We start from the raw sequence: 52,190 nt of genomic DNA on the forward strand, positions 1-52,190 counted from the left end.
GCACGATCGAAGACATCCATGTACTCGCTGCCACGCTGGGCTGGTTGATGCGCGTGGCCAGAGAATCGGATTGGCCGAGGACGAGCAGGCAGCGATTACTGACTGCGGTGGCAGCTGTCCGCGGATTGGATATTGCTGTACCTGGCTCGCCGGGGGTGCATATCGCACTCGGCGGGGTTTTCGACTTTTTCGGCGATCTGCTGGGCGAACTGGGTCCGCTGTGGGGGTTCGCGGATTCGGCAACGCAGCACCGATGGGCGCGCGACCGGCCGTTGCTCGAGATCGCGGGGCGGGTGCGCGGGCAACGGCTCACCGCTGCATGGCGGGCCGTTGGACTGGACGAGGAACAGCCAGAACAGCCTTTCGGCGAATAGCTATACGGGTCCGGAAATTAGGAGCGGGCCTCGGCGAAGGGGGGGAGTTAGCCGAGGCCCGCGTAAGGTCGGCCCGGGGGGGAGGGGCCGACCTGAATGATGCTACTCGATGATCCTCGATTGTGGGTGCGTGGCGAGGACCACTTTCCAAGTTTTTCGGTCGCTCTTACCTGTTGGACAGCTGATAGCTACCACTGTTGACCGACCGAACGTCGTGGTCTGATGGCCTGCTGGTTGTCGAATACCTTGTCGAGCAGTCTTTTCAGCGCTTGCACCCGAACTATGGGCCCGGACTTGCCGTATCATGCGGACCTTGGTGTTCTGCTGTCGCGCCGGTCGAGACGATGCTGATATGTGCGTGTCGGCGTATGTGTAGACCGATCGTGTCGCGTGCCGCGCACTTGCGGTGCGTTGTGAGTCGGCGAAATATGTCGTACGCCCATACGAACATATGTTCGTGCTCATATACTCGAGAGATCGGGCAGGATGGGGTTCCGCAGTGTCGCCACCGAGCCCCGCTGTTGCCCTCGTCGGCGAAAATCAGATGAACTTGTCGGTGACCGGGACGATACTGGGTTCTGGTACCCCGTTGGTTGCCCGTACCAGCGCCGGCTCGCGACTGGGTGTCTTGCCGTCGCATCGAACAGCACGTCGAACATCAACCACAGGAGAATCATGCCCGACGCAATAGTCGCCGAGGGACTGGTCAAACGATACGGCCAGCTGGTAGCCCTCGATGGACTCGACCTGACGGTCCCGGAGGGGACTGTTACCGCACTGCTCGGACCGAATGGCGCGGGCAAGACCACTACCGTCCGGGTGCTCACCACGTTGCTGGTGCCAGATGCCGGACAGGCGACAGTTGGGGGAATCGATGTGTTGCGTGCGCCTCAGGCATTGCGTTCACGCATCGGTGCGTCGGGGCAGTACGCCGCAGTCGACGAGTATCTCACCGGCTTCGAGAACCTCGAAATGGTAGGGCGTCTATACCATATGGGTGTGAAGCGGAGCAAAGAACGCGCGCGCGAACTGCTCGAACGCTTCCGGCTCACCGACGCCGCGGACCGACCGGTCAGAGGTTACTCCGGCGGTATGCGCCGCCGTCTCGACCTGGCAGGCGCATTGGTGGCGAATCCGCCTGTTCTGTTCCTCGACGAGCCGACCACAGGTCTCGATCCGCGTGCTCGCCTCGATCTCTGGGATGTCATCGAGGAGTTGGTCGCGGGCGGAACAACGCTGCTGCTGACCACGCAGTACATGGATGAGGCCGACCGGCTCGCCGACTCCATCGCGGTCATCGACCATGGCAAGGTCATCGCCGAGGGGACCGCTGACGAACTCAAGGCCATGGTCGGCGGCGACCGCATCGAACTGACTGTCGACCGAGTGGACACTATGGCGATAGCCGAGGTCGCGCTGAAGAGCTTGGCCGATGGCGAGCTCCATCTCGAGCCGGGATTGCGCCGGATCACCATTCCTGTTGCCGACGGATCACAGGCACTGGTCGAGGCGATCGGCAGGCTGGCAGTGCACGATGTGCAAATTCACGATGTGGGCTTGCGACGTCCGTCGCTCGACGACGTCTTCCTCACTCTTACCGGGCATGAGGCGGTGATGCCCGCCGAGAGCGATGAGCACGAGACGAACGCGGGATTGGAAACTGTGAAAGGAGTGGCTTAATGACTGCGGCAGCCCCGGTCCTGGCGCGACCCTCGCTGGGCGAACGACTGTCGATAATGATCGGTGACAGTCTGACCATCGCGAAACGCAACGTTATCAAGATCAAGCGGGTGCCTGACGTTCTGATCTTCTCCACACTCTCGCCGATCATGTTCGTGCTGCTGTTCGCTTATGTCTTCGGTGCGGCTATCGATGTGCCGGGATTGTCTGGCGGCTATCGTGAGTTCCTCATCGCGGGCATCTTCGCCCAGACCGTGGTGTTCGGCGCGACCTTCACCGGGGCGGGCCTGGCCGAAGACATGCAGAAGGGAATCATCGATCGATTCCGTTCGCTGCCGATGGCGTCGTCGGCGGTACTGACCGGTCGCACTATCAGTGATGTGGCGATCAATGTGGTCAGCCTGACAGTCATGTCGCTGACGGGTTTGGTCGTCGGCTGGCGGATCCGGGGTTCGTTTCTGGACGTGGTGCTGGCGTATGTCTTGCTGCTGTTGTTCGCCTACGCAGTATCGTGGATCATGGCCGTGGTGGGTCTGCTGGTGAGGACGCCGGAGGTGTTCAACAATGCCAGCTTCATAGTGATGTTCCCGCTCACCTTCATCGCCAACACCTTCGTGCCCGTCGAGAAGCTGCCCACGGTACTGCGTGTGGTCGCGGAGTGGAATCCGGTGTCCGCGCTCGCTCAGGCGACGCGGGAACTGTTCGGCAATACCAACCCATTGGCGCCGCCGCCGGAGGCTTGGCCACTCCGATATCCGGTAGCTACCTCGTTGATCTGGGTTGCTGTGATTCTGGCGGTGTTCGTGCCGCTGGCGCTGCGTCAGTACAAGAAGGCGGTTAGTCGCTGATCTGAGATTCTCGTATCGGCGCTCATGTTCCGCGTCGGCTCCTGCTAGGGGGTCGGCGCGGTAACAGTGCGGGCATGGCCTATGCGCGGCGGTGCGGCGGCTGGTTCCAGCTGTCGCGGTCGCCGGGTGCGGATCAGATAGGTCACGCCGCCTGCCAGTGCGGCAGTGGCCGCGGCGAGGAACCGGTTACGTGAAGAAAGTCGCAGGCGCCCCGAGGTCATTGGACCACTCTGGCACATCCGGGTGATTCGTGCAGTAGGCCCAGCTCGCAGCAGGGTCGGCCGGTATCCTCGATTCGCCTACGGTCGTGGCACGATGGGCAAGGTGCTCGAGCCAGCCGTCACCAACCGAACGACCGAATGAGACTATGAACCCTCAGCCGCCTGCTCCGACGTGTGTCCGCCACCCGAATCGCCCGACCGGCCTGGCCTGCACCCGATGCGGGCGGCCGTCCTGCGCGGAATGCCTGCGCCCCGCGGCGGTCGGTCAGCATTGTGTCGACTGTCTACGTCAGGATCGACGAAGCATTCCGCCGGTGCGGACAGTCTCTGGCGCTCCGGCGGCTCGGACATCGACGCCTTTCGTCACCTACGCACTGATCACGATCAATACGGTGATCTACCTGATCACCGCCGCGCAGGCGGGCAGCGTGACGGAGAATCGGCACTCGACGCTGTTCTTGGATTGGGTCCTGTATGCACCCGCGGTGGCAAATGGCGACTGGTGGCGGATAATCGGTTCCGGATTCTTGCATTACGGTCCGCTCCATCTGCTGCTCAACATGTTCGCGCTATACATCGTGGGCCGGGATGCCGAACTGGTGCTCGGGCCACTGCGCTATCTCGCGGTGTACTTGGTTTCGCTGCTAGGGGGTGCGGCAGGAGTCATGCTGTTCGCGCAGAATAATCCAACGGCGGGGGCATCCGGTGCGGTGTACGGGCTGTTCGGCGCGATTACGGTCATTCTGATCCGGTTGCGGCAGAACCCGAATACGATGTTGATCCTCATCGGTATCAACGTATTCATCAGTTTCTCCCTGCCGGGTATCTCGCTCTGGGGGCATCTTGGTGGTCTGGCTGCGGGTACGATGGCAGCGCTCGGCATCCTGTTTCTGCCTGGCTGGTTACAGGTGAAGTCTCCAGAAGCCGCGCGGTTGACCGGATGGATCGCCGTGGTGGCCATAGCTATCGCGGCACTGTCGGCAATGGCGGGGAGCGTGGCTACTCTGGCTGCCTGAGAAGGCAGTTCACTTCACACGAAACGCTTCACGTGAAACATTGGCGGCCGGTGGTGACCTGCCGGGCTTTGGGCGCCCAGCTATTCCGGTCCCTGGTCAGTGAGTCTTGCTCTCGGGTAGGCACAGGGTCTGGACCACGTCGTGGTACACGGTTGCGGGAGCGGCGCCCAGATCCCAGCGACCGAAGATCAGCAGCCGCTCCGCGCCATTGCGCTCGACATCGAGCTCTAGTGTCGGCACTCTGCGTCCGAGGCGGCGGTAGCTCACTATCCGGATGCGGGTGATTCGATCAGTAGTGTATTCATCTGCCCCGGTAAGAGTGCGGACCACTAGGCGCGGTCGGGTGCCGGACACCACGGCTAGCCGTGGTCGCTGCCGGAAGCCGAGCCCGGCAAGGGCCAGAAGGCCGATGCCAGCTAGCCCGACGAGCAAACGACTGGCAGCGTCAGCGGTGAAGACCGCGGCGACAGCCAGGACAGTGCCACCCGCAGTGACCGCGATGAGCGCGGCGATCGGGGTGGTCCATGTCGTCCCGGTTTCGTCGCGGGTCCATGCGTCGCGATCCGGAGGGTTAGGAGTCAAGACACTCCCTCATCGTTTTCGAGTTGTCCACAGATTCATCCACAGGTGTGCATGAATGACATAACTGTAATGGGCGTCAGTGCTGGTAGCTCAACGCCAACGCATCGTCATGATGAGGCCTACTACCATGAGTCCGAAGCCGATCAGGAAGTTCCACGCGTTGAGATCGTTCATCCAACTGATCTGCTCGGCCGCCAAATAGTAGACGAGCAACCAGAGTAGCCCCGCGAGCATGAATCCGAGCATGACGACGATGTACCACGTCGGGGACGGCCCGGCCTTTACTTTCACCGGGGTCCGGGTGGTGGGATTGATCGTGTAGTCGGTCTTCTTACGGACCTTCGACTTGGGCATGACGTCCTCGTATTCGGCGTGCGGGTCGGTTACCGGCGGGTGGATTCATGTCGTGTTGTCTGCCGAGCGCACCCGCTACCGCGGACAAGGCTGCGGCGCCCTCCGGTGTGTTTTCTAGGCTATCCCAACTGGTAATAGATGCGACGTAGTGTCGGGTGGGGACGTAGTCTCGATGCCATGCGTGTTCTGGTCGTCGACAACTACGACAGCTTCGTTTTCAACCTGGTGCAGTATCTCGGGCAACTAGGTGTCGATGCTGTCGTCTGGCGTAACGACGATCCGAATCTGACCGGTGGCAGGGTCGTGGACGACTTCGATGGCATCTTGATCAGTCCTGGCCCCGGCACCCCGGATCGGGCTGGAGCCAGTATCCCTCTGGTGCGCGCCTGTGCCGAACGTGACGTTCCGTTGCTCGGAGTATGCCTAGGCCATCAAGCGATCGGCGAAGCATTCGGCGCCACTGTTACCAGGGCCCCTGAGTTGTTGCATGGCAAGACGAGCGAGGTGTTCCATACCGGCACCGGAGTATTGGCAAGCCTGCCTGCCCCTTTCACGGCCACGCGATACCACTCCCTCACTGTGCTCGAGGACACCCTGCCAGAGGAGATCGAGGTGATAGGCCGCACCGAGAGTGGGATCGTGATGGCCATGCGGCATCGCACGCTGCCTATCCATGGTGTGCAGTTCCACCCGGAATCGGTGCTGACCCAAGGGGGGCATCGCATGCTGGCGAACTGGCTCGGGGAGTGTGGGCAGAAACCAGCTGAAGGGCTGGTGCAGTCGCTGGAGGCTGAGGTCGCCGCGCTGGCGCTGCAGTGATCTCTACCGTGTGGCACCGGGATGCGAGCGGCGGTATCGTTGAACCGCCGCCGCACCGTTGCCGAACCTAAGGACGTCCGTAGACCGCGGTCATGAACTCCCCGAGCTGATTGTCATCGAGGTGCCTGGCCAAGTCCGCTTCACTGATCATGCCGACCAGCTGACTGTTCTCGATCACCGGCACGCGCTTGATGCGATGGGTTTCCATTTCGTCGAGGACGATCGCGATGTCGGCATTGGCGTCGACCCATCGCGGTGTCGCTTCGCACAGCTCTTTGACTGGGGTATCAGCGGGCGATTTGTCTCGAGCGATGCATTTGACGACGATATCGCGGTCGGTGACGATACCACACATCCGTTCGTTCTCATCCGAGACGATCAGGGATCCGACGTTGAGTTCAGTCATGAGGCGGGCAGCGTCCGTGATGGTCTCATCTTTGCGGATCCACCGTGCTCCGGGCCTCATGATGTCCTTGGCAATGGTCATGAGTTACCTCCTTGGTCATCGGCCAGTTGTCACTCATTCATCGGGAACAAGGCAATTCTCCCGCTGGAAACATCGGCCCGATGGTGGTTCGTCGAATTCGGTTTCTATCGAATCGGTACCAGAAGTAGAGATTTCCGTTCTTTTGGCAGAGGGTCGGCATCTGCATTCCGCGTTCTGAATCGCTGTGCCGAGTTTGTCGCGTGCGCCGGTCGCGCCAGCGAAGTTCCCTGACCGGTAACCGGGGCATGGAATTTCGTTCGATGCCGCGCTGCAGGCCCAAGGTAGGGCACTGAGCAGCGCAGATACCCGGAGCGTCAGGTGAGAGTACCGATTGTGATCGTAATATCGGCGTTCTTGTCGAGAGTCGAACCGGCCTGCGGTTGCTGAGAAATGATACGACCGACATTACCTGGATCGAACACTGTGTATCGGCTGATCTGCGTAGTGCTGCCGACCCAGCCATTCTCGCGCAGTCTGTCCACTGCTTGTGCGAGGGTCAGGCCCCTGACGTCCGGCATGGTGATCTGATTGCCCGCAGAGACCTGAATAATCACAGTCGACCCTTTGTCGGCTGTCGAACCGCCTGTCGGATTGGTGCTGAGCACTTGGCCCTTCGGCTTAGACGAGTCGATCTCCTGGATCTGGACTTTGAAATTGGCTCCCTCGATATTCGGTTGTGCGATATCGATCGACTGACCGACCACATTCGGGACCCGAACTTTCTCGGGACCCGCACCGATAATGACCGTGATGGCTCGGCCCATGTCGACCCGGGAGCCTGCCGCGGGATCGGTGCCGATCACTTTATCGGTGTTCTGCGTGCTGGATGGTTTGTGCTCTGCGTTCGGATCCATCTGCAGCCCTATGGAGTTGAGTTTCTGCTCAGCCTCCTGTTGATTCAGGCCATCGAGTTTCGGCACCTTTACTTGGGCTGGTCCGGTAGAGACCTGGACAGTGACGGTGCTGCCCTTATCGATTCGCGAACCACCCAGCGGTCGGGTGGTGATCACATTGCCTGTAGCGACCTTATTGTCGGCTTGTTGCTGGATCGCCACGGTGAATCCGAGCTCCTGCAGAGCTTTCTGGGCTTGCTGAGAGGACTTGTTCGCCAGGTCGGGCACAGCCACCTGGTCCGGTTGGCTTCCCGGTCCTACCAATACCCAGAACAATGCGACCACCACGGCTATCGCGGCGACAACGCCGAGCGCGATATACCCGACGCGCCGCGGTTCGGTGGGCTCGGCCGGATCCTGCTCAGCGGTATCGTCGTCCCGCTCGATGGTGTGGTAGCTGTGTGGCTCATGCTGAGTGGACCCCAGGATAGTGGTGCGATCCTCGTCGGTCAGCACCATCGGGGCGCTCGGCTTCTGCCCCCCGAGCACCCGGATCAGATCGGCGCGCATCTCAGCTGCGCTCTGGTACCGATTGGCCGGATTCTTGCTCATCGCCTTGAGCACGACCGAGTCCAGATCGCGCGATACTCCGGAGTGCACCTGGGAGGGAAGCCGAGGATCTTCCCGGACATGCTGATAGGCGACGGCGATCGGCGAATCCCCGGTGAACGGCGGCTCGCCGGTGAGGATTTCGAATAGCACGCAGCCAACGGAGTAGACGTCCGAACGGGCGTCGACTGTTTCGCCGCGGGCTTGTTCCGGCGAAAGATACTGAGCGGTGCCGATCACCGCTGCGGTCTGTGTCATCGGATTGGAGCTGTCGGCGATTGCACGGGCGATGCCGAAGTCCATGACCTTCACCGCGCCGACCCGGTTGATCATGATATTGGCCGGCTTCATATCGCGATGAACGATTCCGGCTTTGTGGCTGAAGTCCAGCGCGGCGCAGACGTCGGCGATGATCTCCACCGCACGCCGTGGCGGCAGCGGGCCCTTGCCGCGCACGATATCGCGCAGCGTGTCACCGTCCACGTATTCCATCACGATGTAGGGCAGCGGGCCGCCGTCCATCTCGGCCTCACCGGTGTCGTAGACCGCGACGATCGCCGGATGGTTGAGCGCGGCGGCATTCTGCGCCTCGCGTTTGAACCGGAGGTAGAACGTGGGATCACGCGCCAAGTCGGCCCGCAACACCTTGATGGCCACATCCCGGTTCAACCGCAGGTCGCGTGCCTTGTGCACCTCGGACATGCCACCGAACCCGATGATCTCGCCCAGCTCGTAGCGAGAGGAGAGGTTCTTCGGGGTCGTCATGGTTGTCCTTGCGAAGAAGTGTTGGATGCGTTGTCGGTGACCGTGAGTTCTCGGGCGCCGGGAAGCTCCGGTAACGGCATGTCGATGGTGGGAATGTGGGGTCGGCTGAACCGGGTGGTCGGCGTGGGGTTCGTCGTGCTCAGTGCTGTGGTGGTCGCTGAAGGGGTCGCGGTTGGCGATGTGACCGTCGAGGGGGCCGTCGTCGGCGGTGGCGTCGTCGGCGCCGTGGTGGTTGTCGATGGCTCAGTGCTGGTTGGTTCCGTGGTGGTTGTCACCATTGGCGGAGGTGGTGGTACGAACTCGGAGGTGGTTGTGGTGACCACCGGTGGGGCGAACTGCCGAGTCGGCTGGGTCGGTTGGGTCGTCGAGATCGGCAACGGTGTCGAACTCGGTTCGGCGCTACCGCCGAACACCAGAAAGACCGCGGCCGCAGCGAGCAACACGGTACCGGCACCGAGGCCGGCCAACCACTTCTGCCCCGGGGTGAACCGCGCGCCGTCTTCTAGGGGCTGATGACCTGTGCTCTGGTTCAGCAGCGTGGCCTGCGTCTCTGCCGGACCGGCATGATGCGCTGTTCTGGCCACCTGCGTCTGGTAATTCGCCGCAGCGTCATCGAAATCTTTTGCTGTGGGTGGTATTACGACGGTAGGGCTCGGTGGCGGCATACCGATCGGAGGTGCGGCGAATCGGGCACTTTGCGGTGGCGGTGGGCGATGGCCCGCCCGCACCGCGGCGACCGCGTCGGCGAACTCGCCGCCACGAGCATAGCGCCGTGCTGGGTCTTTCTCCATCGTGATCTCGATCAGTTCGCGCACATTGCCGGGGAGATCGGATGGCATCGGAGGTGGGGTTTCGCGAACATGCTTCATCGCTACGGTGATCGCACCGTCTCCGGTGAAGGGCCGTTGTCCGGCAAGCGCCTCGTATCCGACCACACTGAGCGAGTAGACGTCACTGGCCGCGGTGGCATCTTCGCCGACCGCTTGCTCGGGTGCGATGTACTGGGCAGTACCCATGACCATACCGGTCTTGGTCACCGGTGATGCGTCTACTGCCTTGGCGATGCCGAAGTCGGTGATCTTCACTTGGCCGGTTGGTGTGACCAGGATATTGCCCGGTTTCACATCGCGGTGCACCACGCCGAAACGGTGTGCCACATCGAGCGCGCGCCCGGTCTGTTCCAGCATGTCCAGGCTCTGGGCCACCGACAGTCTGCCGAGCCGGCTGAGCACAGCGTTCAGTGGTTCGCCTTGGACCAGCTCCATAACCAGGTAGGCGGTTTCGCTGCCCTGTGGGTCGGTGGTCTCGCCATAGTCGTAGATACCAGCGATACCGGGGTGATTGAGCTGCGCGGTGGTCTTTGCCTCGGTGCGGAACCGTTGCCGGAACGTCGGGTCGGCGGAGAACTCGGACTTGAGCACCTTGACTGCGACCCTGCGGTCGAGCCTGGTGTCCAGAGCTTCCCAGACCTGTCCCATGCCGCCGGTCGCGATCAATCGCTGCATCCGGTACCGGTCGGCGATCGTGGCACCGTTGTTCAGCATCGAGATCCCCGTACCTTCACTCGCACATCCATATCGTTCAGCCCCTTCGAAGACCAGCGTCCAAGACCGCGCGCGCTACTGGCGCGGCCACCGAGCCGCCGGTTGCGGCAAGCGCCCGGTCGCCACCGTCCTCCACGATCACCGCGATGGCGATCTTCGGGTTCTGCGCGGGAGCGAACGCGATGTACCACGCGTGTGGCGGCGTATTGCGCGGATCGGTACCGTGCTCCGCTGTGCCGGTCTTGGAGGCGATTTGATAGGGGGACCGACCGCCTCCAGCAGTGTTGTTCTCCGATGCAATCATCAAGTTGGTCAGGGTTGACGCTACCTTGGCACTGATTGCCTGGCCGACAGAGACCGGCTTGGTTTTGGAAAGCTCACTCAGGTCCGGGCCCTGTAGCTGGTCGATCAGATACGGTTTCATTCGGACACCGCCGTTGGCGACAGTTGCCGCGATGACCGCGTTGTCCAACGGGGTCAAGGCCACGTCGCGCTGCCCGATGCTGCTCTGAGCCAGGGCGGCGTCATCGGGGATCTTGCCGACGGTGCTTTTCTTCGCCTCCATCGGGATGTGCTGTTGCTCCCCGATGCCGAATGCGGCCGCCTTGTCCTTTAGATTCGCGGCGCCCACCTTGATGCCGAGTTCGGCGAACGCGGTATTACACGATCGTCGGAACGCGTCATAGAGCGAAGCGGTGGGATCAGGACCGCAGGTGGTGCCGTTGTAGTTCTCCAGTGTGGTTGTGGTGCCGGGCAGGGTGATATGCGGTGCGGCGGTGAACTGGTCTTCGGGGGTGGCGATGCCTTTGGACAGCGCGGCGGCCGTGACCACGACCTTGAATGTGGAGCCGGGTGGGTAGGTCGCTGAGATGGCGCGATCCAACATCGGTTGGTGCGGATCCGTGTTCAGCGTTTTCCACGCCTGGGTGACGCGTGCGCCGTCGTGCCCAGACAGCAGATTCGGGTCGTAGCTCGGTGTGGACACCATAGTGAGGATCTTGCCGGTGCTGGGTTCGATCGCCACTACTGAGCCGGTATATCCCTTGCTGGTCATCTGTTCGTAGGCGACCTGCTGCATGATGGGGTCGAGCGTGGTGAGCACATTGCCGCCACGTGGATCGCGGCCGGAGATCAGATCGATGAGGTGGCTTCCGAATAGCTGACTGTCCGAGCCGTTGAGCACCGCATCCTCGGCGCCCTCCAATCCGGTACTGCCGTACTGTATCGAGTAGAAACCCGTTACAGGCGCGTATGCCTCAGGATCGGTCGGGTAGGTGCGCAGATACTTGTAGCGGTCATCGGTCGCGACAGAGCTTGCCAGTACGGTGCCGCCTGCCGAGATCTGCCCGCGCTGCCGGGAGTACTCATCCAGCAACACTCGATTGTTCCGGGGGTCGTTGCGGTAGTCATCGGCCTTGAATACCTGGACATACGTGGTGTTCGCCAATAATGCGAGGATCATCACCATAACGGAGACCGCGACCCGGCGCAGTGGAGTGTTCATGTCGCGGAACTCGCTTCCGGTCGTGTCGCATCACGGCGCAGTAACTCGGTCTGCGCCTCGGCGATCGGCGCAGGTTCTCTTTTCCGAACCGGCGCGGGTGCGCGGGCGGCGTCGGAAATTTTGATCAGCACCGCGAGCAACGCGTAGTTGGCCAGCAACGAGGAGCCGCCATAGGAGATGAATGGTGTGGTCAGACCGGTGAGCGGAATCAATTTGGTAACGCCGCCGACGACGACGAACAGCTGGATCGCGAGAGTGAACGACAGGCCGGCCGCGAGCAGCTTACCGAAACTGTCGCGTACCGCGAGTGCCGTGCGCAAGCCACGGACGATGAATACCAAGAACAGAAGCAGGATCGCGGTGAGCCCGATCAGCCCGAGTTCCTCGCCGATCGTGGTGACGATGAAGTCGGTTTTGGCGAAGGGTACCTGGTTGGGTCTGCCGTTGCCCAAGCCTGTTCCCGCGAGGCCACCGGTGGCCAGGCCGAACAGCGACTGCCCGATCTGATAGCCGGTGTTGTAGTAGTCGGCGAATGGATGCAGCCAAGTCTCTACCCGGACTCGGACATGGCCGAACATCTGATAGGCGATGAAGAACCCCACCACGAGCAGTATCCCGCCGATGATCAGCCAGCCCACTCGTTCAGTGGCTATGTAGAGCATCACCAGCACAGTGCTGAAGATCAGCAGTGAGGTTCCTAGATCTTTCTCGAACACCAGTACGCCGAGACACACGACCCAGACCGCCAGGATCGGGCCGAGATCGCGGCCGCGGGGCAGCTCTGTGCCGAGCACGCGCCGACCAGCTGTGGTGAAAAGCTCGCGTTTGGCGACCAACACTGATGCGAAGAAGATGATCAGCAGGATCTTGGAGAATTCGCCGGGTTGGACGCTGAACCCGGGCAGCCGGATCCAGATCTTCGCGCCGTTGGTCTCGGAGAACTTGTTGGGCAAGATGGCTGGAATGGTCAATGCGACAAGGCCGATCAGACCGAGGGTGTAGCTGTAGCGGGCCAAGGTGCGGTAGTCGTGCAGGATGATCAGCAGAGCGATGAACCCGATCATGCCCAGCGAGGTCCACAAGATCTGTTGCGTAGCGTCCGGGGACGGAATCGCCCATGAATTGTAGGCGGCCTCCTCTTGATCGGCCAGATCGAGCCGATGGATCAGGACGAGCCCTAGCCCGTTGAGTACCGCGACGATCGGTAGCAACAGTGGGTCGGCGAATGGGGCGAACCGCCGTACAGCCAGGTGCGCGATCGCGAATAATGTCAGGTATGCCAGACCGTATTTGGCGATATCCCATGTGATCGACTGCTCCTGACTGGCTTCCACCAGAAAGAGCGCGACGGTGGTGATCACCGCTGCGGCGGCCAGCAGCAGCAGTTCGACATTTCGTCTTGTACTCGGTGGCGGCGCGGGAGCGAAGCCGCCCGGCGGACTGGGAAAGGCCCCAGCCGACGGCGGGGACTGTGCGGACATCAGTCCGTCACCCGGCAGTTCTCCCCGGGGATCTGGGGATTCTGCGAAGTGGTCGGTGGTGCGGGGGGCTCTGACGGTGTCGGCGCTGCGAGCTCGGAGCCATTGACCTCCCCCTGGTTCGGCACGGGAGCAGGGGCAGCGTCCGTGGGGACTGGTGTCGTCGGGCCGACTGGTGCTACCACTTCGGGTTGCGGTACTGATTTCTTGACCGAGCATGGTGGTAGCAGCTCTTGTTTGGCGAGATATGCCATCGAGTCCTTGGCTTTGTTCAGCGAACTCGGCGGCAATCCTTTGGCCACTTGTTCGCGACCGGTCTGTTTCAGATCGCCGACCTCCAGCGGCTTACACGAAGGTGGCAGTTTCGCGTCGGGCTCGGCCAGGGTGAGTTTGCCTTCGCGGGTCACGCAACCCACCAGGTTCACGTCATGAATCGAGTAGCCGAGGATCGATCCAGGCAGTCCGCGCAGAATTACCACTGAGCCATTGTCGGCTCCGACGTAATAATTACTGCGAATCATCTTGTATCCGACAAACAGTCCGATGCCAACCGCGATGATCAGTGCCACCAGGAGCGCGATCCACCGTAACCGATGTGATTTCTTGGCCGGCGGCTCGGGGGCCATGGCGACGCGGCGCGGCGTGGTGGATGGTGGACGAAGCGCGGATGCCCGGCCCGCCGCCGTATTCGGTGGCGGCGTGTCCTCGTCGACGCCGGATGCCGCACCGGCCACGATCGGATGGCTCTGGCCGTAGTCCAGATCGATGACGTCGGCCACGACAACGGTCACGTTGTCGGGGCCACCACTGCGCAGCGCGAGTTCGATGAGCCGATCGGCGCATTCGTCGGTGCTGCCTTCGCGCATCGTATTGGCGATGGTCTCGTCACTGACTACGTCCGAGAGACCGTCGGAGCACAGTAGGTAGCGGTCAGTGGCGCGTGCCTCACGCATGATCAACGTCGGCTCGATCTCATTGCCGGTGAGTGCGCGCATGATCAGTGAACGTTGTGGATGAGTGTGCGCCTGCTCTGGGGTGATCCTGCCCTCGTCGACCAAGGACTGGACGAAGGTGTCGTCCCTGGTGATCTGGGCCAGTTCGCCGCCACGCAGCAGGTAGGCGCGGGAGTCGCCGATGTGCACGAGGCCGAGTTTTTTGCCGGCGAACAGGATTGCGGTGAGTGTGGTACCCATGCCATCGAGCTGGGGCTCTTCCTCGACCTGATCGGCGATGGCGGCATTGCCCTCTCGGGTGGCCGCGTCGAGCTTGCCGAGCAGATCGTCGCCCGGTTCGTCGTCGTCGAGATGGGCCAGCGCGGCGATCATCAACTGGGAAGCGACTTCACCGGCGGCATGTCCGCCCATGCCGTCGGCGAGTGCGAGCAATCGCGCGCCCGCGTACACGGAGTCTTCGTTGTTGTCCCGGACGAGACCACGGTCGCTGCGCGCTGCGTAGCGGAGAACAAGTGTCACGATCGCAGCTCGATCACTGTTTTACCGATGCGGACAGGGGTGCCGAGCGGAACTCGGACGGCGGTGGTCACCTTCGCGCGATCGAGGTAGGTACCGTTCGTCGAGCCGAGGTCTTCCACGTACCAATCGTCACCTCGTGGGGACAGTCGTGCGTGTCTGGTCGAGGCGTAATCGTCGGCGAGGACCAGCGTGGAATCGTCCGCACGCCCGATCAGCACCGGTTGGGTACCGAGGGGGATGCGGGTACCTGCGAGTGAACCTTGAGTCACCACAAGAAATCTGGCGCCCTTCTGGCCCCGGCTGAAGGACGACAACACCGCGGACCCGCGTGCGGCCCTGGGCTGAATCCGTATGCCGGATGCCGCGTAGATGTCGCTGCGCAGGGTGCGCAGCACAGCCCACACGAACAGCCACAACAGCAGGAGGAACCCTGTACGGGTCAGCTGCAGGATAAGTCCCTGCACGGCACTCCACCTCCTGTTCAACCGTGTATGTCGCTGCCATGGGTGCGGTTCGACCGCTCCACCAGTCCGCTGGCCTCGCCGGCCCCGGCACCGCGCGTGTGTTGGCAGCATAATAGGGCCGTCGGCCGGCTTCGATCGCAGTACGACCGAACAAATCCTTCGAAAGCCATGGTGACCTGCACCGCGAGCTTACGGGATCAGACGATACGGATCAGGATCTCGGAGTGCCCAGCTCGGATGACATCGCCGTCGGCCAGCTGCCAATCCTGTACCGGGGAGCCATTGACGAGGGTGCCGTTGGTGGAGCCGAGATCGGACAACATCGCGGTCTGGCCATCCCAGCGCACCTCGATGTGCCTGCGTGAGACGCCGGTGTCGGGCAGGCGGAAGTGCGCGTCTTGACCGCGGCCGATGATGTTGCTGCCTTCTCGCAGTTGATAGGTCCGCCCGCTGCCGTCGTCCAGCTGGAGGGTCGCAGAGTAACCGGAACCGGTTTGCGGTGCGGCGCCGTAGCCTTGGCCACCGTAGCCCTGCGGGGTGCCGTAACTAGGTTGCTGTGAGTAGGCCTGGCCATAGCCGCCCTGATCATCTTGGCCGTAGCTGTTCTGGTCGGAGTAGTTCTGCTCACCATAGCCAGGATCGCTGTAGCCCTGGTCGCTATAGGCCGGATCGTTGTAACCAGGCTGACCGTACTCCTGCCTACCGTAGCCGGGATCGCCGTAGCCGGGCTGACTGTACCCTCGGTCGCCGTATCCTCGGTCGCTGTAGCCGGGTTGGCCGTATCCTCGGTCGCTGTAGCCGGGCTGGCCATACCCTCGGTCGCTGTAGCCGGGCTGGCCATACCCTCGATCGCTGTACTCGCCGGGCTGGCCGTACCCATGGCCGCTCTGCGAGTAGTCATAGCCATTCTGATAGTCACCGTAACCTTGCTGTGCATCCGGGGCCTGGTAGTCCGCACCGTATGCATCATGGCCGTAATCGTCTCGGTACGCGCCGTTTTGCGGACCGCCACGACCAGCGGGCGGTGGAGCGTACCCGCGGTTGCGTGGATCGGACTCCGCGGGCTCACGGCTCGGATCGTAGCCTGAGTTCTGCGTCATGGGGCCAGCTCCTGGTTGCGGGTTTGCGGGTCGTTGTGACGGCGATTCGGGGCCACGAGCCGAGTCGGCTCCATGGTCGACGTCGGGATCGACGCGGCCGCTCGCCCTGAATTGCCCGGTGTGCAGCGTAGGTGATGCTTCGAACGTTACGTGCACTTCGCCGTAGGTCTGCCAGCCTTGCTCTCGGATGTAGTCCTGTAGATGTTTGGCGAATGCGCGGGTGGTGAGGTCGTGGTCGGCGTCTAGCTGCCTGCGATCCGATGAGTTGATCGTGACCACATAACTGTTAGGTGCCAGCATGCGGCCTCCGCCGAGATCCTGGACTTGATCAGCGGCCTCGCGTTGTAACGCGGCTTCTACTTCTTGGGGCACGACATTGCCGCCGAACACTCTGGCGAACACGTCACCGATGGCGCCCTGTAGGCGACGCTCGAACCGTGAAACGATGCCCATCTCGGCCTCCTTCGGTGAGCGTTTCTTTACCTGATTCGTAACAACGACGCGCGCGTATGGCGTGTCGTTTATCGACCACGTTCATTGCATGATATCCACGATCGCCCACGCCTGTAACTCTTGGTGGTGGTCCAGAGTTCCCAGGTCATCCACCCCCGGTCAGGGCTTTGAAATGGTGATTTCATATTCGTCGCAAGAGCGTGATACTGTCTCCGAGTCGCTCGGGCGAGTGGCGGAATGGCAGACGCGCTGGCTTCAGGTGCCAGTGTCCTTCGGGACGTGGGGGTTCAAGTCCCCCTTCGCCCACCACGACGTAGGCCCGGCAAAATATTCGATCTTGCCGGGCCTACGTCTGTAATGTGCAGTGTGATACGCAGCATCCACGGGAGCTTCGGCACTCGATCGGCAAAGGCCACACACGCCTCTGCCCGAAACAGCTTGCGAGTGCCATGGTCTCGAGTGTCGACACTGTCTCGAGTATCGACACTCTCGTGCTTCGCTCGTGACCGCTGGGTCAGGTGCGGGGTTGTTCCGCTGGCTGTTCTGAGTGTTCCCGTCGGGTCGCGGAGTGTGCCTCGATGCCACCGGTGCTGCGTAATGGCACCTCTTTCCAGAACAACACCAATATCAGCGCCAGTATCGTCATGCCAGCCGCCGACAGGAATACCGTCGACAGCGATTCCGCGAAGCCGGTCTTGAACGGCTGTGCTAAGACGGGGTCCAGCCGCTGGATCACTGAGCTGTCGTTGAGCACACCGGCTGCCGCCGAAGTGTCGTGCGCGATCAAGCCCTTCGCCAGTGCCGCATCGGCTGGGTTGGATGAGTTCAGGCTCTCCAGGACTGCCTGCTGATAGTCCGGTCGGGTCGCCGCAGTGTGCAATTCGGTGCTGATATTCGGAGTCAGCTGGGCGAACAGGATGGATAGGAACACCGCCACACCCAGTGTGCCGCCGATCTGTCGGAAGAAAGCAGCGGCCGCGGTCGACACACCCATGTCTTTCGGTGGCATCGCGTTCTGTATCGCCAGGGTCAGCGGCTGTAAGAGGTTGCCCAAGCCAAGGCCGAGCACCACCATGAAAATCATGACCAGCCACAGTCGGCTGTCGGCATCGATGTAGTGCAGTAGGAACAGTCCTGTCGTCAGCAGGACGGCGCCCAGCAGCGGGAAAATTCGGTAGCGTCCAGTACGCGATATGGTCTGGCCCGCGATCACAGAGGCGGTCATCATACCGAGCACCATGGGCAGCATCTGTAGACCCGCGATGGTCGGGCTGGACCCACGCACCACTTGCAGGTACTGCGGCAGCAGGCTGATACCACCGAACATAGCCGCTCCGACCACGAAGGAGATCAGCACTCCTAGGGCGAAAGTGGTATTTCGGAACATCCGCGGCGGGATAAGCGCGGTGTCGCCCAGCTTGGCCTCGATCACGATGAAGGCCAGCACGCCTACCACGCCGATCGCGTAGCAGAGCACCGAGTAGGCACTGCCCCAGCCCCATCCTCGGCCTTGTTCGGCAACCACAAGCAGTGGCACCAGGCCGATCGCCAGCGCCAACACCCCCAACCAGTCGATACGCACGCCCGGTGCGGACTGCTTCGGCAGCCGCAATACCCGGGTCACCACGACCAGCGCGATCATGCCGAGTGGCACATTGACCAGGAACACCCAGCGCCAGCCAGTGACACCGAGCAGTGACGGCTGACCGGCGAACAGGCCGCCCAACACCGGGCCGATCACGCTGGAAGTCCCGAACACTGCCAGGAAGTAGCCCTGATAGCGCGCCCTTTCTCGTGGGCTGACTATATCGCCCATGATAGCCAGCGCCAGCGACAGCAGACCTCCTGCACCGAGGCCCTGCAGCGCCCGGAAGCCTGCCAGCTGATACATCGACCCGGCGAACGAACACAACAGCGAGCCGACTACGAAGATCGAGATAGCGGCCAGGTAGAACGGCCTGCGGCCGTACATGTCGGAAAGTTTGCCGTACAGCGGCGTGCTCAGCGTCGAGGTGGTCAGGTAGGCGGTAGTCACCCAGGCTTGCATCGAATAGCCGTGCAGATCGTCGGCGATGGTGCGGATCGCGGTCGAAACGATGGTCTGGTCCAGTGCGGCCAGCAGCATGCCCAGCATCAGGCCGCTCATGATCACCAGGATCTGGCGGTGGGTAAAGCCAGAGTCCGATCCAGCCTCGGCGGAAGTTGCGGCCGTCACGGATGCTTCTCCGTTGAAGGGCTGTCCGGTTTCGATGTGAACGCGGTGAGAATGCCGGGCCGGGCCGCCTCATAGTCGTCGGCGAATCGTCGTAGCTGAGCGGCGAACCTCTCGCGGTCTATGGTGTCCCATTCGACAAGAACACGCTCGAGCATTTCGTTTCGGCGGCGGCGCAGTTGATCGGTCAATCCCTGTCCCGCGTCGGTGACGACCAAGACACTGGCTCTGCCGTCGTCTGGATCTGCCTGCCGTTCGACCAAGCCCCGTTTCACCAGGCTCGCTACTTGGCGGCTGATCGTGGAAGCATCCGAGTACAGTGCCTCGGCCAGTTCTCCCGATCGCATCGGCCCGTCGCAGAGCAGCCGGAAGAGAATCCCGTACGCGGCAACCTCGATCTCGTTATGGGATATGGCGGCGATCTGCGCGTTGGTGCGCTCGCGAATGCGGTTCAGCCGGACCAATTGCTGGGCGATCAGGTCGATCACCGCGTCGCTGTCCATAGGTCCTTCATCTCTTGCCCGGAAAATTGTTTTTAGAGGCAATTATTTGTGTATGACAACTAGTTACCTTCGACAACTATATCGCTGTGACCGGCGGAATCCAAGTATGTCGAATACGGCTACCCAGTCGATGCCGCGACCTGCCGAGTCGTGATCCAGACAAGATCGAGCCGCGACAACCATCCGATCGTGGTTGCCGCGGGCCTCGGCTCTCGAGGTATCAGGCTCGCAAGGTATCAGGCTCGCAAGATATCAATGGACCATCGCAAGGCCGATAGTTCTGGTCGTGGCGAATCATCGACTTGTATCGATGTCTACTTCCGTCCTGGCGACAGCAGTGTCGGTTTGTGCAAGTCGAAGTAAGTGATCTCGCCCATGAGCCTGCTCTCCTCCTCGAGTAGTGGTCTCAGATCGTCGGGTACCTCGACCTTCTCGTGTGCACGTGCTTCGGCTTCGGAGGTGAAGTACACCGCCTCCACGAATCCGTCGCCCTGGGTCGCCAAGGTGCCGCTCAGGATCTCGGGGCGTAGCTCCTGGAGGCGATCGCCCGTTTGTATCAGCAATTCACGCATCCGGTCCACATCGGGGGTGTGGCCCTCCATAATCTGGACGAATCCGGCTTTGTGCCAGTCGCCATGCATCCACTCCGTCACCGCGGTGCAGTCCATGATCGTGAGCGGGCCTTCGAAGCATTTTTCGGTCGCTGCCCACCAGGCGGCTTGTTCTGGGCGCTTGCTGTTGAGGCGTTCCGAAGCTTCGGATTCGAATCGGGTCAGCGAGATGATCGTCCCGTCGTCGCACATCCCGCTTGTCGTTCCCAGGTAACCGAAAGCCCCGTGTTGCAGCTTCTGGTTCCATTGGATCATGCGCTGACGGAGCCGAGCGGGAGCGGTGACCTTGCCTTGAATAACTTGGATGAACATCGAACCCTCCTCATGTCGGGCGATACTCCGCAAAGTTCGCAGAGGCCGACGCGTCACGGTTCACCAACGGCATGGCACGAAATGGACCGCGATCGTGCTGCCGCACGATCAATCGTTCGCCGAGAAAATGCGGTACGCAAGTGCTCAGCCGTAAGAGTGATGTTAGGGTTGGCCGTTTCGGCAGCGAGTAGGCAAAGTGCCTTGACAGATAACGGGAACGTGTTCTAATTCTCGGCATGCGCAGATTTGACGGTCGCCGTGTGATGGTGACGGGAGCGGGTTCCGGCATCGGTCAGGGCATCGCCTTGCGACTACTCGATGAGGGGGCGCAGCTGGTCGCGGCCGATATCGATGTTGCCGGATTGACGGTTACCTCGGAGAAAGCGGGCGAGGAAGCCGAACGATTGCGAACGATCGAGGTCGATATCGCCGCCCTGGAATCGGTGCGCGCGCTGACCGAACAGGCGCTCGAGTTTCTCGGCGGCTTGGACGTGCTGGTGAACGCGGCGGGCATTCTGCGGCCTGCGCGGACTCATGAGATGCCGCTAGAGGTGTGGAATCAGGTGATCGCGGTGAATCTTACCGGCACCTTCTTGATGACCCAGGCCGCATTGCCCGCACTGCTGGACACCGGACGTGGGGTGGTGGTCAATATCTCTTCGACCGCGGCCGTCAGCGCGGCGCCCTACCTCGCGTCCTACGCGGCGTCCAAGGGCGGCGTGAACGCCTTTACCCACGCCATAGCGCTGGAGTACGCCAAACAGGGGTTGCGCGCGGTGAATATTGTTCCTGCGGGCATCACTAGCGGCATTACGACGAAGTCCATTCTGGATCAGCCCGAAGGGTTCGATCCACAGCTGTTCTCTCGGATGACCGGGTGGCTGAATCACGGGGCGCTGGGCACTCCGGAGGATATCGCCGGGGTGGTCGCCATGGTGGCCTCGGACGAAGGACGTTATATGACCGGCACCGAGATCCGGGTCGACGGCGGCACGCTGATGTAGTCGGCTTGGTGTCGCGACCGGAAAGAATGAAAGACGACCGCAGTGTACCGACCATTGATGATCCTCGCGGTCGGAGTGCTGGCGCTGCTGCCGGGAGTGCCCGCCTCGGCAACAGGACAATGGGGGCCGCTCGCGCCGCCCAATCCTTTTCTTGGGCCCGAAGGCACCGCGACCATGCACGGTGACGCGGGTTCTTCGGACGTCACCCCGCTCGCTGGACCAGGCACGCGCGCCATGGCGCTAGGCGCCTACCCGCTGGCCTCCGCATGCCCGACGTTGCTGGAAGGATCGGACGGCCTCGTGGTCGCGCTGTGTACCGCGATCGTAGGCCGGACGCCGACAGTGCATCTACTCGACCCTGCGGTTCCGGGACCATTGCTGACCTCATCGGCCGTATTGCCGTTGGCCAAGGGCAGTTTGCTCGGTGGGGTGTATGCCTACCTCGATGCCGACGATCGGCTGGTGGTCGTGGATGGGAACAACCACTTGCTCCGGGTGCGGCACGTACGTGACTCGGCGGGACAATGGCGGCTGATCAGCGAAGAATCCGCAGACCTCGGCACCATTATCCCCACTGGGGACAATGTGACCGGGCTCGTTCCGGATTGGTCGGGCAATATCTGGTTCGCGACCGGCCGGGGAACAGTAGGGTTTGTCGCACCGAACGGGCGAATCGCAGTGGTGACTTTGCCGACCGGAGAGCGGGTGGCGAACAGCATTTCTGCGGCTGCGAGCGGGCGGATCGCGGTGGCGACTACCCACGCGCTGTATGAGCTGCGTGCCGCCACGTCCGGTGTTCCCGAGATTTTGTGGCGCGCGGTCTACGACAGAGGGACCGCGCGTAAGCCGGGACAGCTCAGCTGGGGCACGGGCTCGACACCCACCTATTTCGGACCGGAGACCAGTGCCGACTATGTGACCATTGTCGATAACGCCGACGGGCGGGTACAGGTCCTGGTGTTCCGTTCCGGCACCGGGCGGTTGGTGTGTGCGGTACCAGTGCTCCCCGACGGTGCCGGGGGTAGCGAGAATTCGCCAGTCGCGATCGGCCGTTCGGTGTTTGTGGCGAGCACCTATGGCTATCCGTATCCAGCGCTACCCGATGGCGCGGGACCTGCGGTGCCGCCGAGTGCACCGTTCACCGGTGGGATGGCGCGGATAGATGTGGTCGGTACGGAATGCAGGCCGATGTGGCACAACAGCGTACGTAGCGCGGCTGTGCCACGTTTATCCACTGCTGATAACGCGCTCTACACCATCACTCGCGTCGGGCTCGATCACACCACGCCTTTCGACGGTTACGCGTTCACTGTCCTGGACCCGGATACCGGTGCGGTCACTGCGTCCGTGCCATTGTCAGGCACCATCATCGACGATCCGCTGCAGACCGTGCCGTTGATTACGCGTAACGGCCGGATCCTCCAGGGTACGGTCACCGGGATTCTGCGCGTTGGTTGAACGCAGGGCAAGCCGATCCTCTCGCATGAGCTAGGTCACGGAACCATCACAGGAGAGCTCACGGCGAGACCGTGCTGCCCGTTCCGCGAGGTTTCAGCCGCTGGATCGGTTCATTGAGGTGAAGATCACACTTCTGTGCTCGATTGCGGCCTGGGTGCCGAACGAGGCGAGATAGGGGGCTGAGTGGAAGCTATTCCTCGGCTGGTTAATCGAATTATGGCGAGGTGTTGACCCGTCTTTATTCAGTTGATCTGTGTGCCCATCATGTTTATTTGGTCAAAAACAAACTTATAGTCTCTTTTCCTGGGTCGACAGTCGGCAACCGTGCACTCCTGTGGACGAGCGTGCAGGTAGGAGCATATTGAGGCGAGTTGTAACGGGTGTCATCGATCCGCATGGCTATCGTCGCGTTCTGTACTCGATCGTATTCTCGGCGCGGATTCGAGGTTGCGATGAAGAGTTGTCGAACGGGCGTGATTCGTCCGGAAATCCGGCGCCAGGTTGGCTGGATATGTTAGCTGGCAAGGAATTGAAAGGGGGAGCAATCGGGGGTTGCTGGTGTGCTGCCTGGTTCGCTCGACCGCAGCGGGGAGGGTTGCGTATGGGTAACGATTGTGTAGAGTCTAAGGTAACGCTGACCGCAGCTAGAGTGGGACTCGCTGCGGTCAGCGCAACTCAAATGGGGGTATGGAGAACCATCTGTGACACGGCTTAGCTGCCTGCTGCCCAAGGAGTCGGCGTCTGCACTGTGCTGAATGTTAGCTGTCCTGTGATGCTGTGTTGGGCTCTGTGATGCTGTGTTGGGCGCCCAACTGCTAGGAACTCCCGCACCGCTGCTCCAGTGCCCTGCGGCGGCCTGTTCCGAAGACAGGCCTGTTCCGAAGACATAGGTCAGAACTCGGGAGCATGCGCATAGCGGTTTTCCGTAACGGCCTCGACCTGTCCGAGATTCCAGTTGACCGGGTGAGCACTGTATTGGAATTGCCTTGGGCGGCAAAGATTTTCTACGGTGTGCTGCCGGATTCCGTTGGTTGCGCTGCTGCACATGAGCTTTGGTTAGCGCGGGCTATGGCGGGGTGCGATCAGTGGCCAGGTGGGAGTTCACGGCGGTCGGCCTCTGGCAGTTCGGGGCGCCGGAGGTCCGGCAATTCGTCGCTGCGGGGCTGCGGGGGCAGAGCATAGCCAGCGGTGCTGGTCGGCGGGATCGCGGCGTAGCCCGAGGCCGGTGGGGTCGGATAGTTCGAATCGACAACGGTGGATGCGATGTGTCTGGCATGCGCGGTCTCGGGAGAGCCATGCTGGAGTCGATGCTCACCCTGTGCATTCGCCTGCTGCGGATGCGCCACGTGTCCGTCGACAGTGACCTTGCGGGTGCGCCGCAGGGTGAAGGTGATCTCCTCGACTTCTTCGAATGCCTGCCGTGCGGTGCGTAGCGGGTGCGTCGCGGTATCGATGGCGTTGGCGACGAACGATGGAACCAGTGGTCGGATGAAGCGCGCCGCGGTATCGGTGAACGGTATCGCGCCGATCAGCGGCAGCTCGAGGCCACCATCGCTCTGGGACGGTGTGGTCGCGGGTGCGGGTGCGTTTGTGGGTAGGTGTGGCGTTACCTCATGCGGCATGGCGCTGTCCTTTCGATCGTCGGCCGTGGCGGCAAGCTCGGGGCTGCGCTGCGGTTCGGTGATACCGATCTCGATACCTCCGATGGCCGCGATGATCCGGGTGCGCTGTCGCTCCCGGTCGATAGCCGTGTCCGCCGCTGCGGCGAGGCGCGCGGCGGTAAGTTGTTGTTCGGAGCGCAGGGCTTCGGTCTCGGTGCGCACTCGCGCCTGCTCGATCGCGATGGCTGCGTCGGCTTCGCGTTCGGCTCTGTCGCGTACAGTATGCGCTGCGTTGTGCCGATCGAATGAGGTCTCCCCACGCCACCAGCGCAGTGCCAGCGGCAGCAAGGCCAGCATAACGAAGGCCACGATTATCAGGCCACGTTGCGGCAATGCCGCGCGCGAGGTGTAGTCGTTCATCGCCTGCCAGCGCGTGCCGAGTCCGCGGTCGGCGTTGTCGAAGGCGGCGGTCCTCGCCGCGGTGAGGGCGTTCTGGTCGTCGATGATCTGGAGGTCGGCCGCAGCTACTCGTTTTCGCGCCATGGCGAGCTGCCTGCGCGCGTCATCGAGCATGTCGTTGGCTGTCCGTTCTTCTGGGCCACGGCCGGGCACACCGGTGATCTTCGTCTGCGGGCACTCAGGTGTCGGGTTGTACTCGCAGCGCGCGACCACCAGCGCGCGGTCGCTAGCAGTCTGTGCCTCGGTGATCGTCTGCTCTAGCGCGGTTCGGTCGTTCTTCGCTCGGTCCAGCTCGCTCTGCGCCGCGACGACGCGTGGAGCCGAGTCGACCGACCGTTGCGCCTGTTCGTCCAGCATGCGATCAATCGACCCACTGAAGAGCACGATCGCGGCGAGCTCGGCGAGTAATACACCGGTCAGCACGGCTACCGCGATGCGAGCGATCAGTCCGAGCCGATCCAGTTCTCCACTCAGCTGTGCTGTAGCCAGTGCGCGTGCGAGCGCGCCGATCAGTACCATGACCACAAGCCCCGTGGCCAGCGCGGCCCAGAGCGGCCAGGTACCGGCCGAGGCAATGGCGAGCGCGGCGACCACGCCGGAGATTGTCGTGAACAGCAGCACGGCTGCGCCGGTGAGGACGTAACCGGCACGCTCATGACGATTGGTGACAGCACTGGCCCGGCCCCCGCCGAGCCAGGTGAACAAGCCGGTGACGGTCATCGGAAGGCACATCCTCTATGTCCCAGGTGCTTTTCGCGGGCGCGACTGAACTGTCACAGCTTCGTTATGACAGCGTGACAGGCGGCCGGGGGACCCTGCGAGCAGAGGCGCCCGGATGTGTCCAGATTCACAAGGCATTCTATGTTGTGCGGAGTCTATGTTGTGCGGAGTGTCGTGGTGAACAGCGCATAAACTGGCGCGGTGATTCGTTTCCACGCAAGACATGCCGATGGGAGCGATACCGGAATGTTCTTGTCTGCACGGTGCCTTGGCATCGGTCCTCTTGGCAGTGCTGGTCATGCGGTCGGTTGATTCGGACGCCGCCCCGGCTAGCGGCTCGCTGGACTCGCTGATCTCGCTGCTGGCCGAGCGTCTGGATACTGCCGACGCGGTGGCGGCGGTGAAGTGGACGACCGGCGATCGCGGCATCGAGCCCGCCATCGCCGACCTCGCCCGTGAGGACGAGGTCTACGACATGGTCACGCGTCTCGGTAGTGGCGATGATCTGCCGGAGATCTGGGTGCGTCAGGTCTTCTTCGGTCAAATCGAGGCGAACAAGACGGTGCAGCGTGGACTGATGCTGCGGTGGCGCCTCGATCGCGCCGAGGCGCCGGTCGATTCTGTTGATCTCGCATCCGTCCGTTCGACCATCGACAGGATGAATATCCAGATTCTCGGTCAGCTTCGCGCAGGCTGGGACGAGCTGACCGCACCGGATTGTGTGGAGCAGTTGGCGCGCAGTGTCTTCAGTATGTTCGCTACTGGCTGGGGCGATGCCCTACATAGGGTCGCGCTGGTACGTGCGGCGATTGCTCTCTGCCCGGCCTAGCTGGGTCGCCTAGGGGGCCGGTATCGCGGGAGTGTGTTCAGTGCCACTTCCATATTGTTTGCTAAATTTTTGCCACATGTCATAACGGGAAAAGAATCCGGACGGTCGGATCACATCTCTGGCATGTCACGACGCGTTAGTAGAAATCTCATCAGCTCTATTGTCGGGTTAACCACAATCGTCTGGTTTGCCGGACTCGGAGTAGGGGAAACCCTCCTCGATGCAGGTGAGAGCGGGTTCTGATCTTTGTGTGGAGGTTTCGGGCCAGCTTCTCGGGCCGGTTTCGGCAGCTGGCACCGAGTGCCATAGGGATCGATCCTGAGGTACTGGCTGCTTTACACTAGTCAGCGCGCACACGTGGAGGACCGCATGAAGAAGCCCAGCTAGACATGGTTATTAGTGCAACCTAAGTTGGTTGGGGCCTGGACCTGACTTATCGTTTGCTCTTGCGCCGAACACAGAATGTTCGGCGACATCGCCCGCTCGGGCAGCCCTAGCCGGTGCTCAGCGGAGCGGGCGGGCACCTGCCCGGAGGTGAGGATCGTGTTAGTGATTCGTTACCGAAGGGCGCCCACTACGTCACAGAAGCGGGTGGAAAAACTGCAGACCTGACTGCACGCCGAAGACCATCAACGCAGCTGGCTTCGGAACGTACGGGCGCAGTCTTGTACGGAGGCGTTCGAAAGGCAGTTTCTTCGAAGGCCGACTTTTTTGAAGGCAGAGGCATGACGCAACTTCCTGGCCACAGGTCACCTGGACCCATCGGGCTCTACGACCCGGCGAACGAGCACGACGCTTGCGGCGTCGCATTCGTCGTCGACATGCACGGCCGCCGCAGCCGCGACATCGTCGACAAGGCCATTACGGCTTTGTTGAATCTGGAGCACCGCGGTGCCGCGGGCGCCGAGCCCAACAGTGGAGATGGTGCGGGGATCCTGATTCAGATTCCTGACCGCTTCTTCCGCGCCATCGTGGATTTCGAGTTGCCACCGGAGGGCTCCTATGCCTCCGGTATCGCCTTCCTGCCGCAGGCTCGCCGGGAAGCCGCACGCGCTGCTTACGGCGTGGAGAAGATCGTCAAGGAAGAGGGCCTGGAGGTCCTCGGCTGGCGCGAGGTACCGATCGACGAGTCGTCGCTCGGTGCGTTGTCGCGTGATGCCATGCCGAGTTTCCGGCAGATCTTCATCGCCTCGCCGAGGAACGCCGCCGAGTCGTTGTCGGACATGGATCTGGAGCGTCGCGCCTACGTGGTGCGCAAGCGGGTCGAGCACGAGCTCGGTTCGGCCGGTGCGGGCAGGGGTGCGGTCGGCAGGGAGTCGGTTTACTTTCCGAGTCTGTCCGGGCAGACCTTCGTCTATAAGGGCATGTTCACCACACCGCAGCTGCGGGCGTTCTACCTGGACCTGCAGGACTCCAGGATGGAGAGCGCACTGGGCATCGTGCATTCCCGGTTCTCCACCAATACCTTCCCCTCGTGGCCGCTGGCGCACCCGTTCCGCCGGGTGGCGCACAACGGTGAGATCAACACCGTCACCGGCAACGAGAACTGGATGCGCGCCCGTGAGGCGCTGCTGCGCAGTGATATCTTCGGCATCGACTCCGCGGGCAAGAACCGACTGGACAAGATCTTCCCCGTCTGCACCCCTGGGGCGAGCGATACGGCTCGGTTCGACGAGGTGCTCGAGTTGTTGCATCTCGGCGGTCGCAGTTTGCCGCACGCCGTGCTGATGATGATTCCTGAAGCGTGGGAGCGCAACGAGAACATGGACCCGCAGAGGCGGGCCTTCTACGAATACCACTCGATGCTGATGGAGCCGTGGGACGGCCCTGCGTCGGTGTGCTTCACCGATGGCACTGTCGTCGGTGCCGTGCTCGACCGGAACGGCCTGCGCCCCAGCCGTATTTGGGTGACCGACGACGGCTTGGTCGTGATGGCTTCCGAGGTCGGTGTGCTGGACATCGACCCATCCACGGTGGTCCAGAAGACACGCCTGCAGCCAGGTCGGATGTTCCTGGTCGACACCGTCCAGGGCCGCATCGTCGGTGACGAGGAGATCAAATCTCAGCTCGCTGCCGAATATCCGTACCAGCAATGGCTGGACCAGGGCGTCTCCCGTCTCATCGACTTACCCGATCGTCCGCATGTGCACATGTCGCACGATCGCGTGCTGATCCGTCAGCAGATCTTCGGATACACCACCGAGGAACTCAACCTGCTGATCTCGCCGATGGCCAAGACCGGCGGCGAAGCGCTCGGCTCGATGGGCACCGACACTCCTATCGCGGTGTTGTCCGCCCGTCCGCGCCTGCTGTTCGACTACTTCTCACAGCTGTTCGCGCAGGTCACCAACCCGCCGCTGGATGCGATACGGGAAGAGGTGGTCACCAGCCTCAAACGTAATATCGGTCCAGAGGCTGATCTGTTACATCCGGGACCGGAGTCTTGTAAGCAGATCGCGCTGGAGCAGCCGATCCTGGACAACGACGAGCTGGCCAAGCTCGTGCACATCAACGACGACGGTTCGCATCCCGAGCTGCGCTCGGTGGTGGTGCGCGGCCTGTACTCGGTGAGGAAGGGCGGAAGAGGCCTACGCAAGGCGCTGGAGGCGATCAACACCCAGGTGTCGGCCGCCATCGACGGCGGAGCGCGGATCATCGTGCTGTCCGACCGGGAGTCCAACGAGAAACTGGCGCCGATCCCGTCGTTGTTGCTGACTTCTTCGGTGCACCATCATCTGGTCCGCGAACGCACTCGTACCATGGTCGGTCTTGTCGTGGAGGCCGGTGACGCTCGCGAGGTGCATCATATGGCCACCCTGGTCGGTTTCGGTGCTGCCGCGATCAACCCGTACATGGCCTTCGAGACCATCGAGGACATGCTCGAGCGCGGCGCTCTGGCGATACCGGGCAGTACCGGCGATCCAGCCACCGACTACCGCAAGGCGGTCGCGAACTACAACAAAGCCGCGGGCAAGGGTGTGCTGAAAGTGATGTCCAAGATGGGCATCTCCACCTTGGCCTCCTATAACGGGGCCCACCTTTTCCAGGTGATCGGTCTGTCGCAGGATTTGGTGGACGAGTACTTCACCGGTCTGCGCTCGCACCTGGACGGCATCGGTTTGGACGAGATCGCCGACGAGGTCGCCGCTCGGCACCGCGTCGCCTTCCTGGAGAACCGCAACGAGCGCGCGCATCGTGAACTCGAGGTCGGTGGTGAGTACCAGTGGCGGCGCGAGGGCGAGTACCACCTGTTCAATCCGGACACCGTCTTCAAGTTGCAGCACGCTACCCGCTCCGGTCAGTACTCGATTTTCAAGGAGTACACCAAGCTGGTCGATGACCAATCCGAACGGCTCGCGGCGCTGCGAGGTCTGTTCAAGTTCAAGGACAAGGCGCGCACCCCGATTTCGATCGAGGAGGTCGAGCCTGCCACGGAGATCGTGAAACGGTTCTCGACCGGCGCGATGAGCTACGGTTCTATCTCGGCCGAAGCACATGAGACCTTGGCGATCGCGATGAACCGCCTCGGTGGCCGGTCGAATTCGGGTGAAGGCGGCGAGTCCCCGGCACGTTTCGAGCCGGAGGAGAACGGCGACTGGCGCCGTAGCGCGATCAAACAGGTGGCTTCGGGGCGGTTCGGCGTGACTGCGCACTACCTGACCAACTGCACCGATATCCAGATCAAAATGGCCCAAGGAGCCAAGCCGGGTGAGGGTGGCCAACTTCCGGCGCACAAGGTGTACCCGTGGGTCGCGGAAGTGCGACATTCCACGCCTGGTGTCGGTTTGATCTCGCCGCCGCCGCACCACGACATCTACTCGATCGAGGATCTGGCGCAGCTGATCCATGATCTGAAGAACGCGAACCCGCAGGCGAGAATCCACGTGAAGCTGGTCGCCGAACCGGGCGTCGGCACCGTCGCGGCAGGAGTTTCCAAGGCACACGCCGACGTCGTGCTGATCTCTGGTCACGACGGCGGTACTGGCGCTTCGCCACTGACCTCACTCAAGCATGCGGGCGGTCCCTGGGAGCTCGGTTTGGCCGAGACCCAGCAGACGTTGTTGCTCAACGGATTGCGCGATCGCATCGTGGTGCAGGTCGATGGACAGATGAAAACCGGCCGGGACGTGATGATCGCCGCGCTGCTCGGTGCCGAGGAGTACGGCTTCGCCACCGCGCCACTGGTGGTTTCGGGCTGCGTCATGATGCGTGTCTGCCACCTCGACACCTGTCCGGTCGGTATCGCGACGCAGAATCCGGTATTGCGTGAACGTTTCACCGGTAAGCCGGAATTCGTCGAGAACTTCTTCCTGTACATCGCGGAAGAGGTCAGGGAATTGTTGGCGCAGCTGGGTTTCCGCACGTTGGACGAGGCCATCGGCCGGGTCGACTTGCTGGACACCTCGCGCGCCAAACAACATTGGAAGGCAAGCAAGCTGGATCTGTCGCCTATCCTGGACGACGTCGAGACGGCGTTCATGTATCAAGACCGCCGCTGTACCAAGGTGCAGGACCACGGCTTGGACAAGGCGCTGGATCAGCAGCTGATCGCGCAGAGCCGCGATGCGCTGGAGCGGGGTCAGGCGGTGAAATTCGAAACCAAGATCACGAATGTGAATCGCACCGTCGGCACTATGCTCGGTCACGAGGTAACCAAGCTCTACGGCGGCGCGGGCTTGCCCGACGACACTATCGACATCACCTTCACCGGGTCGGCGGGCAACAGTTTCGGCGCTTTCGTGCCTGCGGGCATCACGCTGCGGGTGCAGGGTGACGCGAATGATTACGTTGGCAAGGGCCTTTCCGGTGGTCGTCTCGTGGTGTGTCCGTCGTTGAACGCGCCCGACGAATTCGTCGCGGAACGCAACATCATCGCGGGCAATGTGATCCTGTTCGGCGCCACCAGTGGGCAGGTGTTCCTCAGCGGGGTTGTCGGTGAGCGGTTCGCAGTACGTAACTCTGGTGCCACTGCGGTGGTGGAGGGTGTGGGTGACCACGGCTGCGAGTACATGACGGGTGGTCGTGTGGTCATCCTCGGGGAGACCGGCCGTAACTTCGGCGCGGGCATGTCCGGCGGTATGGCGTTCGTCTTCGACCCGAGCGGCACCTTCGCCGCGAGGCTCAATCCTGAGCAGGTGAATGCGCTGGAGCCGCTCTCCGGCGACGATTTCACCTGGCTGCACGACATCATCAACCAGCATCGTGATCAGACGGGTTCCCCTGTCGCCGATCGCATTCTGAGCGATTGGTCGCAGCAGGTGAACCATTTCGTCAAGGTCATGCCGCGCGAATACAAGAAGGTTCTGCTCGCTATCTCCGAGGCTGAGAAGAGCGGCAAGGATGTAGACGAAGCGATTATGGAGGCCGCTCGTGGCTGACCCCCAAGGTTTTCTGAAGCACACCGCACGGGAACTGCCCAAGCGGCGTCCGGTACCGCTGCGTCTGATGGACTGGAAAGAAGTCTACGAGGAGAAATTCTCCCACCAGACGCTGCGGTCTCAGGCCAGTCGGTGCATGGACTGTGGTATCCCGTTCTGTCACAACGGTTGTCCACTCGGGAATCTGATTCCCGAGTGGAACGACCTGGTTTACAAGGACCGGTGGCGGGAAAGTATCGACCGACTGCACGCGACCAACAACTTCCCGGAGTTCACCGGGCGATTGTGTCCCGCACCGTGTGAGGCGTCCTGTGTGCTCGGCATCAATCAGGATCCGGTCACGATCAAGCAGGTCGAGGTCGAGATCATCGAAAACGCCTTCGACGAGGGTTGGGTGACCCCGGTCTACCCGACCCGCATCACCGGCAAGAAGGTCGCTATCGTCGGCTCCGGCCCGGCCGGTCTGGCAGCGGCCCAGCAGCTGACCCGGGCCGGGCACACTGTGACCGTGTTCGAGCGGGCTGACCGGATCGGTGGTCTGCTGCGTTACGGCATCCCGGAATTCAAGATGGAGAAGCGCTTCATCGACCGCAGACTCGCGCAGATGGAAGCCGAGGGCACCATCTTCAAGACTGGGGTGAATGTGGGCGTCGATATCACTGCCGAGCAGTTGCGTGAGCAATTCGACGCGATCGTGCTCGCCGGTGGCGCCACGCAGGCGCGTGATCTGCCGATCCCTGGTCGTGACCTGGACGGTATCCATCAGGCAATGGAGTTCTTGCCCTGGGCTAACAGGGTGCAGCTCGGCGACGATGTCGCCGACGCCGATGGTTTGCCGCCCGTCCATGCCAAGGATAAGAAGGTGGTCATCATCGGCGGCGGAGACACCGGCGCCGACTGCCTCGGCACGTCGCACCGGCAGGGTGCGGCCAGTGTGCACCAGTTCGAAATCATGCCTCGTCCACCACAGGAGCGGGCCGCATCGACACCGTGGCCGACCTATCCGCTGATGTACCGGGTTTCCTCGGCCCACGAGGAGGGGGGTGAGCGGGTGTTCTCGGTGAATACTGAGCGTTTTGTCGGCAAGGACGGCAAGGTGACCGGTTTGGAGGCGCATGAGGTCACGATGGTCAATGGCCGTTTCGAGAAGGTCGAAGGCACCGACTTCACCCTCGAAGCCGACCTCGTGCTGTTGGCCATGGGCTTTGTCGGTCCCGAGAAGCCTGGCTTGCTCACCGAGCTCGGTGTCGGCTACGACCAGCGCGGTAATGTGCAGCGCGATAAGCATTGGGCAACCAATGTTCCCGGCGTCTTCGTCGCAGGTGATATGGGTCGCGGGCAATCGCTCATCGTCTGGGCCATCGCCGAGGGACGTGCCGCCGCAGCAGGCGTAGATCAGTATCTGGAGGGAGAGACCGCCCTCCCAGCTCCCGTCACCCCCGTCATGGTGGCTCAGCGCTAGTTCGCCTTATCCCACCGAAGCAGGAAGCGCGGGCGCCTACGGACGAACTCGTTCCTTAGGCGCCTGTCGCGTACTCGACCGCGTCTTCGGTCCGCACCGTTCCTGCACCTGCTCGGCCATCGCATGGATGAATCACTGCGGGATAAGTCATTGCTGGAATCCGATATAGCGCAAGTTCTTATGGCATCGTGTCGATTGTGGTCCTATCCTGATTTCCGGCGTGCTGCTGATCGTGGATGCGGTGGGAAGTCGGCTTATCGGCTGGGCGATATGCGTTCACCCGGCGTGTACTGGAGCGACATCCGGTACATCCAGTATTGACGCGGCGTTCAGTGGGAAGTTCGACGGATAAGGGTGCGGCAGGATGCAGTGGAAGAAAGTCGTCGCGGCTGTGGGTGCGGCCGCGACAGTGATGTCCGGTGTGGCGACCTCTGGTTCGGTTTTCGGTAGCGGAGTGGCGCACGCGGCCCCCGGATGCCCGAGCCTGTATGTGGTGGCGATCCCGGGCACCTGGGAGACCGGGCATGACAAGACGCCGCGGCCGGGGATGCTGTCAGGTGTCACTCGAGGATTACCGTCTTCCGCGAAGGTTGATTACGTGACCTATGCCGCGACTGCCTTCCCTTGGGAGGGGGAGGTCTACGGTCGATCGAAGAAAGAAGCTGTTGACAACGCACGCGGCCTGATCGCGAGCATGGCGCGGCGGTGTGGTGCGACTAAGATCGCGCTTGTCGGCTACAGCCAGGGCGCGGATGCTGCCGGAGACCTCGCCGCCGAGATCGGTACTGGTTTCGGCGTCGTGCCGCCCGAACGTATCGCCGGTGTCGGCTTGATCTCCGATCCCCGTCGTTCGGCCAGCGATACCCAGGTCGGCCCGATCGCGCCTGGTGCGGGTGCCGGCGGCCCCCGGATCGGTGGCTTCGGTCGGATCAGTGATCGCACGCGCACCATTTGCGCGGTCAACGATCTGTACTGCGCGACCGCGAGTAACGATTACATCACGCGCTTCGCCGGATTCCTTGCCCAGGCATCGGCCGCGAATCCGTCTAATATGTGGCGCTATCAGATCGAGGCGGAGAACATTGTCAGGGACTTGATGGCTCACGGTGGTATCCCTACGCTGCAGGCCCAGCTGACCGATTCGGCGAACCGGCGGCGAGTCAAGGAGATCGAGAACTTCTACATGTCACAGGCGCACACGCGCTACGGCAGCTACTCGGTGGGCGGTGGCTACACCGCTATCTCCTGGATGCACCATTGGATCGCGGGAATGGCCTGAGTCATCGCCGAATCCAGAAGGCCACCTCCGAACAGGAGGTGGCCTTCGATTTTCTTGCACGGTAGATTTGAACTAGCCCGACCCGGTCGGCGGCAAGAGCGGCGACATTCCAGGGGTGTCGAGTCGGTATCGGGCTTCGTCGGGTCGGAATGCGGCCGCGTCGGGCCTGTCGAGGCAGCGGCGGCGGTCGGGCCTGTCGAGGCAGCGGCGGTATCCGTGGTCTCCTGGGGCAGGGACTGATCGCTCGAAGTCGACGGTGGTTACCGCCTGATTCGAGTCGGTCATGTCGGAAGAAGTTTCGGCCGAGGCAGTCGAGGCGAAAGCTGTCAGCGGGAAGACGATCAGCACGCTCGCCGCAGCTACCTGAGCGAGCCGCCGCAGTGGCATAGTCATTGTGGAGAGCGACATGGAAATCCTTTCTCGGAACACAAGCAACCGATGTGTGAGGCTTACTGGTGCTATCCAAGTTCCTGTCGCTGGGACAAGGCTGCGATCATCCTGGCAGTCGACTGTGAATGGTCAGGTTCGTGCTGCGATATTACGCGGCAAAAGATCCCACACATGTCCGTTCTCATTTACGGTGGCGACCGTGCGGCGACCTTTGCGGGAGAACAGGATTCGGGTGATGGAGCAGTAGTCGACGGGAAAGGTCAACGGTCGCTCCAGCCCGAGAATCTCCTGCAACAGCACGTTGATCACCCCACCGTGTGCAAACGCGATGACAGTGTCGGTCGGCTCGGCGGCTGCGACGATACCGGACACGGCGGTGCGTACCCTGTATGTGAAGGCATTCTCATCGATCTGCACGGGGAAATGACCGGACTTGATTCGCTCGGCGATGTCTCGCAATTCTGCGATATTCCGTAATTTTGTAATTTCCTGTAATCCTGGGATGTCCCGAAACTCTGCTTTGGCGTCCTCGATAGGAATGTAGGCGGGCAGGTCGCGATCGTATTCGGCGAGTTCGTCGACGATCTCGACATCGAGCCCCAATTGTACGGCGGTCGGTGCCGCCGTTTCTCGCGCCCTGCGCTGTGGGCTGCTCACTACACGGGCAATCCGGTGTTGTGCGAGCGCGGCGGGCACTCGTTCGGCCTGCACTATTCCCACAGGGGCCAGTCGTGGATCGGCTGGCCCGGCTGGATTCAGTTCCAGGATCGGCTGAGCGTGGCGAACGAGGATCAACTGCACCCACCCAACTCTGCCCGATCTCTGGCAACCGGTGCTATTCGGATCCTGTGTCGAGCTCGCTTGTGGTTCGTCTGAACTGCCGCACCGGATTCAGTGCGGTTTCACCAGTGGGAACGGCAGCGTTTCGCGAATGCCACGCCCGGTGATCATCATGACAACTCGATCCACACCTATCCCGAGCCCGCCGGTGGGCGGCATCGCGTGCTCGAGAGCCTGGAGGAATTCTTTGTCGAGTTCCATCGCTTCCGGATCGCCGTTGGCCGCAAGCAGCGATTGCTCGGTGAGCCTGCGTCGCTGCTCGACCGGATCGGTGAGTTCACTGTAGGCAGTGCCGAGCTCGATACCCCACGCGACCAGATCCCAGCGCTCGGCCACCCCGGCGATACTGCGATGTTGCCTCGCCAGCGGGGACACCGAGGTGGGGAAGTCGATGTAGAACGTGGGTTCGGTGGTGCGGGACTCGACCAGGTGTTCGTATAACTCCAGCACCAGCTGCCCGGCGTCCCAGTTGTGCTGATAAGGCATGTCGGCTTTATCACACAGCTCGCGCAATTCTTCGACCGTGACCTCTGGGGTGATCGTGGCGCCGATCGCCTCGGATACCGCACCGTGTACCGTCTGGACCCGCCATTCGCCGGAGATATCCACCTCCACGAACGTGCCGTCCCCTTGGGGGCGCAATACCACCATCGCACCATTAGCCGCGATCGCGGCGTGCTGGATCAGCCGGCGGCAGATATGCATCATGCGTTCATAGTCGCTGTGCGCCGCATACGCCTCGAGGATGGTGAACTCGGGGTTGTGGCTGAAGTCGGCCCCTTCATTGCGGAAGGCGCGCCCGATCTCGAACACTTTCTCCATGCCGCCGACGCACAATCGCTTCAGATACAACTCGGGTGCGATACGCAGGTACAAGTCGAGGTCATAGGCATTGATGTGGGTGGCGAACGGTGTCGCGTTGGCGCCACCGTGTACTTGATGCAGAATCGGTGTCTCCACCTCCAGGTATCCCCAGGCGTTCAGTGAGTCCCGCAGCGAACGCACCACCGCACTGCGCTTGACGAGTACCTCGCGGACATCGATGGTGACCGCCATGTCGACGTAGCGCTGCCGCACTCTGGCTTCGGGATCGGACAGCCCTTTCCATTTGTCCGGCAGCGGATGCAGGCATTTGCCCAGCATCCGCCAATCCGCCGCGAGCAGGGACAACTCACCACGTCTGCTGTGTCCGATCCGGCCGCTCACCTCGATCAGATCGCCGAGGTCGAAGAACTCGCCGAACTCAGCGCTGCGTTGGACGCCGATCCGGTCGCGATCGATGATCAGCTGGATGTCGTCAGTCCAGTCCCGGATCACCGCGAAGATCACGCCGCCGTAGTCGCGGATACGTAATAGCCTGCCGCAGATCCGTACCGTGGTCCCCGATGGGGAACGTCGCGCCTCGGCGATGGTGTGCGTCGGCGGATAGGCCATCGGGTAGGCGTCGGTACCAGAAGCAGTCAGGCGCGCAAGCTTGTTCATGCGCACCCGCACCTGTTCAGGCCTGCGCTGATGCGGTTGTATGTCGCCGAACGCGACGATATCCGGCGGGCTGCCGTCGGTATGCAGGCCTGCCACGGATACGGGCACCGAGGTGCGCACACCGGTGTGTGTCATTGCAGCGGATCGCTTGCCGAACCGAGGGAGGAACCCCTCGGCCAATGCGCTGGCGACCGCCACTCGCGGCAATTGCCTGCGTTCTTCGAAAAGAAAGAATCGGGGTACCCAGTGCGGCTGGTACTTGATGTTCGAACGGTACAGCGCCTCCAGCTGCCACCAGCGAGAAAAGAACAGCAGGACACCGCGCCACAGCCGCAATACGGGGCCGGCTCCGATCCGGCCACCCTCCTCGAATACCGAGCGGAATACGGCGAAATTCAATGACACTTTGGTAATGCCGTACTGCTCGGAGCGCAATGCCAGCTGGGAGATCAGCAGTTCCATCACTCCGTTCGGGCCCTGCGGATCGCGCCGCATCAGCTCCAGGGAGGCACCGACGCGACCCCACGGAACCAGCGACAGCATGCCGAGCACCTGCTCGTGCTGGTCGATTGCTTCGACCAGCAAGCAGTCGCCATCCAGCGGATCGCCCAATCTACCCAGTGCCATGGAGAATCCGCGCTCGGTCTCGGTGTCACGCCAGGCGTCCGCGCGGGCGACGATCCGGGAGAACTCCTCGACAGGGATATCACGGTGCCACCGGATGCGGACGTCGACGCCGAGTTTGCGGAGTCGATTCGCGGCCTGACGCACCGGCTTCCGTTCCGGCCCTGCCAGAGAGAAGTTCCTGGTGTCCAGGATCGCCTCGTCACCGAGGCGCAGCGCGGAAAGTCCCGCCCGCCGATACGCTGTCGCGCCGAGTTCGCTCGCGCCCATGACTGCGGGGGCCCAGCCGAACCGATCGGCCAGACGCAACCAGGCATCGATCGCCTGTGGCCAGGCTTCACGGATGCCGATCGGATCACCACTGGCCAGGCAGACGCCGAGCTCGACCCGATAGGTCACCGCGGCCTTACCGCTCGGTGCGAATACCACTGCTTTGTCGCGGCGGGTGGCGAAGTAACCGAGCGAATCCGCTATGTCCGAGCGTTCCACCAGTCCGCGAATCGCGGACTCATCCGTCCCGGTCATCGCATTCGCCGCATGCTGTGAGCGCAGCAGGATGATTACCGCGGCCAGCAGGGCGATCGCGCCGAACAGACCGAGCAGAAGGTCGACGAACGCAGGCGGTTTTCCGTCGAAATGCTCATTGTCCGCCAGCACCGCCGCAGTCACCCGATAAACTGCCCAGCCGGGGCGTTGCACTCCTGGTGGCAGGCTACCGGGGAACAGCTCCACTAGGCCCCAGCCGAGGAGCGTGCCGAAAGTGAGGCCGCCGAGCAGGGTGCCGAGCGCCTTCCGGCCCGCACCGCGGCGCACCTTGGTGTAGAACTCCGGCCATGCCGAGATGAGCACCCCGATCACCATGAGGTGGAGCACCATGGCCACCAACGCGTGGATATTTCCCCGTCCGGCGAAGGTGACTCCGTTGATCACCGTGTAGCTCGTGAGGTAGCCGAGTAGCAGCAACCAGGCGATTCGCTTGCGGCTGGCGATCGCGCCTGCCAGCAGGCCGACGACCAGTGCCCACATCAGATTGGTATCCGGTGCGTCGAAGTAGTAGCCATCGATGTAGTGGCGCGGCACGTGGGTTATGAAACGTAGCCCTGGTGAAAGGCTCCACAAGAAGCACAGCACTGCGAACACACCGAGTGTCAGTCCCGCGATATGCGGTACTTCGGACAGCCGCCCATGCCCCCGGTGCGGTACCGGCGGAATCGGCTTCTCCGCAGAGAGTTCGGTATCGAGATGCTGGGCTTGCGTGGACGTCACGGAACCAGTGTGTATGCAGCTGTCTCGAACATGCCATGCCGCGACGCGGCGTGTTCGCTGCGCCCGCCCCCGGCGCGTTGTGCTCCGGGAACGAACATGCGGACTGGCGGGGTTCTCAGTTGCTCTCGGATTGCCGATATCTGAGGGCAGTGTTCGGTGGGTTCAGCGGAGGGAGTATTTATTACCTCATGTCAGAACCAGTCGATGTGCCGATCGATGACGATGTCATTCGGCTCGGTCAGTTCCTGAAGCTGGCCGACCTGATCGAATCCGGCTCAGAAGCAAAGACAGTGATCGCCGCGGGCTTGGTGCGGGTGAACGACGAGATCGAACTCCGCCGAGGGCGGCAGTTGCATCGCGGCGACGTGGTCGCTCTCGCCGGTCACAGGGCCAGGGTTTCCGACTGAGCGCACTATCCGCGATGGACCCGGACACACGCGATGGACCCGGACACAATGGACCCGGCCACATCGGTATAAGTGAGTGAGGTGCCGCCGAATCGGTTCAGTCTTCGGCGCGTACGACGATACCGTCGGGATCGCTGTAGAGCATATCGCCGGGAACAAAGGTTACACCGCCGAATTCGACCGGAATATCACGATCGCCGTTGCCGGTCTGCGTGCTCTTGCGCGGGTTGGTGCCCAGTGCCTTGATACCGATGTCCAGAGTGTGCAGAATGGCGGAGTCGCGGACCGCGCCATTGACGATGACACCTGCCCAGCCGTTCTCGACACCACGCCCAGCGATGATGTCGCCGACCAGCGCGGTGTGCACGCTCGCGCCGCCGTCGACCACCAGTACCTTGCCTTCTCCCGGTTCGCCGAGCGTCTGCTTCACCAGCAGATTGTCCTGGAAGCAGCGGATGGTGACGATACGTCCGGAGAACGCCGTCCGCCGGCCGAACTGAATGAACTGCGTGTCGCAGCTGCGGATCTCCTGGCCGATCTCATCGGCCAGGTCCGCGGTGGCGATTGTATTCTGCGCTTCGATCACTGTGGCCATTGTGCCCGTGCCCGCTGCCACGTGGCTCAGTGCCCCCTCCAGCCGAGCCGGCATTGGCCGACATTGTCGCCGGCATTGGCCGACATTGTCACTGCATCATCGCGCTGACCACGAAATTCTCCCGCGTGTGTTCGCCGGCTCACGTCCTGATTGTGTGATCCGCCGCGCGATCGGCGCTATCGATGTCCGTAGCGCAGTTCGTACAGGTCTCTGTCGTGTTCGGAGATCTTGCCGTGGTCGATCAACCCTGGATTCAGGCCGTGCTGGACCAGCCGGAAGCGGCGCCAGACATAACTGAGCGAGACCGTGAAGATGACCAGCGGAACGATCATCAGCACAACCAACCCGAGCTTCAGGGGCAGCGGTCCGGGGAACAGCAGCACCAGGGGTAGCGGACCAGGGAACAGTAGCATCAGGGCGAAGAACGGGATGCTCGGTCCGAGAAACCGAACGAGATATCGCTCCACGGCTCCGTGCCCGACGAGGTCGTGGATGACCCACTCGTGCAGCTCCTCGGGGAGCTCGCGGCCCAGATCATAGGCGATCCGCTGCCTTATCGTGGGGGTTCTCATGCATCAAGGCTATGCCTGTGCGACAAATCTCCGCTAGGACCGGGTGCTATGGAAAGCGGAGATCTGGGTGATCAGGTTATGGGTGGTGTGCTGCACCGCGATCTTCACGAACGGCTCGATAGTCCTGCCGAGAGCCCGTCCAGCCAGGCCACCCGGCACCCGATAGTCCACGATCGCGTCGATAGTGCACAGTGCTTCGTTTTTGGCATGGAAGAGGAAAGTGGATTCGATCTCGAAACCCTTGATCGATTTCACCCCGATGGCGTAGTTCTGCTCCCACCGGATCACCTCGATTCGTGACTTCAGCGCGGCGGGTCCCAGCTTCATGTTCCCGTCGAAGGTAGCGCCGACGCCTTCGGTCTGTTCGCACACCGGGGTGAAGGACTGTACGCCGTGGAGGAAATGCGGCAAATTCTGATAGTCGTTCACGTATAGGAACGCGGACTCTGCGGATGCGGCACAATCCTCGACGATTTTCACTTCGGTCATATCGAAACAGTAACCGGGACAACACGGCTCTGTTTCACGCGGTGATGGCTAGCGTCGCGGCGAGCCCGAAAGCCACTGCCATCACCGCGACCTCTATGACCGCCCGGCGCAGCGACCCTTCGGCGCTCATTCTGTGGTCGGCCGCCCGCAATACCCAGGTGCGCCGCCACCACCAGCCTAGCCCGAGCAATCCCAGCAGTACTACGGTCTTCGCGAGCAGGATTCTGCCGTAGCCGGTGGTGGTGAGCGAGGAGATCCCGCCTAGGCGGATCAGCCCATTCAGCAGTCCCGTCACCGCTACCGTGGCCACCAGAGGTAACGCGACCGTCGAATATCGCGGCAGCGCGTCCGCCCACCCGCCGCGCGTCCGCACCACCAAGGTCAGCGCGATCAGCAGCCCGAACCAGACTGCCGCCGCCAGTGCATGCACTGCTGCGAGCACCGAGCCGAACAGCTGTTGGGACATATGACCGGTGATCGGACGCAAGGCCAGCGCGACCGCTGTGAAGACTAGTACCAGGTCGGTCGAGGCGGATTCTGGTCGACGGAAGGCCAGCGCCGACCCACCGGCCACTATCGCCACTCCGGCTAGAATCGCGATTCCGACCTGGCCACTACTGACATGGACGAGATAGGTACCGAATTCGCTCGCGCCGAGTTCGTATACCGGAACGCCGACCACGTGGGCCGCCTCGAAGATCAGCGTGCCGAACTCGGCGATGGCCCAAAGCCCGGCGACTGCCGCAAGCAGGCGCCACGGCGTTCGCAATCGTGGTGCCACCCGTGATAGCGCGGCCAGCCCGAGTGCGGTCGACCCGGCACCATCGGCTGTCGCCCGGATCGCGGCCTCTGTGGGCAGCGGTCCGGGCAGGGTCAGGACCCAGGCGAGTGCTACACCGACCAGTCCGGTCGGCACGGCCAGCAGTGCCGACCATGGTGTCCGGGCGGTGGCCCGTCGCGTGCTGGTCCGGCGACAGATTCTCGCGGGCTTCACCGCTTAGAACTGCGGCTCCTGCCGCCGAACAATGCGAACGCGAGTCCACCGCCGAAGAGCACGATCGCTCCACCGACGAACACCCATAGTGAAACCCCATCTGAACTGTTCGAACTATCGTTTTCCTTCGCGTTCAGCTTGGGGCCGGGCACGCCGTCACCCGGCTTACTGAGCGTGAAGTGTAGTTTGCCGCTGACCGGATGACCGTCGGCCGAAGTCACCCGGTACGCGATGGTGTACTCACCGACCGGGCCCAGATCACCGACGGCGATGCTGACCGTCTTGCCCGCGACAACTGGTTCCCCCTTGGACCACAGGCTGTCGTCCGGGCCGACCACAGTGAGCGCCGGGAAATTGGGCTGCAGTTCTTCGTTGAACGTGACACTGGCCCGTGCCGGACCGGTTTCGATCGTCGCGTTGTTCTCCGGGACACTCCCGACGGCGGCGGAATGCGCGGAGGCGACTCCCGCTGTGACAATGCCGACCCCGAGCAGAAATAGGCTCGCCGCGATGGCGGTGAACAGGCGACGAACCAGGGAAGGTGTCGTCCGGGCACGGTGCGCGGACCTGGTATGTCGTCGAGCCGGGCGTGCGAGCGGCTGGGCCTGTCGAGCTCGAGCCCATGGGGCTGGTGCACGGCCGTGATCCGGTTCGGCGATTATCGGGCTGTGGCGTCCGGCCGGTGCCGTCTCCGGGATGGTCGACTCGGCGCTACCGTGAGTGTGCGGAGGCAACCCTGGATCGGCGACCGCCATGTCGACGGAGCGGAGAATCGAGCTGTGCATGCTGAAGCCTTCTATCCGGTCGGAACGGTAGTTGTCAGCGCACGCCGAGCCGGGCCAGGATGTCGGCCTCGATCCCGGAAAGCTCATGGGAGATCGACGTATGCACGGCACGACGGCGGTTGGCGGGTATCTGGTCGGCAGTACGAAGGGCGACGGTCAGGCTGCCGAGGCGCTCCTCGGTCACCGCGACGAACTTCTGGGCCTCCCCTTTGCCGTCCTGTGTGCCTACCTTTTCCAATGCCGCTTCCGCGTTCGTGATCCTGACCTGGAGCTTGGCGCCGTGCCCGGTGAAGTCGCCGAGTTGGTCGACGCCGATACCGAGTCGCTGGGCGCGATGAGTGTCGAGTCGGCCGCGAAGGAATGTCGCGCCACGGTAGGCGAGCGGGGCCAGCACCGGAATCAGCACGCGGACCACACCGAGATATTTCTTGACCTGACTCGGGCTGAACCGATCACGTTCGGCTTTGGCCGCGACCTTCAGCGAGGCTTTCTCTTCCGCTTGGAGCGCCGCAATCTGTGCCTTGGCGACCTTGCGCTGGGTGCGTGTCTCGGCGCGACGGGCTTTGCGGTCGTTCTTCGCGGCGAGTTTGGCCTCGATCGTGGCCTTGTGCTTGAGGGCTTTCGCTGCGGCCCTGCGGTTCGGTCGCCGCTTGCGCTTCGTGAACAACCCCATCGAAGGCCCTCCGTCAGGTTGGTTTCGTGGCAGTGTGATGCCAGGTAGGCTCGTCCGCCCATGTCACATGGTTTGCCGATACCTTATAGGGTTGCTGTGGGCCATGGGACGGGTAGTGCTGTCTGCAACCGTCTTGTGGTCCACGATTGGTGGAATTGTCAGGGTAGGGGCCCATACTGCATAGCGTGGATTCGGACATCGGTGACCAGGATGGTCGTAAGCGTAACGGGGCGGCCGTGGATCGGCCCGTCGATGCGCCGACTGCTTTCATCGATGCCAGGGCGTTGATCGGTTGCCGCCATCGCCTACGTCTGGATGCAGCGCATCCAGACGCGTTGGCGGGCACTTTCGAGGACGCGGGCGTACGTCAGCGCAGGGATGCCGCGGCCGCGCACCGCATCAGGGTGCGTGACACGCTGGTCTCGGCCGCTCCCGATGCCTGGGTGGTGATCGACCAGGAACTTCGCGCCACCGCGCGAGCCGAGGCGACGATGCGCGCGTGCGAGGCGGGGGCGCGGCATATCTGGGGTGGTCTGCTGCCACAGGAACCGGACACGGGCAGGCGTGGCGGTGCGGAGATTCTGCTGCGCGACACCGACCGCGGCGGCTATATCCCGATTATCGTGGTGAATCACAAGGTGACCGACTCGCGCAGGCCCGAGCCCGCCAGCTTCCATCCCACCACTTCGGACCCCTACCACTGGGATCCGCGACCGGATCGACGCCGCAAGCTGCGCCAGCAGCCCCGTGACCAGCAGCGTCTGGCTCACCTGTACCGAATGCTGCAGCGCCATGGCCTGGCCAGTCCCAGCTTGACCGGCGGGGTGATCGGTTATGACTTCGATTGCATCCTGGTGTACGACCTGGCGCTGCTGCTGTCCGACTATGACCAGCGCTACGCCGATCGAATCGCCGTAGTGCGAGGTGAGCTGCCGACTGTGCCGTCCAAGGTGCCAGAGTGCAGGCAATGTCCGTGGTGGGCGCGTCGGAGTGAAGTGCAGGGTTGCGAGGGCTGGTTGGTCGAACACCGCGATGTCAGTCTGGTGGCGCCCGGCTCGCGCGCCGGGGTGCTGCGCGGGCACGGCATCGAGACGATCGATGAGCTCGCGGCTTGGACTGGACCCGATCCCGAGGACTGGCATTACGGCCCGTTCGATGAGGCTGTGGTCACTGCGCGCGCGTGGATCGCTGGGGTGCCGCTGGTGCGTCGGGTAGAGCACGTGCGGGTGCACCGGGCCGATGTCGAGGTGGATGTCGATCTGGAAAGTTTCCAAGAGCATGGTGCCTATCTGTGGGGGACGTTGTTGCACGGCGTATACCGCCCCTTTGTGACCTGGGATCCGTTACCTACTGAGGATGAGGGACGTTCCTTCGGCGAGTTCTGGACGTGGCTGATGGCTGTACGCGCCGAGGCGACCGCAGCGGGGAAAACGTTTGCCGCCTATTGCTATTCGCGCACCGCTGAGGACAAATGGTTGTACGAGTCCGCACGCCGGTTCTCGGGCAGGCCCGGTATACCGACCGTGGAGCAGGTGTGCGCGTTTGTGGACGGGCCGCAATGGGTGGACATCTTCCAGGCCGTTTCCGATCAGTTCATCTGCCCGAACGGCAAAGGACTGAAGAAAATCGCCCCGGTCGCCGGATTCACCTGGCGCGATCCCGAAGCGAGCGGCGAAGCATCGATGAGCTGGTATCGGCGCGCGGTCGGCTACGACAACGCGCCCGATATGACGCAGCGTACCCGGTTGTTGGAGTACAACGAGGACGATGTTCGCGCCACACAAGTGCTGCGTGAATGGATGACAACCCGCGCTGATGCGGAGGTTGTTGGTCTCGCCGATTTCTGTCGTCGTAGTATCACGACGTGACAGAGCATGTCGAACAACTCGAGTTCCAGGCGGAGACGCATCAGCTGCTCGATCTGATGATTCATTCGGTCTACTCCAACAAGGACACTTTCCTTCGGGAGCTGATCTCGAATTCCTCCGACGCGCTGGACAAACTGCGACTGGAGTCCTTCCGGGACAAAGATCTGCATGTCGATACCTCCGACCTGCATATTGAGCTGGAGGTCGACAAGGACAACCGGGTCCTGACCATCCGGGACAATGGCATCGGTATGTCGCGCGCCGAGGTGGTCGATTTGATCGGCACCCTTGCCAAATCCGGTACCGCCGAGCTGCGCGATAAGCTGAACGAGGCCAGAAGCGCCGCGGCGGGCGTTGTGGATACCGCCGAGCTGATCGGTCAATTCGGTATCGGCTTCTACTCGACCTTCATGGTCGCCGACAAGGTCATTCTGACCACCCGACGTGCGGGAGAGACCACCGGCACCCGGTGGGAATCGGCCGCAGGCAGCTCCACCTACACGATCGAAGAACTCGATGAGGTCCCGCAGGGTACTTCGGTCGCGCTCCAGCTCAAGCCGGTTGATGAGGAGGATCACCTTTTCGACTACACCTTGGAATGGAAGCTGCGGGAGATCGTCAAGAAGTACTCCGACTTCATCGCTTGGCCGATCCGCATGCAGGTCGAGCGGACGGTCACCGAAGGCGAGGGTGAGGAGGCGAAAGAGACCAAGATCCTCGAGGACGAGACTCTCAACTCCATGAAAGCGTTGTGGACCCGCCCGAAGAGCGAGGTCTCCGACGAGGAGTACAAGGAGTTCTACAAGCATGTCAGCCACGGGTGGGACGATCCGCTGGAGATCATTCCGCTGAAGGCTGAGGGCACGTTCGAATATCAGGCGCTGTTGTTCATCCCCACGCACGCGCCGTTCGATCTGTTCGCCCGCGAGCACAAGCGTGGTGTGCAGCTCTATGTCAAACGGGTGTTCATCATGGACAACTGCGAAGAGCTGATGCCGGAATACCTGCGTTTCGTCAAGGGCGTGGTGGACGCGCAGGACTTGTCGCTCAATGTCTCCAGGGAGATCCTGCAGCAAGACCGGCAGATCCAGCTGATCCGCAAGCGCCTGGTGAAGAAGGTGCTGTCCACGGTCAAGGACATGCAAGCCAGGCAGGACGCCGACCTGGCGGATGCGGATAAGGCGGAGTCGGAAGAGAAGGCGGGTGCGACCGCTTACCAGAACTTCTGGAAGGAGTTCGGTCGTGTCCTCAAGGAGGGCCTGCTCTCGGACTTCGACAACCGCGAGACCATCCTGCAGGTCTGCTCGTTCGTCTCGACGAATTCCGAGAGCGAACTGACTACGCTCGCCCAGTACCTGGAGCGCATGCCGGAGGAGCAGGACAAGATCTACTACATGACCGGCGAGTCCCGGCAGCAGATCGAGAGCTCCCCGCATCTGGAGGCGTTCAAGGCCAAGGGACGCGAGGTGCTGATCCTGACCGACCCGGTCGACGAAATGTGGGTCGGGTCTGTGCCCGAATTCGAAGGCAAGCCGTTCCAGTCCATCGCCAAGGGCGAGGTCGATCTGGAGACCGAAGAGGAGAAGAAAGCCTCCGAGGAGCTGCGCGAGCAGCAGAGCAAAGACTTCGCCGATGTGCTGGCCTGGTTGGGCAAGATGCTGGAAAGCAGCGTCAAGGAGGTGCGCCTGACCAACCGGCTCACCACTTCCCCGGCCTGTCTGGTCGGTGACACCTTCGACTTCACGCCGACGCTGGAGCGGATGTACCGGGCCTCGGGCCAGGTGTTGCCGGAGAGTAAGCGGATTCTGGAACTCAATCCGACCCACCCGCTGGTCACCGGCCTGCGCGATGCGTACGCGGACAAGAAGCAGGAGGCCGACGCGGGTACCGCGACCGAGCTGTCGGAAACCGCTGAACTGCTCTACGGCACCGCAGTGCTCGCCGAGGGCAGCGAGCTGAAGGATCCAGCGCATTTCGCACATATCCTCACCGATCGGCTCACCCGCACATTGTGAGTTGTCGCGACCGGAGGACTCTTGGTGGACGTCCTCCGGTCGCCGGTGGGTGGTCCTAGACCTGGTTTCGGCCATTCTGCCGTTACAGTGGCTGCTAGGTGTGGCCTATTCGCGAGGCTGGGAACTTGTCCCGGTGTGGCGCGGTTGGATGGATGCCGGAAAGGATCTCCAGAACATGTCCAGAAATCCGCTTGCCGTCGCTGAGCCATGGGATCTCGTCGCCGACGGTTATGCCGAGTTCGCGGCTATTATCATGCAACCGTTCGCGGCCCGCGCGCTCGAGTTCGTCTCATTGACGCCCACTTCACAGATCGTGGATGTCGCCGCAGGGCCCGGCACACTCAGCCTGCTGGCCGCCAAGCAGGTCGCGCTGGTCGAAGCCATCGATTTCTCCGAGTCGATGATCACGCGACTGAAGAAGGACTCCGTCGCGGCCGGGCTGACCAATATCCAGGCGCAGCTGGGAGATGGACAGAACTTGCCATTCGAATCGGATCGGTTCGACGCCGGGTTCTCGATGTTCGGACTGATGTTCTTCCCAGAGCGGTCCAAAGGGTTCGCGGAGTTGTTCCGGGTGTTGCGGCCGGGTGGTACAGCGGTGGTGTCGAGCTGGGCCCCGGTCGCGGACTCGCCGCTGATGCGGATGATGTTCGATGCCTTGGTCGCTGCCGATCCGAGTATTCCGGAGCCGCAGCCCAACTTTCTGAGTCTGGAGAATCCGGAACTTTTCGAATCCGAGATGCGAGGCGCGGGCTTCGAAGCCATTTCGATTCAGCGGCATTCGATCGCGCTCAGCTTCGTGGGTCCGGAGGAGCTATGGGAGGCCATGGTGCGCAGCAGCGCGCCGCTGGAACTCATGCGGCAGAGTGTTGGTCCGGAGGTATGGGCCGAACGCGCCACACTGATGCGGGAGTTCCTCACCGAGAAGTACCGGCCGAATTCTCCACTGTCCACCACCGCGTATCTCGGCATCGGACACAAGCCGTTGGGTTGAGTGCCTGCCGCGCGTACTCCTTCCTGAGAAGGAGCACGCGCGGCAGCAACTTCTGGGCCCGCAACTTCTGGGCCCGCGACTACCGAGGGGCCATGCGCAGCGCGCCGTCCATCCGGATGGTCTCGCCATTGAGGTAGTCGTGCTCGACGATGTACTGCGATAGTTGCGCGTATTCGTCCGGGCGGCCCAAGCGAGACGGGAAGGGCACCCCAGCCTCTAGTCCCTTGCGGTACTCCTCGGTGACGCCGGCGAGCATCGGGGTATCTATGATGCCGGGGGCGATCGTATTCACCCGGATGCCGAACTGTGCCAGGTCACGGGCAGCCGGAATGGTCATGCCGTGCACGCCGCCTTTGGAAGCCGAGTAGGCGATCTGGCCGATCTGGCCTTCGAATGCGGCAACCGACGCAGTGTTGATGATGACGCCGCGCTGGCCATACTCGTCCACGGCTTCGGTCTTGGCCATAGCGTCGGCGGCCAGCCGCATGACGTTGAAGGTACCGAGCAGGTTCACCGTGATGACGGTACGGAACAGTTCCAGGTCGTGCGGGCCGTTCTTGGACAGAATGCGGCCCGCCCAGCCGACGCCGGCGCAATTGACCGCTATCCGCAGCGGTGCGCCGGACTCGGTAACTTGTGCGATGGCCGCGCTGACCTCGTCGCCATTGGTGACGTCGGCCGGAACGAGGGTGACGCCCGCGGGGACATTGTCGCCTGCCCGCTCGATAGACTGCGGTACATCGAGTCCGAAGACGGTGGCGCCCGCCTCGGCGAAACGTTTGGCGGTGGCGGCGCCTAGGCCCGATGCCGCTCCGGTAACTATGGCGGCGGAACCCGAAATCTCCACGGTGGTCCTCTCGTTGGTGACAGCCGATCGGCTTTTCGTCAATGGCACCCTAACCGGTGCTCGACGAGTGGGCTTGTTCGGAAGGAGCCGGGTGTGCGCCGATCGAGTTGTCGACATGCTTTGTCGCAGAGATCAACCATCGAGTCGCTCGGGCATCCGACCGACTACGGCCGAAACAGGTTCCGTAAGGGTCTGCCTTTCGTCGGGAATGGGCTGTTCGAGTTCGGCAGTCCGGCGCAGCAGTAGTACGCCGAGGGCCGTCATCGGCGCGGCGACGGCCGCTAACGCGACCATCGGCCCGGTCAGCGCGGGTGCGAGGGCACTGAGCAGGGTTGCCGCGCCCAAGTGGAGAAAGATCAGCCCTGAACCGATGCCGATAGCGCGTTCGGGTAGGTGCTTGCCGATCAGGATGCCTGCCGCGAGAGCGAGTGCGTCGGCGGCGACCATACCGATGGTCGAGCCGAGCCATACGCAGGCCCAGTTGTAGTCGGTGGCTAGTGCGGCGGTCGCGAACATGGTTCGATCGCCCAGTTCGGCGAGCAGAAATGCGGACAGTACTACGAAGAAGGGCGCACTCGTGGTTTTCGGTGTTTTCGGTCGTGGTTCGTCGTCTCTGGGACCGAAATGCTCGCGCAAGGTCCACAGGCCGACGGCGAGAAAGGTGATCGCGGCGAGCACCGTGATCGCACGGGTTGGCAGTGCCGAGCCGAGGAAATGTCCGACGGCAACCGAGATGATGTGCACGGCGGCCGTGGCGGTCGCGATCCCACCCAGTACCACCCACCAGCGGTAACGCAGTGCGAATGTCAATGCCATGAGCTGGGATTTGTCGCCCAGCTCAGCGAGGAAGACGATACCGATACTCAGCGCTATGGTGGCGATCATATGTGACTGCTCCCGGGTCTCCGGCCTGCCGACCGGAGTTACGGGTAGCCTCCGGCCGACAACGAAATAGCTGTTCAGGCCGAAGGTCTCGCCCACCGGCCGAATGCCGGTTCGCGCAGCCGGACCCGTGGCGGATGACGCCGTGGGTCAGTATGTCGACCACGCGATTGGGGGCTACTCCCCTTCGCTGCTGGCAACTTTACTCCAACGAACCGTCGCTGCCAACCTTTCATAATTGAAATCGCAATGCGCACAATAATTTTGGTGATCCGCAGGAGGGAATTCGGCTAGCCGTATCCAGTAGGTAGGAATGCCTTATCACAAAGCTGGCAAATCCTCGCCGACTACTCGGGAGCTCCGGTGTCTCGCCGACGTCTTCGCTGATGCGTGCGCCGCGGCGAGCACGGATTGTCGTAGCAGGTAGTCGCGTAAGAGCGGGAAATCCGCGAACCTTGGTCAGGCTTGTCGATCTGCCTGGGCGCAGGGTGACTCGATTGTCCGGTTCAGTTCGAATCGTTATGGTGGTGGTTCGAAGGGGCGGGGCTCGGCGCTGTCCCGGTGGTCGTGCGGCGCGCGTCGAGGAGGGGTGCGATGCGGGGCAATCGAGTGCTGATGCCGGTGTTGAGTGCGCTGGTGCTGGTAGCCGGATGCGGGACCTCGGGTGAGGGAGAGGCTGGGTCGGTGGATGCTACGGCGAGTGGGACCGCGCTCGCGGAGCAGGCGCCCTCTGGGTTCGATCCGTGCACGGATATCCCGAAGTCGGTGCTGGCTTCTGAACGGTTGTGGGTGACTGGTCCGCCTGACAACGCTGATTACAACGGCAGTGGTGGGATCGAGTGGCGAGGTTGTGGTTGGTCCGCGCCGAACAGTTACGCGGTCGGGATCACGACGACCAATCTCACGGTTGAGCGGGTGCGGGCGAATCCCAAGCTGACTATCCGGGATGAGTATGTCATTGATGGGCGGGCGGCGATCGCCACCAATGTCGCCGGTCGTAGCAATCCCCGTTCGGTGTGCAGGCTGAATGTGGAGATGCGTGGCGGGAGTCTGGAGTTCTCTCTGGACAATCCCGATTCGAATCGGGAGACCGGGCATCTGGATACGTGTGTGCTGGCGCGTGGGCTGGCGGAGAAGGTGGTCCCGTTGATTCCGCATGGCGTCTGATCGGCGCGAGAACCATTCGCACTCGGACGAGGGGGGGTACGACATGCATAGTCAGGCTCGGAGACGGTGGCGCGGCGTGGCCACGCAGGGCTTCGTTCAGACTGGAAGGGGTACGGCATGAGTGGCGAGAAGCCATTGCGGGATCTGCTCACCGAGGCTCAGGAGGGGCGGTTGTCGGTGCGTTTCGGGGGACCGGGCCGGGGGCGGTGCGGGTGGACGCCGAGGAGTTCGCCGCTATCGAACGTGACTGCGAATCGTTCAAGAACCTGATCCGACAACTTCAGCGGATAGCCACGGATATTGCCGACCGTGAGGTGTGGGGCTTGGGGGAGAACACCGTGGAGCTGACCTCGGCGCAGACGTTGGTGCGTCGACTCCGGGAGAAGGCCCAGGGTTCGGAAAACAGTGTGCACGCGGTGCTCGAGCAGCATTATCAGGTTGTCGACGACCTGCAGCAGTTGCATCGCCTGATCGCGCGGCGATACCAGGCCACCGATGCCGAGTTCGCCGCTCGCTACGGCGAACTCATGTCTCGGCCACCTGGGACTGGCGCCCCCGGCGGACCGAGCATCCCGCAAGAGCTGGTATAGCGATCCGCACCGGATACGAGTCACAGCAGGTGAATCATGGACTTCGAGAACCCGCAGATCGCACAGCCGGAATCTCCGCACGGCTTCCGGCATACGCAGATCAATGCCGCCTTCAACCCGTTGCGGCCCATCGACAATGCCTTGGAAGCGGCCAACCAGTACGGGCAGATCGCGCAGAAGTGGCGTCAAGGTGTGGAGGATTTCGCCGCCCGTATTCGCCGCTCCAGCACCGCGGCCTGGGATGGTCGGGCCGCTGAGGCGTCGCGCGAGGCGATCGGC

General features: G+C 62.5%; 43 protein-coding genes, 1 tRNA gene and 1 pseudogene (1 of these 45 running past the window's edge). 19 read left to right on the top strand and 26 right to left on the bottom strand.

Going from position 1 to position 52,190, the window contains the following annotated elements:
- The 3 genes from ACX4ZE_RS13160 to ACX4ZE_RS13170 form a co-directional block, all read left to right on the top strand.
- Positions 1-374: the 3' portion of an acyl-CoA dehydrogenase family protein gene (locus ACX4ZE_RS13160; RefSeq protein ID WP_480273683.1), read on the top strand. Its footprint begins 664 nt before the window's first position; the window shows 374 of its 1,038 coding nt (coding positions 665-1,038); its start codon lies off the left edge, out of view; it ends in the stop codon at positions 372-374.
- A gap of 675 nt (positions 375-1,049) precedes the next feature.
- A complete protein-coding gene (locus ACX4ZE_RS13165) occupies positions 1,050-2,054 on the top strand; it encodes an ATP-binding cassette domain-containing protein (protein ID WP_480273684.1) in 1,005 nt (334 codons plus the stop codon).
- Positions 2,055-2,110: 56 nt separating this feature from the next.
- On the top strand, positions 2,111-2,902 hold the full coding sequence (locus ACX4ZE_RS13170) for an ABC transporter permease (protein WP_480273723.1): 792 nt from the start codon (positions 2,111-2,113) through the stop codon (positions 2,900-2,902).
- A gap of 44 nt (positions 2,903-2,946) precedes the next feature.
- Here ACX4ZE_RS13170 and ACX4ZE_RS13175 read toward each other — a convergent pair whose 3' ends face one another.
- The gene (locus ACX4ZE_RS13175; protein ID WP_480273685.1) at positions 2,947-3,123 is read right to left on the bottom strand and encodes a hypothetical protein; all 177 of its coding nucleotides are present in this window, start codon (positions 3,121-3,123) and stop codon (positions 2,947-2,949) included.
- 146 nt (positions 3,124-3,269) lie between these two features.
- On the opposite strand from ACX4ZE_RS13175, the gene ACX4ZE_RS13180 reads away from it, so the two are divergent.
- The gene (locus tag ACX4ZE_RS13180) at positions 3,270-4,139 is read left to right on the top strand and encodes a rhomboid family intramembrane serine protease (protein WP_480273686.1); all 870 of its coding nucleotides are present in this window, start codon (positions 3,270-3,272) and stop codon (positions 4,137-4,139) included.
- Between the two features lie 96 nt (positions 4,140-4,235).
- Here ACX4ZE_RS13180 and ACX4ZE_RS13185 read toward each other — a convergent pair whose 3' ends face one another.
- Positions 4,236-4,721, bottom strand: a complete 486-nt coding sequence (locus ACX4ZE_RS13185) for a PH domain-containing protein (RefSeq protein WP_480273687.1) — start codon at positions 4,719-4,721, stop codon at positions 4,236-4,238.
- Between the two features lie 90 nt (positions 4,722-4,811).
- Entirely contained in the window at positions 4,812-5,075 is a 264-nt protein-coding gene (gene crgA / locus ACX4ZE_RS13190) for a cell division protein CrgA (protein ID WP_480273688.1), read from the bottom strand.
- Between the two features lie 177 nt (positions 5,076-5,252).
- Between crgA and ACX4ZE_RS13195 the strand changes: the two genes are divergently transcribed.
- Positions 5,253-5,894, top strand: coding sequence for an aminodeoxychorismate/anthranilate synthase component II (locus tag ACX4ZE_RS13195; protein ID WP_480273689.1), 642 nt, complete (start codon positions 5,253-5,255; stop codon positions 5,892-5,894).
- Between the two features lie 67 nt (positions 5,895-5,961).
- Here ACX4ZE_RS13195 and ACX4ZE_RS13200 read toward each other — a convergent pair whose 3' ends face one another.
- The 8 genes from ACX4ZE_RS13200 to ACX4ZE_RS13235 all read right to left on the bottom strand — a co-directional run bounded on the left by ACX4ZE_RS13200 (position 5,962) and on the right by ACX4ZE_RS13235 (position 16,603).
- The gene (locus ACX4ZE_RS13200) at positions 5,962-6,381 is read right to left on the bottom strand and encodes a CBS domain-containing protein (protein WP_480273690.1); all 420 of its coding nucleotides are present in this window, start codon (positions 6,379-6,381) and stop codon (positions 5,962-5,964) included.
- A gap of 314 nt (positions 6,382-6,695) precedes the next feature.
- On the bottom strand, positions 6,696-8,588 hold the full coding sequence (gene pknB, locus ACX4ZE_RS13205; RefSeq protein ID WP_480273691.1) for a Stk1 family PASTA domain-containing Ser/Thr kinase: 1,893 nt from the start codon (positions 8,586-8,588) through the stop codon (positions 6,696-6,698).
- Positions 8,585-10,132 carry a protein kinase domain-containing protein gene (locus ACX4ZE_RS13210; RefSeq protein WP_480273692.1) on the bottom strand — a complete coding sequence of 516 codons (1,548 nt, stop codon included), beginning with the start codon at positions 10,130-10,132 and terminating at the stop codon, positions 8,585-8,587. The genes pknB and ACX4ZE_RS13210 overlap by 4 nt, the downstream gene beginning before the upstream one ends.
- Positions 10,133-10,169: 37 nt before the next feature.
- Complete coding sequence (locus tag ACX4ZE_RS13215) at positions 10,170-11,636, bottom strand: peptidoglycan D,D-transpeptidase FtsI family protein (protein ID WP_480273693.1); 1,467 nt, start codon at positions 11,634-11,636, stop codon at positions 10,170-10,172.
- Entirely contained in the window at positions 11,633-13,117 is a 1,485-nt protein-coding gene (locus tag ACX4ZE_RS13220; RefSeq protein WP_480273694.1) for an FtsW/RodA/SpoVE family cell cycle protein, read from the bottom strand. Before ACX4ZE_RS13220 ends, ACX4ZE_RS13215 begins: the two co-directional genes overlap by 4 nt.
- Entirely contained in the window at positions 13,117-14,586 is a 1,470-nt protein-coding gene (locus ACX4ZE_RS13225) for a PP2C family protein-serine/threonine phosphatase (protein ID WP_480273695.1), read from the bottom strand. The genes ACX4ZE_RS13220 and ACX4ZE_RS13225 overlap by 1 nt, the downstream gene beginning before the upstream one ends.
- Complete coding sequence (locus tag ACX4ZE_RS13230) at positions 14,583-15,050, bottom strand: FHA domain-containing protein FhaB/FipA (RefSeq protein WP_480273696.1); 468 nt, start codon at positions 15,048-15,050, stop codon at positions 14,583-14,585. The genes ACX4ZE_RS13225 and ACX4ZE_RS13230 overlap by 4 nt, the downstream gene beginning before the upstream one ends.
- Before the next feature lie 197 nt (positions 15,051-15,247).
- Positions 15,248-16,603 carry a DUF3662 and FHA domain-containing protein gene (locus ACX4ZE_RS13235; protein ID WP_480273697.1) on the bottom strand — a complete coding sequence of 452 codons (1,356 nt, stop codon included), beginning with the start codon at positions 16,601-16,603 and terminating at the stop codon, positions 15,248-15,250.
- 223 nt (positions 16,604-16,826) lie between these two features.
- On the opposite strand from ACX4ZE_RS13235, the gene ACX4ZE_RS13240 reads away from it, so the two are divergent.
- A tRNA-Leu gene (locus ACX4ZE_RS13240) sits at positions 16,827-16,912 on the top strand.
- Between the two features lie 205 nt (positions 16,913-17,117).
- Here ACX4ZE_RS13240 and ACX4ZE_RS13245 read toward each other — a convergent pair.
- The 3 genes from ACX4ZE_RS13245 to ACX4ZE_RS13255 all read right to left on the bottom strand — a co-directional run bounded on the left by ACX4ZE_RS13245 (position 17,118) and on the right by ACX4ZE_RS13255 (position 20,241).
- Positions 17,118-18,818, bottom strand: a complete 1,701-nt coding sequence (locus ACX4ZE_RS13245; RefSeq protein WP_480273698.1) for an MDR family MFS transporter — start codon at positions 18,816-18,818, stop codon at positions 17,118-17,120.
- A complete protein-coding gene (locus ACX4ZE_RS13250) occupies positions 18,815-19,318 on the bottom strand; it encodes a MarR family winged helix-turn-helix transcriptional regulator (protein WP_480273699.1) in 504 nt (167 codons plus the stop codon). Before ACX4ZE_RS13250 ends, ACX4ZE_RS13245 begins: the two co-directional genes overlap by 4 nt.
- 314 nt (positions 19,319-19,632) lie before the next feature.
- Positions 19,633-20,241 (bottom strand): hypothetical protein, encoded by a 609-nt coding sequence (locus ACX4ZE_RS13255; RefSeq protein ID WP_480273700.1) that lies wholly within the window; start codon positions 20,239-20,241, stop codon positions 19,633-19,635.
- A gap of 236 nt (positions 20,242-20,477) precedes the next feature.
- Here ACX4ZE_RS13255 and ACX4ZE_RS13260 point away from each other — a divergent pair, with 236 nt between their 5' ends.
- Together ACX4ZE_RS13260 and ACX4ZE_RS13265 are read left to right on the top strand one after the other, a co-directional pair.
- A complete protein-coding gene (locus ACX4ZE_RS13260) occupies positions 20,478-21,245 on the top strand; it encodes an SDR family NAD(P)-dependent oxidoreductase (RefSeq protein WP_480273701.1) in 768 nt (255 codons plus the stop codon).
- 57 nt (positions 21,246-21,302) lie between these two features.
- On the top strand, positions 21,303-22,703 hold the full coding sequence (locus ACX4ZE_RS13265; RefSeq protein WP_480273702.1) for an NHL repeat-containing protein: 1,401 nt from the start codon (positions 21,303-21,305) through the stop codon (positions 22,701-22,703).
- 1,082 nt (positions 22,704-23,785) lie between these two features.
- On the opposite strand, the gene ACX4ZE_RS13270 is transcribed toward ACX4ZE_RS13265, so the two are convergent.
- Positions 23,786-25,483, bottom strand: coding sequence for a DUF4407 domain-containing protein (locus ACX4ZE_RS13270; RefSeq protein WP_480273703.1), 1,698 nt, complete (start codon positions 25,481-25,483; stop codon positions 23,786-23,788).
- Positions 25,484-25,781: 298 nt separating this feature from the next.
- Between ACX4ZE_RS13270 and ACX4ZE_RS13275 the strand changes: the two genes are divergently transcribed.
- The 4 genes from ACX4ZE_RS13275 to ACX4ZE_RS13290 all read left to right on the top strand — a co-directional run bounded on the left by ACX4ZE_RS13275 (position 25,782) and on the right by ACX4ZE_RS13290 (position 34,431).
- On the top strand, positions 25,782-26,312 hold the full coding sequence (locus tag ACX4ZE_RS13275) for a chorismate mutase (protein WP_480273704.1): 531 nt from the start codon (positions 25,782-25,784) through the stop codon (positions 26,310-26,312).
- Positions 26,313-27,037: 725 nt separating this feature from the next.
- Complete coding sequence (gltB, locus tag ACX4ZE_RS13280) at positions 27,038-31,690, top strand: glutamate synthase large subunit (protein WP_480273705.1); 4,653 nt, start codon at positions 27,038-27,040, stop codon at positions 31,688-31,690.
- Entirely contained in the window at positions 31,683-33,152 is a 1,470-nt protein-coding gene (locus tag ACX4ZE_RS13285) for a glutamate synthase subunit beta (protein ID WP_480273706.1), read from the top strand. Before gltB ends, ACX4ZE_RS13285 begins: the two co-directional genes overlap by 8 nt.
- Before the next feature lie 364 nt (positions 33,153-33,516).
- Positions 33,517-34,431 (top strand): cutinase family protein, encoded by a 915-nt coding sequence (locus tag ACX4ZE_RS13290; RefSeq protein WP_480273707.1) that lies wholly within the window; start codon positions 33,517-33,519, stop codon positions 34,429-34,431.
- 72 nt (positions 34,432-34,503) lie between these two features.
- On the opposite strand, the gene ACX4ZE_RS13295 is transcribed toward ACX4ZE_RS13290, so the two are convergent.
- The 3 genes from ACX4ZE_RS13295 to lysX all read right to left on the bottom strand — a co-directional run bounded on the left by ACX4ZE_RS13295 (position 34,504) and on the right by lysX (position 39,033).
- Complete coding sequence (locus tag ACX4ZE_RS13295) at positions 34,504-34,839, bottom strand: hypothetical protein (RefSeq protein ID WP_480273708.1); 336 nt, start codon at positions 34,837-34,839, stop codon at positions 34,504-34,506.
- Between the two features lie 111 nt (positions 34,840-34,950).
- Positions 34,951-35,622: a histidine phosphatase family protein gene (locus ACX4ZE_RS13300; protein ID WP_480273709.1), complete on the bottom strand. Its 672-nt coding sequence runs from the start codon at positions 35,620-35,622 to the stop codon at positions 34,951-34,953.
- 90 nt (positions 35,623-35,712) lie between these two features.
- Positions 35,713-39,033, bottom strand: a complete 3,321-nt coding sequence (lysX, locus tag ACX4ZE_RS13305) for a bifunctional lysylphosphatidylglycerol synthetase/lysine--tRNA ligase LysX (RefSeq protein WP_480273710.1) — start codon at positions 39,031-39,033, stop codon at positions 35,713-35,715.
- Between the two features lie 188 nt (positions 39,034-39,221).
- On the opposite strand from lysX, the gene ACX4ZE_RS13310 reads away from it, so the two are divergent.
- Complete coding sequence (locus tag ACX4ZE_RS13310) at positions 39,222-39,440, top strand: RNA-binding S4 domain-containing protein (protein ID WP_480273711.1); 219 nt, start codon at positions 39,222-39,224, stop codon at positions 39,438-39,440.
- Positions 39,441-39,537: 97 nt separating this feature from the next.
- Here ACX4ZE_RS13310 and rraA read toward each other — a convergent pair whose 3' ends face one another.
- The 6 genes from rraA to ACX4ZE_RS13340 form a co-directional block, all read right to left on the bottom strand.
- A complete protein-coding gene (gene rraA, locus ACX4ZE_RS13315) occupies positions 39,538-40,035 on the bottom strand; it encodes a ribonuclease E activity regulator RraA (protein ID WP_480273724.1) in 498 nt (165 codons plus the stop codon).
- Positions 40,036-40,211: 176 nt separating this feature from the next.
- A complete protein-coding gene (locus tag ACX4ZE_RS13320) occupies positions 40,212-40,607 on the bottom strand; it encodes a DUF5313 family protein (RefSeq protein WP_480273712.1) in 396 nt (131 codons plus the stop codon).
- A gap of 33 nt (positions 40,608-40,640) precedes the next feature.
- The gene (locus ACX4ZE_RS13325) at positions 40,641-41,096 is read right to left on the bottom strand and encodes an SRPBCC family protein (protein ID WP_480273713.1); all 456 of its coding nucleotides are present in this window, start codon (positions 41,094-41,096) and stop codon (positions 40,641-40,643) included.
- A gap of 34 nt (positions 41,097-41,130) precedes the next feature.
- Positions 41,131-42,090, bottom strand: coding sequence for a CopD family protein (locus ACX4ZE_RS13330; RefSeq protein ID WP_480273714.1), 960 nt, complete (start codon positions 42,088-42,090; stop codon positions 41,131-41,133).
- Positions 42,087-42,626, bottom strand: a complete 540-nt coding sequence (locus ACX4ZE_RS13335; protein ID WP_480273725.1) for a copper resistance CopC family protein — start codon at positions 42,624-42,626, stop codon at positions 42,087-42,089. The genes ACX4ZE_RS13330 and ACX4ZE_RS13335 overlap by 4 nt, the downstream gene beginning before the upstream one ends.
- A 283-nt stretch (positions 42,627-42,909) precedes the next feature.
- A complete protein-coding gene (locus tag ACX4ZE_RS13340; protein ID WP_480273715.1) occupies positions 42,910-43,548 on the bottom strand; it encodes a DUF6474 family protein in 639 nt (212 codons plus the stop codon).
- Positions 43,549-43,784: 236 nt separating this feature from the next.
- On the opposite strand from ACX4ZE_RS13340, the gene ACX4ZE_RS13345 reads away from it, so the two are divergent.
- The 3 genes from ACX4ZE_RS13345 to ACX4ZE_RS13355 all read left to right on the top strand — a co-directional run bounded on the left by ACX4ZE_RS13345 (position 43,785) and on the right by ACX4ZE_RS13355 (position 48,425).
- The gene (locus ACX4ZE_RS13345) at positions 43,785-45,416 is read left to right on the top strand and encodes a TM0106 family RecB-like putative nuclease (protein WP_480273726.1); all 1,632 of its coding nucleotides are present in this window, start codon (positions 43,785-43,787) and stop codon (positions 45,414-45,416) included.
- Positions 45,413-47,431, top strand: coding sequence for a molecular chaperone HtpG (gene htpG / locus ACX4ZE_RS13350; RefSeq protein ID WP_480273716.1), 2,019 nt, complete (start codon positions 45,413-45,415; stop codon positions 47,429-47,431). Before ACX4ZE_RS13345 ends, htpG begins: the two co-directional genes overlap by 4 nt.
- A 175-nt stretch (positions 47,432-47,606) precedes the next feature.
- Entirely contained in the window at positions 47,607-48,425 is an 819-nt protein-coding gene (locus ACX4ZE_RS13355) for a class I SAM-dependent methyltransferase (protein WP_480273717.1), read from the top strand.
- A 79-nt stretch (positions 48,426-48,504) separates the two neighbouring features.
- Here ACX4ZE_RS13355 and ACX4ZE_RS13360 read toward each other — a convergent pair whose 3' ends face one another.
- Both ACX4ZE_RS13360 and ACX4ZE_RS13365 read right to left on the bottom strand, forming a co-directional pair.
- Entirely contained in the window at positions 48,505-49,272 is a 768-nt protein-coding gene (locus ACX4ZE_RS13360; RefSeq protein WP_480273718.1) for an SDR family NAD(P)-dependent oxidoreductase, read from the bottom strand.
- 132 nt (positions 49,273-49,404) lie between these two features.
- Positions 49,405-50,157, bottom strand: a complete 753-nt coding sequence (locus ACX4ZE_RS13365) for a TMEM165/GDT1 family protein (RefSeq protein WP_480273727.1) — start codon at positions 50,155-50,157, stop codon at positions 49,405-49,407.
- A 591-nt stretch (positions 50,158-50,748) separates the two neighbouring features.
- Here ACX4ZE_RS13365 and ACX4ZE_RS13370 point away from each other — a divergent pair.
- The 3 genes and pseudogenes from ACX4ZE_RS13370 to ACX4ZE_RS13380 form a co-directional block, all read left to right on the top strand.
- Positions 50,749-51,321: a DUF3558 domain-containing protein gene (locus ACX4ZE_RS13370; protein WP_480273719.1), complete on the top strand. Its 573-nt coding sequence runs from the start codon at positions 50,749-50,751 to the stop codon at positions 51,319-51,321.
- 212 nt (positions 51,322-51,533) lie between these two features.
- On the top strand, positions 51,534-51,911 hold the full coding sequence (locus ACX4ZE_RS13375; RefSeq protein WP_480273720.1) for a hypothetical protein: 378 nt from the start codon (positions 51,534-51,536) through the stop codon (positions 51,909-51,911).
- Positions 51,912-51,947: 36 nt separating this feature from the next.
- A pseudogene (locus tag ACX4ZE_RS13380) lies at positions 51,948-52,190 on the top strand (WXG100 family type VII secretion target); the annotation flags it as partial.

Source organism: Nocardia sp. TBRC8007 (assembly GCF_056629435.1).

What these genes read in the sequence shown, in the direction of transcription:
- ACX4ZE_RS13325 (WP_480273713.1), bottom strand. Translation starts at nt 41,096, where the DNA reads ATGACCGAAGTGAAAATCGTCGAGGATTGTGCCGCATCCGCAGAGTCC.
- ACX4ZE_RS13210 (WP_480273692.1), bottom strand. Translation starts at nt 10,132, where the DNA reads ATGCTGAACAACGGTGCCACGATCGCCGACCGGTACCGGATGCAGCGA.
- ACX4ZE_RS13270 (WP_480273703.1), bottom strand. Translation starts at nt 25,483, where the DNA reads ATGACCGTCACCGGCTTGTTCACCTGGCTCGGCGGGGGCCGGGCCAGT.
- ACX4ZE_RS13340 (WP_480273715.1), bottom strand. Translation starts at nt 43,548, where the DNA reads ATGGGGTTGTTCACGAAGCGCAAGCGGCGACCGAACCGCAGGGCCGCA.
- ACX4ZE_RS13215 (WP_480273693.1), bottom strand. Translation starts at nt 11,636, where the DNA reads ATGAACACTCCACTGCGCCGGGTCGCGGTCTCCGTTATGGTGATGATC.
- ACX4ZE_RS13165 (WP_480273684.1), top strand. Translation starts at nt 1,050, where the DNA reads ATGCCCGACGCAATAGTCGCCGAGGGACTGGTCAAACGATACGGCCAG.
- ACX4ZE_RS13235 (WP_480273697.1), bottom strand. Translation starts at nt 16,603, where the DNA reads ATGGGCATCGTTTCACGGTTCGAGCGTCGCCTACAGGGCGCCATCGGT.
- ACX4ZE_RS13170 (WP_480273723.1), top strand. Translation starts at nt 2,111, where the DNA reads ATGATCGGTGACAGTCTGACCATCGCGAAACGCAACGTTATCAAGATC.
- ACX4ZE_RS13265 (WP_480273702.1), top strand. Translation starts at nt 21,303, where the DNA reads ATGATCCTCGCGGTCGGAGTGCTGGCGCTGCTGCCGGGAGTGCCCGCC.
- ACX4ZE_RS13200 (WP_480273690.1), bottom strand. Translation starts at nt 6,381, where the DNA reads ATGACCATTGCCAAGGACATCATGAGGCCCGGAGCACGGTGGATCCGC.
- ACX4ZE_RS13250 (WP_480273699.1), bottom strand. Translation starts at nt 19,318, where the DNA reads ATGGACAGCGACGCGGTGATCGACCTGATCGCCCAGCAATTGGTCCGG.
- ACX4ZE_RS13255 (WP_480273700.1), bottom strand. Translation starts at nt 20,241, where the DNA reads ATGTTCATCCAAGTTATTCAAGGCAAGGTCACCGCTCCCGCTCGGCTC.
- ACX4ZE_RS13370 (WP_480273719.1), top strand. Translation starts at nt 50,749, where the DNA reads ATGCGGGGCAATCGAGTGCTGATGCCGGTGTTGAGTGCGCTGGTGCTG.
- ACX4ZE_RS13310 (WP_480273711.1), top strand. Translation starts at nt 39,222, where the DNA reads ATGTCAGAACCAGTCGATGTGCCGATCGATGACGATGTCATTCGGCTC.
- ACX4ZE_RS13195 (WP_480273689.1), top strand. Translation starts at nt 5,253, where the DNA reads ATGCGTGTTCTGGTCGTCGACAACTACGACAGCTTCGTTTTCAACCTG.
- ACX4ZE_RS13175 (WP_480273685.1), bottom strand. Translation starts at nt 3,123, where the DNA reads ATGACCTCGGGGCGCCTGCGACTTTCTTCACGTAACCGGTTCCTCGCC.
- ACX4ZE_RS13290 (WP_480273707.1), top strand. Translation starts at nt 33,517, where the DNA reads ATGCAGTGGAAGAAAGTCGTCGCGGCTGTGGGTGCGGCCGCGACAGTG.
- ACX4ZE_RS13220 (WP_480273694.1), bottom strand. Translation starts at nt 13,117, where the DNA reads ATGTCCGCACAGTCCCCGCCGTCGGCTGGGGCCTTTCCCAGTCCGCCG.
- ACX4ZE_RS13295 (WP_480273708.1), bottom strand. Translation starts at nt 34,839, where the DNA reads ATGTCGCTCTCCACAATGACTATGCCACTGCGGCGGCTCGCTCAGGTA.
- gltB (WP_480273705.1), top strand. Translation starts at nt 27,038, where the DNA reads ATGACGCAACTTCCTGGCCACAGGTCACCTGGACCCATCGGGCTCTAC.
- ACX4ZE_RS13180 (WP_480273686.1), top strand. Translation starts at nt 3,270, where the DNA reads ATGAACCCTCAGCCGCCTGCTCCGACGTGTGTCCGCCACCCGAATCGC.
- crgA (WP_480273688.1), bottom strand. Translation starts at nt 5,075, where the DNA reads ATGCCCAAGTCGAAGGTCCGTAAGAAGACCGACTACACGATCAATCCC.
- ACX4ZE_RS13275 (WP_480273704.1), top strand. Translation starts at nt 25,782, where the DNA reads ATGCGGTCGGTTGATTCGGACGCCGCCCCGGCTAGCGGCTCGCTGGAC.
- pknB (WP_480273691.1), bottom strand. Translation starts at nt 8,588, where the DNA reads ATGACGACCCCGAAGAACCTCTCCTCTCGCTACGAGCTGGGCGAGATC.
- ACX4ZE_RS13365 (WP_480273727.1), bottom strand. Translation starts at nt 50,157, where the DNA reads ATGATCGCCACCATAGCGCTGAGTATCGGTATCGTCTTCCTCGCTGAG.
- rraA (WP_480273724.1), bottom strand. Translation starts at nt 40,035, where the DNA reads ATGGCCACAGTGATCGAAGCGCAGAATACAATCGCCACCGCGGACCTG.
- ACX4ZE_RS13355 (WP_480273717.1), top strand. Translation starts at nt 47,607, where the DNA reads ATGTCCAGAAATCCGCTTGCCGTCGCTGAGCCATGGGATCTCGTCGCC.
- ACX4ZE_RS13260 (WP_480273701.1), top strand. Translation starts at nt 20,478, where the DNA reads ATGCGCAGATTTGACGGTCGCCGTGTGATGGTGACGGGAGCGGGTTCC.
- ACX4ZE_RS13320 (WP_480273712.1), bottom strand. Translation starts at nt 40,607, where the DNA reads ATGAGAACCCCCACGATAAGGCAGCGGATCGCCTATGATCTGGGCCGC.